This window comes from Methylobacterium sp. P3_A11 (assembly GCF_056403155.1).
This window is the reverse complement of record NZ_JBFUGA010000022.1, coordinates 1-54,949: the sequence shown is the minus strand read 5'-3', so window position 1 is coordinate 54,949 and position 54,949 is coordinate 1. Positions and strand designations below refer to the sequence as shown.

Sequence of the window (54,949 nt, the reverse complement as noted above, 5' to 3'; positions counted from 1 at the left end):
TTCCAGGCAGGCCCGCAGGAGCCGGCGGGCCGCACGGGTTGGCTCGGCCGTCTGTTCGGCCGGCGGGCGCGGCAACCGGACGGCGCCGCCTCCGAGGCCGACGGCTGGTCCGCGGCCGAGGAGGGCGGACTCGGGATCCTTAGCGTGCGCGGCCTGCGCAAGAGCTACGGCGCCCGCACGGTGGTCCACGAGGCCGGCTTGACGGTCCGCACCGGCGAGGCCGTGGGGCTGCTGGGGCCGAACGGCGCCGGGAAGACGACGATCTTCTACATGATCACCGGGCTCGTGGCGGCCGACCGCGGCCACATCACCCTGGACGGTCTGCCGATCACCCACCTGCCCATGTACCAGCGGGCGCGGCTCGGCATCGGCTACCTGCCCCAGGAGGCCTCGATCTTCCGGGGCCTCTCCGTCGAGGACAACATCCGCGCGGTGCTAGAGGTGGTCGAGCCCGACCGGAAGGCGCGGGCGCGCAAGCTCGATTCGCTGCTGGAGGAGTTCGACATCGCGCGCCTGCGCAAGGCGCCCTCGATCGCCCTCTCGGGCGGCGAGCGGCGGCGCTGTGAGATCGCCCGCGCGCTCGCCTCCTCGCCGACCTTCATGCTGCTGGACGAGCCCTTCGCGGGCATCGACCCGATCGCGGTGGGCGACATCCAGGATTTAGTGAAGCACCTGAAGCAGCGCGGCATCGGCGTACTGATCACCGACCACAACGTCCGCGAGACGCTGGGCCTGATCGACCGCGCCTACATCGCCCATTCCGGCCGAATCCTCACCGAGGGCACGCCCGAGGAGATCGTGGCGAACCCGGATGCGCGGCGGCTCTACCTCGGCGAGGACTTCCGCCTCTAGCCACGCCGCCGTCGCCGCGCCCGCGGYGACGGGGCCGTAGACCGCTCACCCCTTCCAGTTCTTGAGCGCCGCGAACGGGCTGTCCGCGCCCGCCGGCTTCTCCGGGTTCAGCACCGGCTCCACCTGGGCGATCGCGTCCGACATCGAGAAGGCCGAGCCGCTCTGGAGCCGGCCGCCGGCCGCGTCGCGGTGGCCGCCGCCGCGGAACAGGCGGGCGCCGTCGAGCGCCGTGCCGTCGTTGGACCGGAACGACAGCGTGCCCATCCGCTGGACGTTGACCACGCGCTTCGCCCGGCCCGCATCCATGATCAGGTCGGAGACCCGCTGGAACGTGCCCGAATCGAGGGCGAAGGACAGGAGCGTGCCGTCCTTCAGCGGACGGAACAGGGAATCCGACCGGGCGAGCGCCCGGGCGAGGCGCATGCGCGTCGTCAGCGCCGGGTCGTCGTCCGGCGCGTCGCGCAGCAGGGCGTCGACCACGCCGGTGCGGATCTCCGGGGCGCGGCGCTCCAGCTCGGCCGGGCTCGCCCCGTCCCGCAGGGCGGCGGCCGCCGCGAGGAGGATGTCGGAGACGAACCGGTCGTGCCAGGGATGGCCGACCGGCACGTAGCTCGACACGACCTCCCAGAACATCTCGTCCAGGGCGAGGCCGCCGCGGAAGGCGGGGTTCTCCTTGCGCCACAGGTCGACGGCATCGACCGCGGACAGCAGGCACGAAAGGTCGATCTCGGGCTCGCGGTCCGCGAACAGCGACCGGTGGTCGAAGGACATCCGCGTGGCGCAGATGTCGTCCTCGATCAGCACGGCGATCTCCGGATCGCCCAGGTCGATCCGATGGAGCGCCGGGCGGTTGGCGTCCGCGGTCGCCTCCAGGCCCAACCGGCGCATCTGGTCGAGGGACGAGGCGTGATGATCGAGGACCACGAGGCGATGCTTCTGCCCGTCCTCACGGCGCCGGTTCATCGCGGCGAACTTCTTCAGGCCCGCGATCGTCTGCTCCTCCAGGCCGAGGTCGGTCATCAGCAGGATCTCGCTCTCGGCCGCGCGGCCGAAGCGCTTGATCTCGTCCTCGAACACCGGGCCGACATCGCTGTAGCGGGGCACGTGGACGACGCGCTCGACCGTCGCGCAGGCCGCGGCGACCGTGGAGGCCCCGTAGCCGTCGAGGTCGTGGTGGGTGATCTGGATCAGGCGCAACGGGCGGACTCGAAAGGTGACGAAGCGGGCGGTCTACGACGCCCGGCGCCGGGAGGCGAGGGGCGAAAGCCCTTCCGTCCGGCGGCGTTCGGTGCAGAATGCGCCCGGCCGTCACGAGTCGCGAAGGACCGGCCGGCCGCGGAGACCCCGAAGGGGCCCGTCTCACGGGGAGGACACGATGGCCCTGGCCGCAACGCCGCGCGTGCGCCGCATCCAGACGATCTCGCTCGCCCTCCTCGTGACGGCGGGCGTCGTGAACTACGTCGACCGGGCCACCCTGGCGGTGGCCAACCCGCTGATCCGGGAGGATCTCGGCCTCTCGATCCCCGAAATGGGATTGCTGCTCTCGGCCTTCCTCTGGGCCTACGCCTTCGCCCAGCTGCCCGCCGGCGTGCTCGCCGACCGGCTCGGACCGCGCCTGACGCTAACGCTCGGCCTGACCTGCTGGTCGTTCGGCCAGATACTCGGCGGCGCGGTGACGTCGTTCTGGCAGTTCGTCAGCGCGCGGATCGTGCTCGGGATCGGCGAGGCGCCGCATTTTCCGACCTGCGCCCGGGTCTCCCGCGACTGGTTCAACATCCGCCAGCGCGGCACCGCCACCGGGATCTGGAACTGCGCCTCCTCGCTCGGGACCTTCCTCGCCCTGCCGCTGCTCACCTTCCTGATGGTGAGCTTCGGCTGGCGGGCGATGTTCGTGATCATGGGCGGGGTCGGGTTGGTGCTCGCCGCGATCGTCTATGGGGTCTTCCGCAACCCGCGCGAGACCGACCTGACGCCGGGGGAACGCGCGTTCCTGGAAGAGGGCGATGCTCCGAATGCCAGCCGCCCGGTCACCTGGAGCGCGTGGCGCCGGCTCTTCGGCTTCCGGACCAGCTGGGGAATGATCGTCGGCTATTTCGGCTGCATCTACATGACCTGGCTCTACACCGCGTGGCTGCCGAGCTACCTCGAGATCGAGCGGCACTTCACCCTGCAGAAGACCGGCCTCGTCGGCTCGATCCCCTTCGCCTTCGGGGTCCTGGGCGGGATCCTGGGCGGCCGCGTGGTCGACATGCTGGTCCGCCGGGGCGTCGATCCGATACGCAGCCGCAAGATCCCGATGGTCGCCTCCCTGGTGGCGACCGCCGCCTGCACGGTGGTGGCGGCCCTGACGCCGAGCGACACCCTCGCCGTCGCCTGCATCTCGGCCTCGCTCTTCCTCGTCTACGTGAGTTCGTCCTCGGCCTGGGCGATGGCCTCCGTGGCGGCACCGGCGAGCTGCACGGCGTCCCTGGGCGCCATGCAGAATTTCGGCGGCTACATCGGCGGCGCCCTGGCGCCGACCGTGACGGGCTTCATCGTCGGCGGAACGGGCCATTTCTCGATGGCGTTCATCACCGGAGCGGTGATCGCCCTGGTGGCGGCGCTCGGCTACTGGACGCTGATCCAGGAACCCATCGCCGACGAAGTGCCCGCCGATCCGCCAGTCGGCGCGCTCGGGGCCGCACGATAGGCAGGCCGACGACCTCAGGTCGCGTCACCCACGCAGGTTCGGCGCGGCCAGGATCAGGTCCCGGAGATGCGTGCGGGCGGTGAAGCTGTCGCGCATCAGGTCCACGAAGGTGGCGGCCGGTCCGTCCCAGTCGTGGCGCGCCGCGTGCGCCCGCGCGGCGCCCGCGTCGAACGGCAACCGTCCCTCGATCGCCGCCCCCATCAGGCCGGCGAGGCGGTCCAGCCGATCGGGCGCGTCCGGATCGAAGTAGCTCGCCGCGCTGCCGCCGGCCTCCGGGATGGCCGTGAGGCTCAAGGCGATCACCGGCGTTCCGCGGGCGAGGCTGTCGAGGACCGGGATCCCCCAGCCCTCGCCGCGGCTCGGGAAGACCAGGGCGGCCCGGGCGTAGAGGTCGGAGAGGCCCCGGTCGTCGATGCCGGCGATGTGGACCGCGTCCGGCGTCCGGGCGAGGCGGTCGAGCGTCTCGGGCCGCTCGCCGTCGCCCTTGCCGACCACGATCAGCCGGGCCGCGCCCGCGGGCAGCCGCGCGAAGGCATCGAGGACGAGGCCGAGATTCTTGCGCGGCTCCTGACGGCCGGCCGTCAGCAGGTACGGGCGCCCGTCCGCGAGCGGCGTCCGCTCCGTGACCGCCTGCGGCGGGGTCGAGCCGCAGCGCACCTCGGCGATGCGGTCGCGTTCGATGCCGTAGACCTTGGCGATGGAGTCGCGGCTGTAGTCCGAGATGGTCAGCACCAGCTTGGCGCGCCGCGTCGAGGGTCGGGTCAGGATCTTGTTCCGCCAGCGCATCGACCGGGGGAAGAACTCGGGGTGCGTCTCGAACAGGATGTCGTGGACCACAACTACCTGGCGGTCGCCCGGCACCAGCGGCAGCGCGATGGAGGTGGTGAGCAGCGTGTCCAGCCGGTCCCGCAGGAACAGCCACGGCCAGACCAGGGTCAGCCGCACGGTCGCGGGAACCCGCGGCAGCCGCCGATGCTCGATGTTGTCCCCCGAGACAAGGCGGGCGCAGGCTTTCGGATCGCCGGAATAGACCACGTAGGTGGCGTCCCGGTGTCGCGCTGCGGCGCGCCCGATGATGTTCACGAGCCAGGTCCGGCCGCCCTGCGACTTGCCGGTGAGCACGTGCGCGTCGATGCCGATGCGAAGCATGTTACGGGCTCCTGTAGGCGCCGAAGGTCGGGACCTCACCGGGGGCGTAGGCCCGGCCGGCAATGTCGCGGGTGGCGCCGAGCGGGATGCCGGCGCGGGCAGGGGACGCGGTCAGCGCGAGGCCGCCGGCCAGGGGGCTCGCGGGAGCGCGGAAGGCGGGCGTGCCGATGAGGTCGGGACCCTGGCCGTCGAGCGGCAGGCTCGCGCCGTCGCGGGTGGTCTGCGTGCCCCAGCGGTAGAGCGGGGCGCCGACGGCGCTGCCGAGGAAGTTCGGGCCGATTGCGTTGTCGTTGTCGGTGGTGGTCGCCTCGACCACGATTGCGGCGACGTTCGGCCGGGTCGCGGAGGCGATGTTGTTGAGCACCCGGTTGTTCGACGTCCGGTCGATCCGCTTGGTTTAGTCGGAGGCCAGCACGATCTCGCCGCGATAGACGTGCTTGCCGCCGGAATCGCGCATGTTTCCGGTGGTGGTGTTGTTCACCACCGTGTTGGAGCCAGCGTCGAACAGGTTGATCCCGGCGCCGTCATTGTCGGCCGCGACGTTGAACGCGACGATGTTGCCGTCGCACCACTGGTCGATCTGGATGCCGTTGCCGTCCTGGCCGGTCGTCTCCTTCTGGCCGGTGACGATGTTGTATCGGATGGTGTTGCGGTCGCCGGCGTCCTGTGCGGCATCCTTGGCGAAAACATGGATGCCGGATGTGTCCGATATTCCCACGCCGTTGCCCGAGACGCGGTTGCCCTCGACCACGTAGCCGGAGCCGTTGATCTCCATCCCGTGGATGCCGTTGCCGGTCACGGTGTTGTCGAGGATGTAGCTCGGCTCCTCCTGCGGCGCGTTGATCACGTCGACGGCTACGCCGTGGGTCTGGTTGTCGGCGAGCGTGTTGCCGGTGATCCGGTGTCCCGCTCCCGATCCGTCGCCGATCCAGATGCCGAGGCCGGACCGGGACACCGTCGAGCCCGCCACCGTGACGTGGCTCGATCCCCGGCGGATGATGAAGCCGGAATTCACGGCACCCTGCACGGTCAAGCGCGTGACGGTGACGTAGGCGGCGTTCTCGAACACCACCGAGTTGGACAGGCGCGGCTGCGTGCCGGGTTCGGCCGCAACCGTCATGGGCGCCGCCGCGGTTCCGCGTGACCCGACGAACACGACGTCGCCGTAGCTGCCGCCGCGGATGAGGACGATCGAGCCGGGACCGAGCGTGGCGAAGGGTACGTCGGCGAGGCGCGCCACCGTGGTGTAGCCGGGCTTCGTGCCGCCGGCGGGATCGACCAGGATGTTCTGCTGAACCTGCGCGTCGGCAGGCCCGCAGGCGGCCAGGACCGGGAGGATCATCGTAACCAGGGCGCCGCCGAGGACCGTGCGGGACCGCCTCATGCTGCGAGCGCCCGAGCGATGGCGAGGCGCTTGCGCCGCTGGAACAGACGGCGCCACACGGTGCGGCCGGCCTCGGGGCTGATCCGCGTCAGCGCGGGCCGCCATCTGCCAGCCTGGCAGAAGGGCCTGCGGCATCGCGAGGTCGGCCACCCGGTGCCGCGCCGCCGCGCCGAGCGGCGGCGGCCCGACCAGACCGAGCCGGCCGAGATCGACGACGAGATCCGGGCGCTTGCGGTACCACAGCACCAGGGCCGCACCTTCGCGCTCGGCGATCCGCAGATAGGCCGCCGCGTCGAGGAGGTGGTGGTGATAGCCCCGGGCCTCGGGGGCGTAGAACAGGCGCATGCCGCGCCGGGCCAGCCGCTCGCCCAGCTCGATATCCTCGTGCCAGAACAGCTTCGGCTCGAAGCCCCCGGCCTCCTGCAGGAAGCGCCGGTCGACGCTGACGTTGCAGGTCAGGAATGCGTCCCAGCCGACCGCGTCGCGGCCCGCCAGGGCATCGTAGGAGGCGTCGTGGTGGAGCGCCGAGAACGGCGAGAACGGCAGGGCCGGGTCGATGGTCATCCGCCCGAGGATCGCGGTCTCCCGTCCCCCCGCCGCGCATGGGCGAGGCGGTGCGCCTCGACGAGGCTCGGCACCGGGATGGTGTCGTCGTTGACGATCAGAAGGCGCTCGCCCCGCGCGGCCGCGATGGCGCGGTTGCGGGCCGCGTTGGCCCCGGCATTCTCCTGGCGGAGATGCACCACGGGGACCCGGGCCGTGGCGACGGCGCCGCTGACGACCGTGCCGGTGTGGTCGGTCGAGCCGTCGTCGCAGATCACGATCTCGAGGGGCGCCTCCGTCTGCTGCCCGTCGAAGGCCCGGAGGCACAGGCGCAGCGTGTCGGCGCGGCTGTAGGTCGGGATGATGACCGAGAGCACGGGTCCATCGCTCATGACGAGGCTTCCGGAAGCGGGAGGGGGAGGGGATCGGTTGGGACGCGGCGCAGGCACAGCCACCCGGCGAGGGCGGCCGAGAGGGCCGCGACGGCGGGCACCGTCACGGGTGCCAGGACGGCGGGTCCGGCCGCCCAGGCGAGGGCGGTGAGGAGGCCCGGCGCCGCGAGCGTCGGGAGGTCGGCCAGGGTCAGCGGCGGTCCAGCCTCCCGCCAGAAGGCGTGGGCCAGGACGAGGAGCATCGCGGTCTCGGTGAGCAAAGCGGCGAGGCCCGCGCCGAGCAGGGGATCCCAGGGGATCAGCAGCGCGCAGGCGAGGAGGTTGGTGGCGCAGGCCGCCGCGCTCCCGCGTACCGCGACGCCGGTCCGACCTAGCGGGACGAGGCCCGCGAACAAGATGGTGGCGGCGATCAGCAGGACGCTCATCCCGACGGCGATGCGGAGCACCGGGATGGCGCCGGAGAAATCCGGCCCGAAGACGAGGCGCATGAGCGGGTCGGCGAGGGCGCAGGCCGCCACCGCACCCGCGCCGGATGCGGCCAGGATCGGAACCAGCGCGGCGCGCACCCGGGCGCGCAGCGCGGCCGTGTCGGCCGGGGACCGTCCGTCGGCCAGGGAGCCGACGGCTCGACCGAAGACCGGCACGAGCGGCGTGCACAGGGTGATCGCCACCGCGGCCCCCAATTCGAAGAACCGGAAGCCGGCCGTGAACTGGCCGAGTTCGGCCGCGCCCGCAAAGGCGGCCAGCATCATCAGGCTGATCCGGCCGTTCAGCGATCCGAGGCCCGTCCGGCCCCGCCGCCTTCACACGCGCCGCGGGCGCGACACGTCCAGAGGAGCCTGAGGCATGGTCACGGTCGAACAGCGGCTGTTCCGGGAGATGGGAGCCGGAGGCTATTCCCGGCACGATCACCGGATGGAGTACATCGTGGGCGTCAACGCCCTGCTCCGGCCGGACATGCGGGTCATGGAGTTCGGCGCCGGGCGTGGGAAGTGGAGCGATGACCCGGTCCCATTGCGGTGGCACCTCGGGGACTTCCGGGGGCGCTTCGCCCAGGTCGTGGCCTGCGACGTCGACGAGGCGGTCCTGGGCAACAGGTCTGCCGACGAGGTCAGGCTGATCGGTCACGACGGGGTGCTGCCATTTCCGGACGGGAGCTTCGACCTGATCTCGGCCTTCTCGGTCCTCGAGTATATCGAGCATCCCGAGGTCACCGCGACGGAACTCGGCCGGGTTCTCGCGCCGGGCGGCTGGCTGTACGCCGGGACGCCCAATCGCGGGGGCTATGTCGGGATCGGGGCGCGGCTCGTCCCGAAGCGGCTGCACGCCCGAGTGATGCGCCTCGTCGAGCCGCGGCGGGTCGAGATCGACTCGTTCGTGCCGCTCTACACGATGAACACGGAGGCGACGCGGAAGCGGCTTTTCCCAACTGATCGGTTCGAACACCTCACCTACAGTTTCGACGGGCAGCCGTTCTATCATGGCGAGAACATCGTCCTGGGCAAGTTCTGGGAGCTTCTGTTCCGGCCGACGCAGGGGCCTCTCAAGGGCTACCACAGGGTGTTCATTCGCAAGCGGCCGTGACGGGCCGGTCGATCAGAGGCGAAGACTGCGCAGGTGGCCGGAAAATCTGCGCATGACCTCGGCCTTGCGGGCAAGATCGGGCTGACCGCCCAGCCGGGCCGCCAGCCCATAGGCCAGGGCTCGCAGGATGAAGCAGAGCCGCAGCGGACCTGAGAAGAAGGCGGGCGACGACAGGGTCCGGCCGGCGTTGCGCAGGCTGTAGATGGCGGCCAGCCCGTCGAGCCAGCGGGCCGAGCGGATGCTTCCGGAACCGCCCTGGAGATGGACCACAGCGATCCCCGCACAGTAGGCGACCCGCCAGCCGGCATCGCGCAGCCGGCAGCCCCAATCGACGTCCTCTCCGTAGAGGAACATCGGGCTCCCCAGCCCGCCGATGGCATCGATCGCCGACCGGCGCAGGAGCAGGCAGGCGCCGCAGAGCCAAGTCCACCTCCACCGCGGCCCTGCCGCGGGGCTGACGGCTCGCGAGGTAGAGGCCGCGCAGGCCGAGGCGCCCGGAAAGGCCGGCGGTGTGGACCAGGATCGAGAGCGGGCGCGGCTCGTAGCTGGCATCGCCGACCTGGTGCGCCCCGTCCGGGAAGATCAGCCGCGGGCCGACCGCCCCGACATCCGGGTGCGCGTCGAGATGGGCGAGCAGGTCGGATAGGGCTCCCGGGTCACGCAGGAACGCGTCGGGGTTGAGGAGCAGGATCGCGGCGCCGCGCGCGTGATCCAGGGCGACGGCGTTGCCGCCCGCAAAGCCGTGATTGGTCCGCTCGGCGATCACCCGCACCCAGGGGAAGGCAATGGCCATGCGCTCCGGCGTGCCGTCGTTCGAGGCGTTGTCGACGAGGATCACCTCGTAGGGGCGGTCGATCCGGCTCGCCGCCAGGCACTGCAGGCAGGTCTCGATGTCCCGGCCGGCATTGTAGGTGACGATCAGGACGCTGAGGCCGACGGCGCTCATGCTCGGACTCCGCGGGATTTGACGGAAAGGCGCGCTCCAAAGAACGCTGCCTTCCAGGTGCTGCCGGGGGGGTGGGGGCGTCTCCGCTCCTGAAGGGTTTGGACGGTCGCGCGTCTCCATCGGAAGGCGCTGGCTCCTCGGCTCCCGCGCCTCCCTTTGCGGGGGAGGGTGGCCCCCGAAGGCAGTCGGGAGAGGGAAGCGACGGTGGACGACAAGGCGCCGACCTTCATGACGGTCGCGCCTCTGGCGGCCGCCTCCGGCGACAGGCCCGCGACCTTGATGCCGTTCTTGCCGGGCAGCGAGATCCGGCCGTCCGGCCGGACGATCACGGAACGGTTGAATTCGGGATGCGTGCGGAAATCGACGTCGAACTCGTCGTTCGGGTTCAATCGATAGGTCGGCTGAACGACGCTGGAATCGATCAGGAAGGAGACTTCGAAGTTGTCGCCGACATTCAGTCGGTAATTCGCGAGGCCGAGGCGCATGGTGCGTCCGGCCTCCTCCTGTGCGGCGGCGACCACCGTGGCCGGCAGGCCTTCTTGGATCGAGCCCGTCTGCGTCACGTCCGGCACTTCGCGCCCGGACATCCGCGGGGGGGCTCGACATGCAACCGGCGAGGAGCGGCGCGCAGGCGAGAAGCGTCAGGACGGTCCGAGCACTGCCGGATGGGCGTGCGGCCAGGCGCGGTGATGCGCTGAGGAACGCAAACAGGGAAAACGCCATCGACTTCAGCCGCATCCTGCTCGACTGCGCTCGTCCGATAACAACTCGTGATCGAACCGAGCACCACGATACAATCGCGAAGCTTGGTTAACGAGCCTTGAACCCGGCCTGTTGAAACTCTATCAGAAGTTGTGAACGGCACGCTGTGGCAAAGTGCGGAGCGCGGGATCCGTCGCCGCCTCTGCCACGCTGGGCGAAGGCCGCCCGGCCTTGAGCGCGGTCAGTGCGGACCGGCAGATCCAGCGTCTCTCCGAAGGCCACCCAGACGATGAACGCGGCCGACCGAAGCGGAACGCATCCTGTTCAACGCTGCACGCCGCCGGATCAAGTCTGTAAACATTCGAACGCTTGCCCGAATTTAGAAATCCGATCTATAATTTGGGAGTTTAGGCGCGCGTTTCACGATTCATAAATCGGCGAGACGATCGCTGACGGCAATATCCGTCTTGCGGGAGGCGCACGACATGTCAGGTGTGAGGCCGGATCTGTTCTCCCGCCTGCACGATGACCTCGAGGCCGTGTTTCGGGAAGATCTTGAGGAGGCGGTGGTCGATCCGGCGCGATGGCAGGATTTGGCCGAGCGGACCGTTCGGGCGTCCGGCAGCGAGGGCGCTCTTCTGCTGCGTTCCGACCGTATGGGCATCGAATCCCTCTGCACTGCCTCCCTCGCCGAAGCATCGCGCCGTTACTTCGACGAGGGCTGGCACCGCGACGACTATCGCCTCCGCGGCCTGCCGTACATGCAGGCGCGCGGCATCACGGTGGATCAGGATTTCACCTCGCCCGAGGAAGTGGCGCGCCTGCCTTTCTACCAGGATCTGCTCGCCTCCCACCGTCTGCGCTGGTTCGCCGGGATCGGCTTCGCGGTGAAGGGGCGGCTGTGGTGCCTGTCCCTGCAGAGGACGTCGGCGCAGGGACCTTACGAACTGCATGAACAGAGCCGCCTCGCGACCCTGTCACCGTTGTTCCGGCGCGCGGCTCTATTGACGGCCATGGTCGAGAAGGCCCGTCTCGCCGGGATGACGCAGGCTTTCGAACTGATCGAACGCGCCGCTCTGATCCTCGATTCCGAGGGACGTGCGCTTTGTTGGAACGAAGCCTTCGGCGCGCTCCTCGGCCACGACCTGAAGCTTGCGACCGGCCGCTTGACCGCGGAGGATCCCGAGGCCGCCCGGCGGCTCGAAGCCTTGGCGCGGCCCTTCGGACGCCCGCCCATCTCGGCCGTGGTGGTGGCCCGGCGGGACGCGCCGTCGATCGTGATCCATGTCGTGCCGCTGGTCGGACCGAGCCGCGGCCTGTTCGGCGGCGCGAGAACGCTGCTCCTCGCCAGTAATCCCGGGAGCCGGCGGGCGCCGGCTTCCGCGATCCTGCAGGCGGCTTATCGGTTGACGCCCGCCGAGGCACGTCTTGCCCAAACCGTCTCGGCTGGCACCTCGCTGGCGGAGGCGGCGTCGCAATTCGCTATCACCTCGGCRACCGCGCGCTCGCAGCTGAAGGCGATCTTCGCCAAGACGGGTGCGACGCGCCAGGCGGACCTCGTGCGGCTGGTAAGCGGTCTCGCGTTCTGACCGATTGGACGGTCCGGTTCACCCGTACGGGTCGGCACACGCCTCGATCGGCGGAACGGGTTGGCGCGCCTCGTCGTTTCGACAGCGACGATAGGAGGAAGCACCATGATGAACCGGATCGTATTTGTCTCCGCCCTGGCCATCGCGGGCCTGCTCGCCGGGGCACCGGCCGAAGCGAAGGGCTGCCTCAAGGGCGCCGTGGTCGGCGGTGTCGCCGGTCACGTGGCGGGCCACGGCAAGATGGGCGCCGCGGCGGGCTGCGCCATCGGCCACCACAACGCCAACAAGAAGGCCAAGCAGGGCTGAGCCTTCTTGGATCGCGCGTCGCGACGCAGACCGAAGCGCGCGACGATCGGATTGCTGTCTCTCTTCCGAAGCCGGATCCCCATCGGGGTCCGGCTTCGGTGCGTTCGCAGGGGCTCGCGGACCGCCGCGACCTTCGCTCAGCCGTCCGCGCGCCGGCCTCGGTCAGGCTGCTCGCCATCGGGTCACGCTGCGACGACGGCGGCCGGACCGAGGAGCGAAGGTCCACGGCGCCCCCACACGCGCGCCTACTCGCCTGGATTTTTTCAGCCCACGGCATGGGGACCGGTCGACGCAAGCTCCACGCAAGGCACCCGATTGACCGTTCTTTTGAGCTATTCTAATTAAGAACTGTCGCGGGAGCGTTGCGACCCCGACGCATCCGATGGAGAGACCCGATGGCCGGTACCGCGAACGCCGCTTGCGAGAGCTGCCGCTTCTTCGACGATCACAAACTCAACGGCGCCCAGGCTCAGGGTGACGAGGGCCTCTGCCGCTTCAATCCTCCGGTCACCCAGCCGGCCCCCGAGTCGAAGGGCCTCTGGCCGGTTGTCGCCTCGAAGGACTGGTGCGGCCACTTCACCGCCGACATGACCGCCGCCGAGTAAGCGAACACCATCCAGCTCTTGCGGGATCGGCGCTCTGGTGCCGGTCCCTTCGTCGCGTCGTTGTCCCCCGACACCTGAACACGCGTTGCCCGGCCCGGTCGCCGCCGTTGCCGGAGACGGATGGCTTGGCCTAACATCCGGCTGTGACAGCCCTGATACGTCCGGCCACCGAGGCCGACCTCCCGGCCATCGCGGCGATCTACGCGGACGCCGTCGCTACCAGCACGGCGAGCTTCGAAACGGAGCCGCCGACCCTGGAGGAGATGACGCGGCGCTACTCGGTCCTGCGCGACGGTGGCTTCCCGTATCTTGTCGCCGACCGGAACGGCTTGGTCGCGGGCTATGCCTATGCCGGCCCCTATCACCAGCGGGCCGCCTACCGTTCAACCCTGGAGGATTCGATCTATGTGGCCCGCTCGGCCCGCGGCGGCGGTGTCGGCCGGACTCTGCTCGCGGCGCTGGTCGCAGCGAGCGAACGGATCGATTGCCGGACCCTGGTGGCGATCATCGCCGACAGCGGCTCGCGCGCCTCGATCGCGCTGCACGCAAGCCTCGGTTTTACACCGGTCGGCACCCTGACGGGGGTCGGCTATAAGCATGGGCGCTGGCTCGACGTCACCGTGATGCAGCGTGCTCTCGGACCGGGTCGAACGCGCCCGCCGACGCGGAACTGATCGCGAGGCCCAGTAATTCAGGACCGATCGGCTCGCCAAAACCTCAACTGAGTTGTCATGATGCGGACAACTTCGCGCGGGACAGGGCGGGCATGAAGCGCACGCCGTCCGGTTCTCGGCTCGGCGCGGGCGCGCCGACGCGGAGAGCGGGGTCTCTCCGCGCTGAAAGCGGTTCACGCGAGGGTGGGCGGTCTGTCCTCCATCACCGCTCGCGACGAATGGGAGTTCGGGTATGCGGTTTTCATCGATCGGTCGCCGGGTTGCGCCGCTCGCGATCCTGGCGCTCTCGGTCCTGGCGGGCACGGCACATGCCGCCACGCCGACCGATCCCAGCGGCACCTATCTCACGGAGGACGGCCGTGCCCGCGTGCGTCTCGAGAAGTGCGGGACCGCGGGTGACCGGCTGTGCGGCTACGTGGTGTGGCTGAAGGTTCCGCTGAACGACAAGGGCGAGCCGCGGGTCGACTTCAAGAACCCAGATCCCAAGAAGCAGGCTCGGCCCTCCCTCGGTCATCAGCTGATCATGGGGCTGAAGCCGAACGCCGACGCCCATTATGAGGGCAGGATCTACAATTCCGAGGACGGCAAGTCCTACGACGTCACCATCTGGACCGAGAAGCCCGGCGAGCTGACGGTGCGCGGCTGCCTGATCGCGTTCCTGTGCAAGTCACAGACCTGGAGCAAGGTCACCGATCTCGCGCCCGGTCAGCTTCCCGGCCCGACCAACGGTGCGAATGGTCCGCGCAGCGATCCCGAATACGCGACCGCCGCCCCGAAGCCGAGCGCCAAGGCCGGCGCGAAGCCGGCGCAGAAGCCCGCCGCCGTCGAGGCGCCCAAGGACGAGTGAGCGACGCCGACCCGCGCGCGGCCAGGCCTCAATCGGCCAGGGCCGCGTAGGTCAGGACGCGCAGCTCGCGCCGGATCGGCAGCGCCGAGGACGGCACGAGCTGCGTCATGAGCACCACCGAGAGATCCTCGGCCGGGTCGATCCAGAACGCCGTCGAGGCGAGGCCGCCCCAGGCGACCTCGCCGGGTGATCCGAGGATCTGGGCGCGGGCCGGATCGAGCATCACCGAGAAGCCCAGGCCGAAGCCGATGCCCGTGTAGGACGTCTCGGCGAAGCGCGGCGTCCCCATCGCGGCGAGATCGCCGGACAGGTGGTTCGCCAGCATCAGTTCCACCGTCTTGCGCCCCAGGAGCCGCGTCCCGTCGAGGGTGCCGCGGTTGAGGATCATCCGGCAGAAGCGCTGGTAGTCGGCGGCTGTCGAGACGAGGCCGCCGCCGCCCGACGGGATGGCGGGCGGTGTGGCGAAGGCGGTATCCACCGAATCGTCGAACAGGCGGAGCCGGCGCTCGCGGTCATACGCGTACGTGGCGCAGAAGCGCGGCATCAGCGCCGGCCGGACGTGGAAGTCGGTATCGACCATGCCGAGCGGCCCGATTACCGCATCGCGGAGGTGGTCGGCGAAGGGACGCCCGGTGAGGGCCGCCACGTACTGGCCGAGCACGTCGGTGGCGACGCTGTAGTTCCAGGCGCTGCCGGGCTGGGCGAGGAGCGGCAGCTTCGCCACCCGCGCGGTCATGTCGGCGAGGGTGCCCTCGCGTGCCAGGAAATCGACGCCGTGCTCGCGATACTGCGCGTCGACCAGGGTCGCTTCCATGAAGCCGTAGGTCAGGCCGGCGGTGTGGGTCAGCAGGTCGCGCACCGTGATCGGGCGTTTGGCGGGCTCGGTCTCCAGCTTCGCCCGGTTGCCGCCGACGGCGACCCGCATCTCGGCGAAGTCGGGCAGGACCCGGGCGACGGGATCGTCGAGCTGGAACAGCCCCTGCTCGTAGAGCTGCATCACCGCCACCGAGGTGAGCGGCTTGGTCATCGAGTAGATCCGCGCCACCGTGTCGAGGGTGAACGGCGTCGCCCGGGCCAGGTCAGCCTGCCCGCAGGCGCGGGCGAAGGCGATTCGGCCCCGCCGCGCCACGGTGACCGACAGGCCGGCGAGCCGACCGTCAGCGACGAGGCGGTCCATCCACGGCCCGATGCGGGCGAGGCCCTCCGGGCTGAAGCCGGCACCCGTGGGATCGGTTTCTGTCAGCGCATTCATGGGGTTCAGCTCGCCGTGTCGGTCCGGACTTGGAACAGGGGAGGGAAAGACGATCACCAGCCCATCGTGCCCGGGCCGCCCTTGAACGGCCCGACGATGCCGGGGGTGATCCAGCCGCCGTAGAAGGTCCCGGGTTGGGGCGCCACCCGCGCCGCGCCGACGAAGCAGGCGTCCATCGGGCCGGCGTAGAACGCGACGTAGCCGGCGATCGCGCGGAAATCCGGAGTCGGGTCGGGATAGGCCCAGGCGGCCCCGGGCGCGAGGCGATCGCCGCCCCGCACATCGAACAGGACCGCCTGTCCCTTCCACTCGCAGATCCCGCCGCGCCGGCGGTTCGTGAGCGTCCCGGCCGCGATGGCATCGGGCGGCAGATAATAGGTCGGCGGGTGCGAGGTCTCGAGGACGCGAAAGGCCGCCTCGGTCTCCGCGATCACGGCGCCGCCGAGCACCACCTGCAGGCGCTCCGCGACCGGCTCCAGCCGTGGCGGCCGCGGGTAGTCCCAGACGCTCTCCTCACCGGACCTGACCGGATCCGGAACGGGCCAGAAGGGCGAACCACTCATGGAAACCTCGCGACGTGACTGCGCGGAATCAGATAGGGCGGGCCGGCCGGCATTTGTCGTCCCGGCCGAGCGTGCTAGCCCACCGCCGACACTCGAGCCCGGGACCGCCCGCGATGAACATCGCCCTCTTTCTCGACTTCGACGGCACGCTCGCCGAGATCGCGCCGCGGCCGGACGCCGTGCAGATCGAGCCTGGGCTGGTGGAGACCCTGGAACGGCTGCGGGGCCGTCTCGACGGTGCCCTCGCGATCGTGACCGGGCGTCCGGTCTCGGTGATCGACGGCTTCCTGGCACCGTCCCGGATCGATGCGGCTGGTCTGCACGGCGTCGAATGCCGGATCGGCGGGACGCTCACGGGCGGCCGGGCCGAGGATCATCCGGACTTGCGGCGGCAGGTCGCGCGCCTCCAAGCCGAAGCCGCTGCACTGGCGCAGGTTCTGATCGAGGACAAGGGCGCCTCGGTCGCGGTGCACTGGCGGCTCGCGAATGGCGACGATGCCGCCCGGGCCGAGGCGCTGGTGACGGCGGCGGCGGCGGCGCTGGGCGGCGATTACCGCCTGCAACTCGGCAAGGCGGTGGGCGAGATCGTCCCGGCGCAGGCCACAAAGGCGCATGCGATCCGCGCCTTCATGGAACAGAGCCCCTATGCCGGGCGGATACCGGTCTTCTTCGGCGACGATCGCACCGACGAGATCGCCTTCGCATCGGTCAACGAGGATGGCGGCGTGGCGGTGCGCGTGGGCGAGGGGGAGACCGTGGCCCGCCGCCGCCTGCCCGATCCGCAGGCCGTCCGGGCGCTGCTCCGGGATTGGGCGCTGGGGGGCGTCATCGAACCCGATGCGCTGCCCGCGGCATAGCCGGCCTTCGGCGCGGACCCTCGATCCAGGGACGTCGCAATGTCGGATCGCTCAGCCGCTGGCTGGCCGCGCCTCCTTCTCCGGCTGGAGGGGGCCTTCATCCTGGCGGCCGCCGTGTGGGCCTATGGCTGGCTCGGTCAATCCTGGTGGCTCTTCGCCGCGCTGTTGTTCGTCCCCGACCTGAGCATGGTTGCCTATGCAGCCGGTCCGAGGGCAGGCGCTGCGCTCTACAACGCCGTTCACGCGCTGATCCTGCCGCTCATCGGCCTGTGTGTGGCCACGAGCCTCGGCCGTGCCGACCTTGCCGGGCTGGGGTTGATCTGGCTCGCCCATATCGGCGTCGATCGCGGGCTCGGATACGGACTCAAATACGGGAGCGGATTCGGCGATACGCATCTTGGCGTCATCGGTCGACTACGGGACAAGACGAACGCGACGCGTTGAGACGCGGCCGGCGCCACATGGCACTTACCCGTGCGAAGTCACGGATCCGATATTTCGCCGCGCCGGGTCCGTATCGGTTCCGTGCGAACCAGAGAGCAGGAGCTTCCTTCGATGTTCGAGTTTCCGGTTCTCGTCGGCGATATCGGCGGCACGAATGCCCGGTTCGGCATCATCGAGCAGGCCGGCGACCAGCCTCGGCTGCTCGCGCACGAGGCCACCGCCGATCATCCGGACCCGTCGAGTGCCATCAGGGCGTCGCTCGCCAAGGGCGGTGGACCGTCGCCGCGGTCGGCCATCCTGGCGATCGCCGGCCGGATCGACGGTCCGGAGATCCAGCTGACGAACGCGCACTGGAAGATCGCGGGCCAACGCATCGCCGGGGATTTCGGCCTGTCTTCCGCAGTCGTGGTCAACGACTATGTGCCGGTGGCGGCCGGCGCCGCCGATATCGAGCCGCACGACCTCACGCCGGTCGGCCCCTGTCCGCCGGTCCCCGGTGGCGCGCGCGTGGTGCTGGGTCCCGGGACCGGTTTCGGCGCGGCGGCGCTGGTCCCCTACGCGGCGCATCTCGCCATCGTCTCCACCGAGGTCGGCCATACCGATATCGGCCCGGCCGACGCCTTCGAGGAGAAGGTCTGGCACGCCCTGGAGCGGGTCGAGGATCGCATTACCGTCGAGACGGTGCTGTCGGGACCGGGCCTGTCGCGGCTCCACGCGGCGGTCGCCCATGTCCGGACCGGGCAGCCGCACGAGAAGATCGAGCCGGCCGCGGTCACCGAGGCCGGTCTCAACGCCACCGACCCGCATGCCGCCGAGACGCTCGCGCTGTTCGGCCGGGTGCTCGGACGCGTCTGCGGCGACCTCGCGCTGACCTTCCTGGCGACGAGCGGCGTCTATATCGGCGGCGGCATCGCGCCCCGGATCCTGAAGGTGCTCGAGGAGAGCGGTTTCCGCACCGCCTTCGAGAAGAAGGCGCCCTTCGCCGCCATGATGCGCCAGATTCCGACCAGCGTGATCACCGTTCACGACCCCGCCTTCCGGGGGCTGGCGGCCCTGGCGAACGAGGGGGCCAAGTTCGTCTACCACGGGCAGGTGTGGCGGAAGGAGTCGTGACGGAGCGCGACGTCGACGGGCGCGGTGCGGAGCGAGGCCGGGCGGCTTCGCTCCGCGCGCGCGGACGATCATCGTCGCGGACCGGCGCTCAGGCCGCCGCTAGCGGCTTCGACACCTCCTCCAGGGACTTGCCCTCCGCAGCCGTCCCCCAGATCCCCCCGACGACCGCCGCGATGAGCATCAGGACGGCGCCGATCCCGTAGCCGAACAGCACCCAGTCGCGCGATCCGGTCTCGACCAGGCTGCCGAACAGGAGCGGGCCCGAGACGCCGCCGATGCCGGTGCCGACCGCGTAGAAGGCCGCGATGGCGAGCGCCCGGATCTCCAGCGGGAAGGTCTCGGAGACGGTCAGATAGGCCGAGCTCGCCGCCGCCGAGGCGAAGAAGAACACCACCATCCAGGCCCCGGTCTGCCCGACCGGCCCGAGCACGTCGAGGCGGAACAGCAGGCCGACCCCGGCGAGCAGCAGTGCCGAGATGCCGTACGTGAAGGCGATCATGGTGCGCCGGCCGATCGTGTCGAACAGCCGCCCGAGCAGGACCGGGCCGAGGAACGAGCCGAGCGCGAAGGGCAGCAGGTACCACCCGACATGGTTGCCGGGCACCTGATAGAAGCGCTCCAGCACCAGCGCGTAGGTGAAGAACAGCGCATTGTAGAAGAACGCCTGGGCGATCATCAGCGCGAGGCCGACCATGGTCTCCTTGCGGCTCGTGACGAACAGCGCCTTGAACACCTCCGAGAGCGGGGTGTGGTCGCGGGTGCGGACCTTCATGCGCTTGCTCTCGTCCACCGGCGGCAGGGTCACGCCCTCGTCGGTGAAGCGCTTCTCGATCCCGGTGACCACCCGGTCGGCCTCTGCCGCGTAGCCGTGGGTTGCGAGCCAGCGCGGGCTCTCGGGGATCCAGGTGCGTAGGAGCAGGATTACGAGGCCGATGGCCCCGCCGGTGAAGAAGGCGACGCGCCAGCCCCAGGCCGGGTCGATCACCTCGGGCTTCAGCAGCACGATCGACATGAACGAGCCCAGCGCCGCACCGATCCAGAACGAGCCGTTGATGACCAGGTTGGTCCAGCCGCGGACCCGGGCCGGGACCAGTTCCTGGATGGTCGAGTTGATCGCCGTGTACTCGCCGCCGATCCCCGCACCCGTGAAGAACCGGAAGGCGCAGAAGCTCCAGACATTCCAGGACAGGCCTGTGGCCGCCGTGGCGACGAGGTAGAGGGCCAGGGTGATGAAGAACAGCTTCTTGCGGCCGATCCGATCCGTGAGCCAGCCGAAGCCGATCGCCCCGGTGACGGCTCCGATGAGGTAGCAGGAGGCTGCCAGACCCACGTCGAACTCGGAGAAGGACATCGGCGGCTGGCGTAGGGCGCCCACCAGCGAGCCGGCGAGGGTGACCTCGAGGCCGTCGAGCACCCAGGTGATGCCGAGCGCCACGATCACCAGGACATGGAAGCGCCCCCAAGGCAGCCGGTCCAGGCGCGCGGAGATGTCGGTGTCGATCACGCGGCCGATCTCCGCCCGCTCCGGCGTTCCGGATCCCCCCTCGACCTTGCTGACCATATCCGCGCGTCCTCCTGAATTGTCGTTTACCCTGCCCGGACAGCCTACATTTACCGCGTCGCCAGACAGGTGTTGGCAACGACTTGAGAATCGATTCGGTTCGATCCCGTTTTCACTTCCGACTTGCAGAACAGGGGCGTCCTCGCGGTGCCCTGTCATGCCCTCCGATCCTGCCCGATCCCGCCGCCGGCCCTTGGCCCGGTTCAGCCTCCTCGCCGCCATGACGCTGGCCGGGCTCGCTACGGTGCCCACCGAGGGTGCGGACCGGCATCTCGAACGTCCCAAGCCGCGCATCGCCATGCAGGGCGCCGAACGCTGGCGCCTCAGGCCGACGGAAGCGTCGGTGACCGCCACGACCGGGAGCATTCGCGAGCGGTCCGAGGGCGCGGTTCCGGAGGCGCGCCGCACCGTCCGTCTCGTCTACCCGGCGCTGATCGAAGCGCGTTGACGCGGCAAGAATCCGATCCAGCTCGACGAGCCTGATCGGCTCAGGCACAGCCCCTGCGTCGTCGACGGTGGACGACGGTATCGGCGCGGAGGACGTGGATGGCGGAGGCGATTGCCCTGGTCGGGTGCAAGGGGCCGGACCAGGAGGCGGAGTACCTGCAGGTCCTGTCGGCGGCCATGCCGGAGGAGCGCCTGATCCCGTTCCGGTCGATGGATGACGCGGCCCGGGCGGCGACGCGGGTCGCCGTCGTGGCCAATCCCGATCCGTCCGAGGTTGCGGCCTTGCCGGGCCTCGTCTGGGTTCAGAGCCTCTGGGCCGGCGTCGAGAAGCTCGTCGGCGCCTTCGACCGGCCGCTGCCGATCGTCCGCTTGGTCGACCGCGAGATGGCCCGCACCATGGCCGAGGCGGTCCTGGCCTGGACCTACTTTCTCCAGCGCGACATGCCGGCCTATGCCCGCCAGCAACGGGATCGCGTCTGGCGACCGCACGCCTATCGCAAGCCATCCGACACCGTTGTGGGCCTGCTCGGCCTCGGTGCGCTCGGGACCGCGGCGGCGGAGCGGCTCACCGGCGCGGGCTTCCGCGTCGTCGGCTGGAGCCGCAGCCCCAAGGCGGTGCCGGATCTCGAGACGTTCCACGGTGCCGACAGCCTCCCGGCGATGCTCGGCCGCTGCGACATCCTCGTCTGTCTCGTGCCGCTGACGCCTGAGACGCGCGGTCTCGTGAACGCCGAGCGCCTCGCCGTCCTGAGGCCCGGCGCCGCGCTGATCAACTTCGCCCGCGGCCCGATCGTCGTCACCGAGGATCTGATCGCCGCCCTGGACAATGGCCACCTCGCCCACGCGGTGCTCGACGTCTTCGCGGTCGAGCCCCTGCCGGCGGAGTCGCCGCTGTGGTCCCATCCCGGCGTGACGGTGCTGCCGCACGTCTCGGGGCCGACCGACATGGATTCGGCCGCCGCCACCGTGGCGGGCAACCTGCGGGCCTATCGCCGGACCGGCCAGGTGCCGAACGGGGTCGACGCGGCGCGCGGGTATTAGGGCGCGGCTCTCATAGCTTCGGGAATGTCGCCGCCAGGTGATCGATCAGCACGCGCACGGCCGGCGGCAGTCCGCGCCGGGTCGTGAAGACGATGTGCACGATCCCGGGCTGACCCTGCCAGTCCGGGTAGACGGGCACGAGCCGGCCGGCCGCGACGGCGTCGGTGCAGGCGTGGTCGGGCAGGAACGCGACCCCGAGGCCGTCTGCCGCCGCGTCGCACAGCGCGGCGAAGTCGCTGCAGGTCATGCGCGGCTCGTGGCGCAGGGTGAAGACCGTGCCGTCACGGTGCTCCAGCCGCCACTCCGCCTCGCCCGGATCGTCGCGGGTGCCGAGGGTCGGGACCGCGCCGAGCGCGGCGATGTCGGTGCCGAGGCCGCGCGCGACCCGCGGCGCGGCGACCAGGATCCAGCGCGAGGAGCCGAGCGTGCGCATGGTCAGGGACGCGTCGCTTGTCAGGTCAAGCCGGACCCGCAGCGCCACGTCGATGCGCTCCTCGATCAGGTCGACGGGCCGATCGGTCACGACCAACTGCAGCCTCACCTTCGGGTAGCAGGCGAGGAAGCCGCGGACGCGCGCGGCGACGATGTCGGTGAGGCCCGTCGGGCAACTCATCCGGATCCGTCCGTGCGGCTCGGTCTGCGCCTCCGCGACCAGCGCCTCGGCCCGCTCGGCCTCCAGCATCATCGCCCGGCAGCGCTCGTAGAAGCCCTGGCCTACCTCGGTCACGCGGAAGCGCCGACTCGACCGCTCGATCAGGCGCGCGCCGAGGCGCGCCTCCAGGGCCGCGATCCGGCGGCTCAGCTTCGATTTCGGCTGGTGCAGCGCGCGACCCGCCGCGGCGAAGCCGCCATGCGACACGACCGCGGCGAAGTAGGCGTAGTCGTTGAGGTCGGCGCGGCTCATCGTTCCTCCAGAGGAACGCTGAGTGCCACAATCGCTGACTATCCGCATCAACGTTCCGGGATCATCTCTTCGGCAGCGGCGCACACGAAGCCGAGAGACGGAGAACGACGATGACCGGCAGGTTTCAGGACAAGGTCGTGGTGGTGACCGGCGGCACCAGCGGCATCGGCCTCGCGACCGCCCAGGCCTTCGTGGCCGAGGGGGCCTCGGTGTTCATCACCGGTCGCCGCCAGCAGGCGCTCGACGCGGCGGTGAAGCGGATCGGGGGCCGGGTCACCGGCGTGCGCGGCGACATGGCGAACCTCGCCGACATCGACCGCCTGTACGACGCGGTCCAGCAGAAGCACATGCAGATCGACGTGGTCTTCGCCAATGCCGGCGGCGGCACCTTCGCGCCGCTGGGCGCGATCACCGAGGCGCACTATCAGAGCATCTTCGACACCAACGTGAAGGGCGTGCTCTTCACCGTCCAGAAGGCGCTGCCGCTGCTGCGCGACGGGGCCGCGATCGTGCTCACCGGCTCGACCACCGGCAGCTCCGGCACGCCGGCCTTCAGCGTCTACTCGGCCACCAAGGCGGCGGTGCGCAACTTCGCCCGGAACTGGATCCTCGACCTGAAGGATCGTCGTATCCGGGTGAACACGATCAGTCCGGGCGTGACCGAGACCGCCGGCCTCGACGAGCTCTTCGGCGGCGGCGATCAGGCCGCGGCCACCAAGGATTACCTCGCGGGCCAGATCCCGGCCGGCCGCGTCGGCCGGCCCGAGGAGATCGCCCAGGCGGTGCTGTTCCTCGCCTCTGACGCGGCGAGCTTCGTCAACGGCGTCGAACTGTTCGCCGACGGCGGGCAGGTCCAGATCTGACAATCGGCGCCGGCCGGGACGCGACACCCGGTCCCGGCCGACGGGGTGAACCCTGGCCGTGTCCGGCGGTTGAAGGCCCGGCCCTCCGGTCCCGCTCGCTCGCGGGCGGGCGCCGGGAAGGACACTCGGGTTTCATGGGCTGGCCGCGCCGCATCCTGATCACCGCCGGGCTCGTGACCGTCGCGGCCGGCGCGACGCTGAGCCTCGGCCGCTTCAGCTACGCCCCGATGCCCGACCGGGCGGACCTGCTCAACGCGGACCGCTACCCGATCCAGACCGCCTTCGACATCCTGGGCCGCCGGGTGTCGCGCGCGGAGGCCGAGGGGCTCAACGGCACCGAGGCCGGACGGAAAGCGCTCTCGCCGTCGAGTGGCGCGGTCGCGATCGATCCCGCCATGGTCGAGCGCGGCCGGCAGGCCTTCTATCAGGAGACGTTCGGCAACGAGGTTTTCCTCACCGACGTCATGGGCATGCTCGACGGCGGCCTGACGCCCGGCGCCGTCGCCCTGGCGGTGGCGAGGCTCGGCGGGCAGGGCACCACGAACCTTCAGGTCGCCATGGCCAGGGACGTGCGCGTCGGCGACCGCGTCTACCGGACGGGGGAGCTGGTGCCGACCGGGCTCGACGTGCCGAAGGGCGGCGCCTTCATCATCGGGATCAAGACCTTCTCCGACCGCGGCCATCTGCGCATGGGCATCACCTGCGCCCTGTGCCACGCGGCGGTCGATCCCGGCACCGGCAAGGTCGTGGAGGGCGCGCCCAACACCGACCTCAATGCCGGGCTGCTGATGGCGCTCGCCAAGAACTCCTCGGCCTACTTCATGCACGCCAGCGTGCCAGAGGCCGATGCCCGGCCCTCCGCCGACCCGCAGCATACTGGCTCGACCGGCACGGGACCGGCCCTGCCGGACGCCGCGGCGGTCGAGGCGGCCACCAAGGTGCAGGTGGCGAGCTGGCCGCCGGGCAGCTTCGACTCGTCCGCCGACCGGGTCACCAACCCGACCTCGATCCCGTCGAGCTTCTCCGCCCACGGCGAGCCATACAGCTGGAGCGGCCGCGAGGCGATCGGGCCCTTCGCCGGCCTGTCCTCGCTCAACAACAACGTCCACGCGGCCAATTCCGACACGACCCAGCTCGCCGCCGCGGCGTCCTGGCTGTTCGGCCTGGATCCGGAGACGTATCTCGGCATCGTCCTGCGCGGGTCGGCCACGGAGGCGTTCCGCTACCGGCCGGACGGCGGTCGGAGCCCATCCGAGGTGTTGAAGAGCGTCGACCCGACCCCGGCCTCCCCGGGCCTGAACAGCTACGCGGTGCTGCCGACCTATCCGGCGACCAACTACGTCACCGACAACGGCCTGTTCACGTCGGTCCCCGGCGAGCCGGTCAATCACGCCAACAACGCCATGTCGGCCTTCCAGAACCTGCTGCACCCGCCCGCCGCCGGGCAGGATCCGGACCGGGTCCGGGCCGGCCGCGCGGTGTTCGAGAAGGCCGGTTGCGGCACCTGCCATTCCGGGCCGGCTCTCACCAACCACCGGGTCGTCCCGGAGGCCGAGATCGGCACCGAGCCGACCCGCGCGCGGGCCGGCGCCAAGATGGAGGCGCGCCTGTCGCCGCCGACGCTGTTCGCCACCGACACGCCGTTCCCGGTCCCGGCCGATCCGGTGATCGTCCCGGTGCCGCTCGCGGGCGACAGGCTCGCCGAAGTCCAGCTCGCCTGGGGGCAGGGCGGCACCGAGGGCGGCTACAAGGTGCCAAACCTCGTCGGCCTCGCCTGGTCGGCGCCGTACCTGCACGATTCCGGCGTCGCGGTCGGGGTCGATGCCGAGGGCCAGCTCGGCGTCCCGGGCACGCTGTACAGGGGCGTCGCCCCCGATCCCGCCAACAGCCTGCGCGCGCTGGTCGACCGGGACCTGCGGGCCAAGGTGATCGCCGCCAACGCCGCCTCGGAAACCGCGCGCGTCGCCCGCGTTACCGGCAGAGGACACGCCTTCTGGGCCGATGCCGGCACGGGCGTGTCGCCCGAGGAGCAGACCGCGCTCGTCGCCTACCTGCTCTCGGTCGACCGCCTGACGGAATCGGCCGCGACCCCCTGATCAGGATCCGCCATGACGCAGAACACCGACCCGGTCTGGTTCATCACCGGCTGCTCGACCGGCTTCGGCCGGGAACTCGCCAAGCTCGTCGTTGGGCGCGGCTGGCGCGCGGTGGTCACGGCCCGCGACGCGGCCAAGGTCGCCGACCTAGCGGACGGTGCCGATGGCCGCGTCCTGGCCCTCTCCCTCGACGTGACCGAGGCGGGCCGGATCGCCGATGCCGTGCGCGCCGCCCAGCAGACGTTCGGGCGGGTCGACGTGCTCGTGAACAATGCCGGCTACGGCTACCAATCCTCGATCGAGGAGGGCGAGGAGGACAAGATCCGCGCCCAGTTCGACGCCAACGTCTTCGGCCTGTTCGCCCTGACCCGGGCGGTGCTGCCGGTGATGCGGGCACAGAAGTCGGGTCACATCCTCAACGTGACCTCGGTGGCGGGCTTCGTGGGTTTCCCGGCCTCCGGCTACTACGCCGCCACCAAGCACGCCGTCGAAGGGTTCTCGGATTCGCTCGCCGCCGAGGCCGGGCCGCTCGGGATCCGCGTCACCTGCATCGCGCCGGGGCCGTTCCGCACAGACTGGGCCGGCCGCTCCCTGGTCCAGACCCCCAACGCGATTTCCGACTACGCCGAAACCGCGGGCGCGCGCCTGAAGGCAACGTCGGAGAAGAGCGGCACCCAGGCCGGCGATCCGGTGCGGGCCGCGGAGGCGATGATCCGGGTGACCGAGATGGCGGATCCGCCGCGCCACCTCGTGCTGGGCGCCTGGGGCTACGACGCGGTGACGGCGCGCCTGAAGCAGCGGATCGCCGAGATCGAGGCGTGGCGCGAGACCAGCCTCGGAGCCGATTACCCTGAAACGTGAGGACTCGCCGTCTTTGCGAGCGAAGCGAAGCAATCTAGCGGCGCCACGCTCGCCGGTGTCGCGCCGCCCTGGGTTGCTTCACGACGTTCGCAAAGACGCGGTTCAGATCACCGCCTCGATCAGACCGCGCCGCTTCGCCTCCTCGGCCTCGAGGTACCAGTTCGACGGCGCCTTCTCGAGCACCTCGTCGAGGGTGACGTCCGAGCCTGCGATCAGGTTCGCGAAGCCCTCGTTCTGGATCTCGATCGAGCACAGGATCTCGTTGAGCGTCGCCTTCACGGAGGCGATGCAGGTGGTGAGCGGCCCCTCGACCTGGAGCTGCTTGTTCATCTTGCGCTCGTGGATCATCAGCCGCGTGCCGCAGGTCAGGTAGCGGTTCGGCCGGGCGAAGAAGCTCATCAATGTCGTCCCGGCCGAGTAGATCGCCGCCTTGCCGAGGAAGACGAAGCCCCGGTTCGGGTCCATCGCGCTGTTGAAGCGGATGTCCTCGCCCATCATCCGGGCGACCTCCGGATCGCCGCCGAGCGTCGTCAGCTCGACGACCACGATCTCGCGGTCTGCCGCCGCGCCGAGCTGGCGGCGGAAGTCCTTGTACATGTCGTAGTCGACCGGGCCGGAGAGCAGCACCGCGGGCGCCCGGAAGGCGGAAGGGCCAAGGGGAGTCGTGTCCATGATGCTCCTGATCGGATGACCGGCCCGCTCCGCCGCGAAGGGGGGCGGAGCGGCGGATCCGGCGGTCAGCGCGCCGGATCGGGGGCACCCTCGCCCTTGCCGACGAAGGGGATCCCCTCGATCGGGCATTCCTCCGTGCCGACGCTCTGACGGGTAATCGCCCGCACCGCGTCGCGGGTTCCGTCGGGATCCTCGATCCAGCGGCGGTAGAAGTCGTAGGGGCATTCCGACATCCCGTGCCGGTTCTCCTTCGAGTTGATCATGCCCGTGTAGCCGCGGTGCAGCAGCTTGAAGAGGTGGTTCTCCGACTGGCCGTGGGCGCGGAAGTCCCGGATCAGGAACTTCGACAGGGCGGCGTACTGGATGCCCATCTCCTCCTCGCCGCACTCGCCGAGCGTCCGCCCGTCGAAGCCGATGATCGCCGAGTGGCCGAAATACGTGTAGACGCCGTCGAAGCCGGCCGCGTTGGCCACCGCCACGTAGGTGTTGTTGGCGAACGCCATCGCCTTCGAGATGACGACCTGCTGTTCTTTCGCCGGGTACATGTAGCCCTGGCAGCGGATGATCAGCTCGGCACCCCGCATGGCGCAGTCGCGCCAGATCTCCGGGTAGTTGCCGTCGTCGCAGATGATCAGGCTGATCTTCAGCCCCTTCGGCCCGTCCGACACGTAGGTGCGGTCGCCCGGATACCAGCCCTCGATCGGCGTCCACGGCATGATCTTGCGGTACTTCTGCACGATCTCGCCCTGGTCGTTCATCAGGATCAGGGTGTTGTAGGGGGCCTTGTGTGGGTGCTCCTCGTGGCGCTCGCCGGTGAGCGAGAACACGCCCCAGACCTTAGCTTCCCGGCAGGCGGTGGCGAACACCTCCGTCTCGGCGCCCGGGACCGTCGAGGCGGTCTCGTACATCTCGGCGGCGTCGTACATGATGCCGTGGGTCGAATATTCGGGGAAGATCACGAGGTCGAGGCCGGGCAGGCCGGACTTCATGCCGACGATCATCTTGCCAATCGCCTTGGCGTTCTCCAGCACCTCCGCGCGGGTGTGCAGGCGCGGCATCTTGTAGTTCACGACGGCGACGCCGACGCTGTCCTGGCTGGAAGAGATGTCTCCGTGCATCATGGCGTGATGTCCTCCTGACCGTGAGTGTCCCCCGGTGGCGCGCGTCTCAGTGGCTGATCATCCAGGGCCGCGCCTTCGGGAAGCTCTTGGCGGCGGCCGGGGCCGCGGTCGCCTTCTTGGGTGAGCAGCAGCCGCAGCCGGCCCCGTGGCTCCCTGAGCGACGGGGCGCGTGGCGGCTGCGCTCGTTGGTGGCGTGGGCGGCCCGCAGCCCCGCATCCATGCCGGCGATGCGCGGCGCGGTGAGGAAGGCGCGCTGGCTCGTCCCCCCGCAATCCGGGCAGGCATGCGGCTCGCGGAACTCCGCCATCGGACGCATCACCGTGAAGGGGCCGCAGGCCTCGCAAGCGTAGTCGTAGACGGGCATGGGGCGCCTCAAGCACGAGGAGAAATTCGCGACGTAACCGGTGACACGCGGGTCCCCTCTCCCGTGCGGGAGAGGGACAGGGTGAGGGCTGCGACCTCTCCGGAAAGACCGGGTCCCTCACCCCAACCCTCTCCCGAACGGGAGAGGGGGCAGGTCGCGTCCGGTGAGACGGAAGTGCTCACCGGACGACTGGAGGGTCACAGATCCGGCGAGAGCGGCATCTGGATCGAGCCATCGAGGAACTTGGTCGGTCCGTCGGCGCCGGGATTGATGTCGAACTCGAAGATCTTGGTCGGTATCCAGAGGGTCGCGCAGGCGTTCGGGATGTCTACGACGCCCGAGATGTGGCCCTGGACCGGCGCCGTGCCGAGGATCGAGTAGGCCTGCGCGCCCGAGTAGCCGAACTTCTTCAGGTACTCGATCGCGTTCAGGCAGGCCTGCCGATAGGCGATGTGGACGTCGAGGTAGTGCTGGCCGCCACTCTCGTCGACCGAGATGCCCTCAAAGATCAGGTGGTCGTCGTATTTCGGCGTGATCGGCGACGGCTTGAAGATCGGGTTCTTGATCCCGTACTTGGCCATGCCGTCCTTGATCAGCTCGACCTTGAGATGCACCCAGCCGGCCATCTCGATGGCGCCGCAGAAGGTGATCTCGCCGTCGCCCTGGCTGAAGTGCAGGTCGCCCATGGAGAGGCCGGCGCCGGGCACGTAGACCGGGAAGTAGATCTTCGAGCCGCGCGACAGGTCCTTGATGTCGCAATTGCCGCCGTGCTCGCGGGGCGGGACTGTGCGGGCGCCCGTGGCGGCGGCCGCGTCCTTCGCGTCGCCGTTCAGGCGGCCCATATGGGCCGTCGGGCCGAAGGGGAGGGTGGCGAGCGCCGGCACGCGCTCCGGATCAGTGTCGTAGAGCGCCTTCTCGCGGGTGTTCCAAGTCTCCAGCATCTTGGGATCGGGCAGGCAGCCGATCAGGCCGGGATGGATCAGGCCGGGGAAGCGCACGCCTGGGACGTGGCGCGACTTGGTGAACATCCCCTCGAAGTCCCAGATCGACTTCTGGGCCTGCGGGAAGTGCTCGGTCAGGAAGCCGCCGCCGTTCTTCTTGGAGAAGAAGCCGTTGAAGCCCCACTGGCTCTCGGGCTTGGCGCCGATGTCGAGGAGGTCGACCACCAGCAGGTCGCCTGGCTCGGCGCCCTCGACGCCGATCGGACCCGAGAGGAAGTGGACGATCGACAGGTCGATGTCGCGCACGTCGTCGGCGGAATCGTTGTTCTTGATGAAGCCGCCGGTCCAGTCGTAGGTCTCGACGATGAAGTCGGCGCCCGGCTTCACGTAGGCGACCATCGGGATGTCGGGGTGCCAGCGATTGTGCACCATGTCGTTGTCGTAGGCCGATTGCGTGAGATCGACCTTGATCAGCGTCTCGGGCATCTCGTGTCTCCAGCTCCCTGACTTGACCGGGGCAGGCCCCGTCCGCGCGCCGCTGCGCGTCTCTCACCCGCTCGCGAGCAGCTCTCTCAGAGCGTCGTCGAGGACCTTGATGTCGTCCGGGCTGGTGCCCGGCCCGCCCGCGAAATGGCCCCACCACGTGTCGATCACGCGCAGCTCCGCGTTCGGCATGGCGGCCGCCTCGATGGCGTTGTCCTCGGGCGGGAAATACAGGTCCGTCGAGGCGGGCATCAGGATCGCCTTGGCGCGAATGGCGCCGAGCGCGGCCTTGAAGTCGCCCTTGAAGGTGTCGTTGGCGCTGATGTCGCCGTGCTGCCACGTCCACAGCATGGTGAGCAGGTTGTTGGCGTCGCGCTCGTAGAACAGGCCTTCCCAGAACCCGATCAGGAAGTCCTCCAGCGAGGCGTAGCCCATGTGGGTGATGTCGGCCTCGAGCCGGTAGAAGGTCTGCGACAGGCCCCAGCCCGCGTAGACCCGGCCGAATGCGCGCAGGCCCCGGGTCGGCGGGCTCGTGTACCATCCCTCCGCCCAGGCGGCATCGGCCTGGAGCGCCGCTTTGGCGCCCTCCAAGAAGACGTAGTTATGACGCGAGCACTTGGCCGAACCCTGAAACGGCAGGATCCTCGGCACCATGTCGGGGTACATCGCCGCCCAGTGGTAGGTCTGGAGCGCACCCATCGACCAGCCGGTGACGAGGACGAGTTTTGCGATGCCGAAATGTTCGGTGACGAGGCGGTGCTGGGCGCGGACGTTGTCGTAGGCGGTGACGTTGGGGAAGCGCGGCCCGTTCCAGGGCGCGGGCGTGTTGCTCGGCGAGGACGAGAGCCCGTTGCCGAACATGTTCGGGATGATGATGAAGTACTTGTCTGGGTCGAGCGCCTTGCCGGGGCCGATCAGCCAGTCGTTCTCGGTGTGCTGGCCCGAGTACCAAGTCGGGTAGACGATGGCGTTGTCCTTGGCGGGGCTCAGCGTCCCGAAGGTCTTGTAGGCGAGCTTGGCCGCGCGCAGCGTCTTGCCGCACTGGAGCACGAAGTCGCCGAGTTCGAAGATCGCGTGATCGGCCATGCTGCGCCCCTAGACCGACAAGAACCGGGCGACGGCGGCCTCGTCGATCCCGTCACGTGGGGCCTCGTGGACGATCGACCCGTTCTCCATGACGATCACCCGGTCGGCGACGTCGAGGGCGAAGCTCAGGACCTGCTCGGACACGACGATCGAGAGGCCGCGCGCGTCGCGAATTTTTTTCAACGTTCGGCCCATCTCGCGGATGATCGAGGGCTGGATCCCTTCGGTGGGCTCGTCGAGGAGGAGCACTTTCGGGCGGCTCGCCAGCGCCCGGGCGATGGCGAGCTGCTGCTGCTGGCCGCCCGAGAGGTTGCCGCCGCGCCGGCTCTTCATCTCCAGGAGCACCGGGAACATGTCGTAGAGGTCCTGCGGCACCTTGCGGGTGCCGGTGACCGTCAGGCCGGTCTCGATGTTCTCCTGCACCGTCATGGTCGAGAAGATCATGCGGCCCTGCGGCACGTAGGCGAGGCCCTTGGCGACCCGGGCGTGGCTCTTGAGCCCCGCGACCTCCGCGCCCTCGACCCGGATCGACCCAGCCTTGACGGGCACGAGGCCCATCAGGGTCTTCATCAGGGTGGTCTTGCCCATCCCGTTGCGGCCCATCACGGCGACGATCTCACCCGGCGCCACCGAGAAGGTGAGCCCGTGCAGGACCTCGCTCTGGCCGTAGGCGGCGTGCAGGTCCTCGACGGCGAGCGCCGGTGTCGCGGCCGGCATCGTGGCGAGCGGCGGTGGCTGGACGCCGGGCGGATGCGCAGTCTGAAGCGACGCCATCGTCAATGTCCCAAATAAACTTCGATGACCTTCGGGTCGTTCTTGACCCGCTCCATCGAACCTTCGGAGAGCACCTTGCCCTGGTGCAGGACCGTCACCCGGTGGGCGATGTCCTCGACGAACTTCATGTCGTGCTCGATCACCAGCACCGAGCGGCCCTTGATGATCTGGTTGAGGAGCTCGGCGGTCTTGATCCGCTCGCCGACGCTCATCCCGGCCACCGGCTCGTCGAGCATCAGCAGCTCCGGGTCTTGGATCAGCAGCATGCCGATCTCCAGCCACTGCTTCTGGCCGTGGCTCAGGAACTCGGCCCGCTCCTTCAGCTGGTCCTTCAGGAAGATCGTCTCGGCGATGCTGTGGATCCGGTCGCGGACCTCCGCGTCCCGCTTGAACGTGAGGGCGCCGAAGACCGAGCGGCCGCGGGGAAACGAGATCTCCAGGTTCTCGAACACCGTCAGGTCGTCGTAGATCGACGGCGTCTGGAACTTGCGGCCGACGCCGGCCTGCACGATGGCGCTCTCGGAGAGCTTGGTCAGCTCCTGGCCCTTGTACTTGATCGAGCCCGTGCTGGCCTTGGTGCGCCCGCAGATCAGGTCGAGGACTGTGGTCTTGCCGGCGCCGTTCGGGCCGATGATCACCCGGATCTCGTCCGGATCGACGTAGAACGACACGTCATTCACCGCCTTGAACCCGTCGAACGAGACCGTGAGCGCCTCGACGGCGAGGAGGTAGTCGGGCGGGGCCGCCTCGGCGCCGACCACGGGGGAGGAGAGGATCGCGGCGTTCATGGCATGCTCACTCGGCCGGGGCGCCGTGGGGTGGGGCGATGGCGGGCGCGGGCGCCTGCAGGCTCTTGGCGCGGCGGGTGAGGCGCGGCTCGATGTGCTCGCGCCAGATCCCGGCGAGACCATTCGGGAAGGCCAGCACCACCGCGATGAACAGGGCGCCGAGGCCGAACAGCCAAAGGTCGGGGAAGCTCTCGGAGAAGCTGGTCTTGGCCCAGTTCACCAAGAGCGTGCCCCAGACCGCGCCGAACAGGGACAGGCGCCCGCCGACCGCCGCGTAGATCACCATCTCGATCGAGGGGACGATGCCCACGAAGGAGGGCGACATGAACCCGACCTGGAGGGTGAACATCGCGCCGCCGATGGCCGCGAGTCCGGCCGCGAAGCAGAAGGCGAAGACCTTGAACCCCGCCACCGAGTAGCCGGAGAAGCGCACCCGGTCCTCCTTGTCGCGCATGGCGACGAGGATGCGGCCGAGCTTCGATTTCTTCACGTACTGCGCCGCCAGGATGCAGGCGATCAGGAGACCGCCGTTGACGAAGTACAGGATGACCTTCGCGTGATCGGTGCGGATGTCCCAGCCGTGGAGGGTACGCAGGTCGGTGATGCCGTTGATCCCGCCGGTATAGCCCTGCTGGCCGACGATCAGGATCGTCAGGATCGCGGCGATCGCCTGGGTGATGATGGCGAAGTAGGTGCCGCCGACCCTGCGCTTGAACATCGCGAAGGAAATCAGCATCGCGAACAGGACCGGGATGGCGACCGCGAGGATGATCGTCAGCGGCAGGCTCTTGAACGGCTGCCAGAACCAGGGGAGGGCGGTGATCTGGTTCCAGTCCATGAAGTCCGGAATGCCGGGCGTCGACTGGATCTTCGTGTTCTCGATGCTCGAAGCCTCCAGCTTCAAGTACATCGCCATGCCGTATCCGCCGAGGCCGAAGAACACGCCCTGGCCGAGCGAGAGGATGCCCGCGTAGCCCCAGCAGATCACCAGCCCGAGGGCGACGAACGCGTAGGTGAGGTACTTGCCGACGAGGTTGAGGCGGAAGCCGTCGAGCGCCAGCGGCAGGACGACCAGGATCACGCCCGCCAGCAGAGCCAGGCTCAGCCACTCCACCGGCTTCATGAACGGGTTGTCGTTGACGGTGACGGACTTGGTGAGGGTCTGGACCGGATTCGTCATGGTCGAACAATCCTCAGCGCCGGACCTTGAGGGTGAAGAGGCCCTGGGGCCTCAGCATCAGGATGCCGACCACCGCGAGCAGGGTGATGACCTTGGCCATCGAGCCGGAGAGGAAGAACTCCAGGGTCGACTGCGTCTGGGAGATCGAGAAGGCCGACGCGATGGTGCCGAGCAGGCTCGCGGCGCCGCCGAACACGACGATCAGGAAGGTGTCGACGATGTAGAGCTGGCCGGAGGTCGGCCCGGTGGAGCCGATCATCGTGAAGGCCGAGCCGGCGATACCCGCGATGCCGCAGCCGAGGCCGAATGTGTAGCGGTCGACCTTCTCGGTATCGATGCCGACCGCCCCCGCCATGGCGCGGTTGGCCATCACGGCGCGGACCTGCTGGCCGAAGCGCGAGCGGAAGATCAGGAGCGCGACAGAGACCGTGATCAGGATGGTCACGGCCATGACGAACAGGCCGTTGATCGGGATCTCGATCGTGTCTGTGACCTGCACCGAGCCGATCAGCCAGGACGGCAGCTCGACGCCGACCTCACGGGCGCCGAAGATCGACCGATAGGCCTGCTGGAGGATCAGCGACAGGCCCCAGGTGGCGAGGAGCGTATCGAGCGGGCGCTTGTAGAGGAACCGGATCAGGCCCCATTCCACCAGCATGCCGAGCGCGCCGGAGGCGAGGAAGGCCAGACCCATCGCGATGAAGAAGTAGATCGGGAAGAGCGCCGGCAGGTAAGTCTGGAAGAAGGTCGAGCAGAGATAGGTGACGTAGGCGCCGAGGATCATGAACTCCCCGTGGGCCATGTTGATCACGCCCATCTGCCCGAAGATGATCGCCAGCCCGAGGGCCATCAGCAGGTAGACGGAGAACAGGATCAGGCCGGCGAAGCCCTGCATGGCGAAGATCGCGCCGAGGTCGCCGAGGGAGTAGTCGCCGAGCATGGTTTCGGACTTCCGCAAATGGAGTGCGTCTTCTGCCGGCTCGTCACCGTCTACGGCGCAGGTTGAGCCGTCTTTGCGAGCGAAGCGAAGCAATCCAGGGAGGCGCTACGCTCTGAGAATTCCCGCTGCCCTGGGTCGCTTCGCTGCGCTCGCGATGACGAGGGGAGGGGTGATGTCACCCCTCCGGACAACGGATTACTGATATCCCTTCGGGAACGGATCCGGCTTGATCAGCTCGGGACTGGTGTAGACGATCTCGAACTGGCCGTCGGTCTTGGCCCGGCCGACCCGGGTCTTCGACCAGAGGTGATGGTTCTCGTCGATCTTCACGTAGCCTTCCGGCGCGCCCTTGAACTCCAGCCCCGGAGAGGCCGCCACCACCTTGTCGACGTCGAAGGAGCCGGCCTTCTCGCAGGCCATCTTCCACAGGAACGGGCCGAGATACGCCGCCTGCGTCACGTCGCCGATGACGGTCTTCTCGCCCCACATCTTCTTGAACGCGGCGACGAAGGCCTTGTTGTTCTCGTTGTCGATCGACTGGAAGTACTTCATGCAGGCATAGGCCCCGGCGATGTTTTCGCCGCCGATGCCGTCGATCTCGTCCTCGGTGACCGAGATGGTCATCAGCACCTGCTTCGACAGATCGATGCCGGCCGCCTTGAGCTGCTTGTAGAACGCCACGTTCGAGCCGCCGACCACGTCGGCGAAGATCACCTTCGGCTTCGTGAGCTTGATCTTGTTTATCACCGAGTTGAACTGCGTATGGCCGAGGGGGAAGTATTCCTCGCCGACGACCTTGCCCTTGAGCACGTTCTCGACATGCTTGCGGGCGATCTTGTTGGAGGTGCGCGGCCAGATGTAGTCCGAGCCGATGAAGTAGAAGCTGTCGCCGCCCTTCTCCTTGTGGACCCAGTCGAGGCCGGCGAGGATCTGTTGGGTGGCTTCCTGGCCGGTATAGAAGACATTCTTGGACTGCTCGAGGCCCTCGTAGAAGGTCGGATAGTACAGAAGGCCGTTATACTGCTCGAAGACCGGTAGCACCGCCTTGCGCGAGGCCGAGGTCCAGCAGCCCATCACGGCGGCGCAATGGTCGTTGACGAGGAGCTTCTTGGCCTTCTCGGCGAAGGTCGGCCAGTCGGAGGCGCCGTCCTCCTGGATGATCTTGATCTTGCGGCCGAGCACGCCGCCGGCGTCGTTGATCTGCTGGATCGCGAGTTTTTCCGCTTCCTGGGCGCCCGTCTCCGAGATCGCCATGGTGCCGGTGATCGAGTGCAGGATGCCCACCGTCACCTCGGTGTCGGTCACGGCGAGGCCGGTGGTGTTCACGGCCGCGGTCGGCGGCGCCGCCCAGGCGCTGCGCGGCATCAGGGCCAGCGCCGGGGCGCCGGCCAGCCCCATGAGCAGCCTGCGCCGCAGCGGGGAGCGCAAGCCGCGATCGGCGCCAGTGTCGGTATCGTCTGCCATCTGCCTGACCCTGTTGGCGTCCGGTCCTTGAGAGGCGGGCCGGATCGACGAGCGCAGGCTAGGTCCTGGGTTGCCGTGCGGCCTATACGCGATTTTGCGTATGGCCGCGTTCTTGCTTGCCCTGCATCATCGCGGCGGAATACTTTGAGGTTGCGGTGACCGGAAGCGCGATTGAGGCGAGCACCGCTCGGGTGCTTGGTGTTTCGCGCGCGCGCGTGACGAATGCTTTCCCGGCGACGGGTCGTGGCCGGTTCGTCCGAGTCCGGCGCGCATGAGCGGGCCGCAGCGCATCATCCCCATCCGGCGGGACTACAATCGATTCGTCGCGGACGAGACGCTGGAGGATTACGCCCTCCGCTTCACCGCCAAGAAGGCCCGCCGCTGGTCCGGCTTCGAGGTGGCGCAGACCGCTCTCGGGTCGATCTCGTTCCTGGCCCTGGAGGCGATCGGCGGGACGCTGGCGCTGACGGCGGGCCTGCCCAACACGATCGCGGCGGTGCTGGTGGTCGGCCTGATCATCTTCGCCACGGCGGCGCCGATCACGGTCTACGCCGCCCGCTACGGGGTCGACATGGACCTCCTGACCCGGGGCGCCGGCTTCGGCTATCTCGGCTCGACCGTCACGTCGCTGATCTACGCGAGCTTCACCTTCCTGTTCTTCGCCATCGAGGCCGCGATCATGGCCCTGGCGCTGCAGCTCTGCTTCGGGTTGCCCCTCGGCGTCGGCTATCTGCTCTGCGCCGGCGCGGTGATCCCGCTCGTCGTCTACGGGATCCGGCTGATCAGCCGCTTCCAGATCTGGACGCAGCCGATCTGGATCGTCCTGAGCCTGCTGCCGCTGGTCTTCGTGGCGGCGCAGGGCGGGGGGGCGCTGAGCGCGCTGGCGGGCTTCCCCGGGCTCGACGGCGGCGGTGCCGGCTTCGATCTCGCCCGGTTCGGGCTGGCCACCGGCGTCCTGCTGGCGCTGCTGGCCCAGGTCGGCGAGCAGGTCGACTTCCTGCGCTTCGTGCCGGAGCCGGCCTGGCCGGGGGATCGCCGGTGGTGGCTGGCGGTGCTCTCGGGCGGGGCCGGCTGGATCCTGCCCGGGATGCTCAAGATCCTGCTCGGCGCGGCCCTCGCCGTCCTGGCACTGGGGCATGGGGTGTCCCCCGAGCACGCGGCGGAGCCGACGCGCATGTACGCGGTGGCGTTCGGCTACCTGACCGGGGAGGGGAGCCGGGCGGCGCTGCTGCTCACCGGACTGTTCGTCGTCGTGTCGCAGCTCAAGATCAATCTGACCAACGCCTATGCCGGCTCGATCGCGTGGTCGAACTTCTTCTCCCGGCTGACCCACAGCCATCCCGGGCGGGTGGTCTGGCTGGTCTTCAACGTCGCCATCGCGGTGCTCCTGATGGAGTTCGGCATCGACAAGACCATCGGGAGCACGCTGCCGCTCTACGCCTCCGTGGTCTCGGCCTGGGTCGGTGCGCTCGCGGCCGACCTCGCGGTCAACAAGCCCCTCGGCCTCTCGCCGCCGGGCATCGAGTTCAAGCGCGCCCATCTCTACGCGGTGAATCCCGTGGGGACCGGGGCCATGGCGCTGGCGCTGGCCGCCGGCGGGGCGGCCTATGTCGGCTGGCTCGGACCGGCGATGCAGCCCTTCGCACCGCTCCTGACCCTCGCCGCCGCCTTCTGTGCCGCCCCGGCGATCGCCTGGGCGACCGCGGGGCGCTGGTATCTCGCCCGGACTCCGAAGCAGGACTGGGGCGCCGCGGAGGTTGTCTGCCGGGTCTGCGAACTGCCCTTCGAGGGCGAGGACATGGCCCATTGCCCGGCCTACGACGCCCCGATCTGCTCGCTCTGCTGCTCCCTCGACGCCCGCTGCGGCGACTTGTGCAAGCCCCACGGCCGACTGGAGGTGCAGGCGCAGGCCGTCGTCGCCCGGTTCCTGCCGGGTCGCACGGCCGCCTGGATCGGCGCGCCGCTCGGCCGCTACCTCGCGGTCATGCTGACGCTCTGCGCGGTGATCGGGCTGATCCTCGGGATCGTCCATGCCGGCGCGACGATCGGGCATCCGGAGAATCGCGAGGTCCTGCGCGCGGCACTGACCAGCGTGTTCTTCACCCTGGTGGTGATCCTCGGCGTGGTGGCGTGGCTCTTCGTCCTCGCGCAGGAGAGCCGGCGTGTCGCCCAGTCGGAGACGATGCGCCAGACGGCCCTCTACGAAGCCGAGATCGCCGCCCACAAGGTCACCGACGCCAAGCTTCAGGAGGCCAAGGAGCGGGCCGAGGCCGCCAACCAGGCCAAGAGCCGCTACGTGGTCGGGATCAGCCACGAACTGCGCACCCCGCTCTCGACGGTGCTGGGCTATGCACAGCTCCTCGAATCGGATCCGGCGATCCCGGCGCAGCGCCTCAACGCCATCCGGGTGATCCGGCGCAGCGGCCAGCACCTGTCCGGCCTGATCGATGGCCTGCTCGACATCTCGCGCATGGAGGCTGGCCGGCTCCAGATCCACCGCGACGAGGTGCGCTTGACCGAGTTCCTCGACCAACTGGTCGACATGGTCCGGCTGCAGGCCCGCGAGGCCGGGCTGGAGTTCCGTTTCTCGCGGCCCGAGATTCTGCCCACCGTGGTCGCCACCGACGAGAAACGCCTGAGGCAGGTGCTCCTCAACCTGCTGTCGAACGCCATCAAGTTCACGCCGGCCGGCACCGTGTCGCTGGATCTGAGCTATCGCAGCCAGATCGCGGTGTTCACGATCCGCGACACCGGCCCCGGCATCCCGGAGGCGGATCTGGCGCGGATCTTCGAGCCGTTCGAGCGCGGTTCGACGCCGGCCGCCCGCAGCACGCCGGGAACCGGGCTCGGGCTCACCATCGCCAACCTGCTGGCCCAGCTGCTCGGCGGCGAGATCACCATCGTGGCCGCGCCCGGTGGGGGCACGCAGGCGCGCCTGCGCCTGATGCTGGCCTCCGTGGCCCAGCCGGCCCCGATCGTGCTGCCGACCCCGTCGCCGCCGCCGGAGCGGGCCTACGCGGGCGCGCGGCGTACCGTCCTCGTGGCCGACGACGACACCGCCCACCGCGCCCTGATGCGGGCGATCCTGGAGCCCCACGGGATCGCGGTGCGCGAGGCCGGCTCGGGGCTCGAATGCCTGAGGGCTGTCGCGGCCGGCGGCCTCGACCTGATTCTCCTCGACATCGCCATGCCGGGGATGAGCGGTTGGGCCGTGGCCGCCTCCCTGCGGGCCGCCGGCCATGCCGGTCCGATCGCCATGATGTCGGCCAACGTCCACGAGATCAGCCCGGTGCGGGGCGACGATGCTCCCCACGACGCCATCTTCGCCAAGCCCTTCGACCTGCGCGACGTGATGGACCGGATCGGCAAGCTGCTCCACCTGGAATGGACGGAGCCGGGCATCCCCGCCCGGCGCGAGCCGCTTTCCGCATCGGCGGCCGCGGAGGGACCCGGCCCCGAGCATATCGGCGAACTTCTCCGCCTCGGCCGGATCGGCTATATCCGCGCCATCGAGGCCAAGCTTGCCCAGCTCGAGGAGGATGTCTCGGTGCCCCCTGCCTTCGTCGCCCGGATGCGCGGCCTCGTGGAGGGTTACGATCTGCGCCGCTACCTGTCGGTCCTGCAGGACCTTGCCCGCAATGGCTGACGCGCCGACGACCCAGCCGCACCGGGACGTGATCCTGGTGGTCGACGATTCCCCCGACACGCTGAGCTTCCTCACCGACGCGATCGAGCGGTCGGGCGCGACCGTGCTGGTCGCGGTCGGCGGCGACCTCGCCCTGGCCCTGGTGGAAGAGATCACCCCCGACGTGATCCTCCTCGACGCGGTGATGCCCGGCATGGACGGGTTCGAGACCTGCCGCCGGCTCAAGGCCAAGCCGCAGCTCGCCGGGGTCCCGGTGATCTTCATGACCGGGCTCAGCGAAACCGAGCACATCGTGATGGGCCTCTCCGCCGGCGGGATCGACTACGTCACCAAGCCGATCGCTCCCGACGAGATCCTGGCCCGGATCCGCGTGCATCTCGCCAGCGCCCGGGCCGCACAGAGCGCGCGAGCGGCCCTCGACACCACGGGGCGGACCCTGTTCGCGGTCGCCGAGGACGGGACCGTCCTGTGGTCGACCCCGCAGGCCGGGCGATTGCTGGCCGGGCTCGCCGCCGATCCGTCCGCCGCCCTCGAGCTGCCCGCCAGAGCCCGCGACTGGCTGCGCGGATGCCTCGCCGGCGCCGCCCAACCCCTGACCCTGACCGATCGCGACGGCGCCGCCTATGCCCTGAGCTTCATCGGCCGCACCCCGGACGAGATCCTGCTCCGCCTGTCGCGCGACGCGCTCTCGGGGGGGGTCGAGCGGCTGCGGGCGCGCCTGCCGGTCACCGGACGCGAGGCCGAGGTCCTGCTCTGGCTGTCCCGGGGCAAGTCGAGCCGCGACATCGGCGAGATCCTGGGCCTCAGCCACCGGACCGTGACCAAGCACCTCGAAGGCATCTACGCCAAGCTCGGCGTCGAGAACCGCACGGCAGCCTCGATCATCGCGGCGCGGCACCTGCAGGACTGAGCCGGACGATGGATCCCCATCTTGTCCACAGGCCTCGCGGCCTCGCGCAACCCATTGGTAAGCGCCGGCACCGCACGGTCCCGGCTCAGACCGACAATCCGGGTCCGGATGCGATGATGACCAGCCAGCAGCTCGCCGACGAACTGAAGCGGATCGCCACCACGCAGGTCAGCGACATCACCCGGGCGGTGAAGGAGGGCCAGAAGTCGATCGCGCTCAACGAGGTGCGGGACATGGCGCGGCGTCTCGGCCTGCTGGCCGACGCCTTCGATCCGAAATCCGCGGCCGAGAGGTCCGAGTCCACCGCCGAGTCCACCGCCGAGCCCGTCGACGACGCGCAGGCCGCCTGACACCTTCTCCGGCGGTTCCCCGCCGGTTGCCTCCCAGGAGCGCTTCATGGTCCGCGCCCACTTCACCATCCGCCTCGGCAACGCCTCGCTCCCGGCCTCGGCGGCCCAGTGGGTCGACGACGTCGAGGCCGCCCGGACCACCGCGCGCACGATCGTGCAGGGCCTGATGCGCCAGCACGGCGGCGACCCGCGGCTCATGGAGGCGGCCATGGTGATCACCGACGATGACGGGGCCACGCTCCTGGAACTGTCCTTCCTCGACACGCTCTACCTGCCCGTCGAGCCGGTGGCGGATGCGGACCGCCGCCGTCCCCGCGCTCCGCGCGGGGCCGCGCCGCGGGGGCTGACCCTGGCCCTGGCTCCGGTCCGGCGCCTCGCCGGCGCGCTCGGCATGCGCGCGCACGCCCTGTCGGCGCGCTGAAGCCCGTTCAGCCGTAGAGATCGCTGACCACGAAGCCCCGCGGCGCGAGGCGTTCCGCCAGGACGCGCCGGTGGCAGCCGGCCGGGTCGCGCTCGAAGCAGAGCAGGCAGATCGGTGCGGCCTCGGCCAGCGTGGCGAGGTCCTCGAGGGCCTGCAGCCCGGCGGCGGTGTCCAGCACCTCCTCGCAGTAGATCCGGCGCATCAGGGCCGCGTCCCCGGCCCTTGCGGCCTGCCGCCCCGCTTTCGGCGTCCCGAGGCTGCGCAGGTGCGCGTAGTCCAGGCCGGCCTCGCGCAGGGAGGTCCCGAGGGCGCCCTTCGAGAAGCCGCGCTTGCGCGAGTTCGCCACCGCCCGGACATCGGCCAGAACCGCGACGCCGGCCGATCGCAGGACTCCGACGAGGYGCTCCGAATCGAGGCCTTCGTAGCCTATGGTAAACAGATGCTTGCTCACGGTGCCGTATCCGGACTCGCGTTGCGGAACCGCGACTTAGCCGGATGGCGCCCTGTGAACCAGCCGGGGATGGGATGCGTATGTCGCGGGGATGCAACGGATCTCGGAATTCCGCCGCAATGATCGCAAAGCTCCGTTAACCGCGCCGGGGCCATCGAATACGCCTGTCTGTGGCGCATCTTCGGTGGCGGGCTAAACACTGATGTCGCGGATCTACGAGCTTTCGCGTTCGCCGGCCCGAACATGGGCCGGGCACCTGACCCGCCGGTTGATGCCGGTGCGACGCCTCGCCGGGCGGTTCGCCGCAGCCGCGATCCTCGCAGGCCTCGCCGCCTGCGCGTCGAACAACGACTTCTATCCGACCAAGGGCGACGCCAAGCCCCATCCGGGGGTGGCTAAGGCCAAGCTCCACCCGATCCAGGGCATCGACATCTCGAAGTGGCAGGGCAACGTCGACTGGGCCTCGGTCCGGGCCTCCGGCACGCAGTTCGCGTTCATCAAGGCCACCGAGGGCGGTGATCACGTCGACGAGCGCTTCCGGACCAACTGGGACGGCGCCGCCCGGGCAGGCGTTCCGCGGGGAGCCTACCATTTCGTGTTCTGGTGCCGCTCCGCCAGGGAGCAGATGGACTGGTTCAGAAAGAACGTCCCGAACGATCCCACTGCCCTCCCGCCTGTGCTCGACGTCGAGTGGAACGGGCACTCGCAGACCTGCCCCAAGAAGCTGCCGAAGGCGCAGGCCCTGGCGATGGTCACCGAGATGCTGGAGGAGATGGAGCGCTATACCGGCAAGCGCCCGATCATCTACACCGACATCACCTTCCACAAGGACGTGCTGGAGGGCGAACTTCCGGATTACCCGCACTGGCTGCGCTCCACGGCGGCCGAACCGGAGCAGCGGTTCGTCAACCGTAAGTGGATGCTCTGGCAGTTCACTTCCACGGGGCGTGTTCCCGGCGTGCGGGGCGACGTCGACCGCAACGCTTTCTACGGTACGCCATCCGATTGGGCCTCGTTCCTGTCCACGGATTGCGATCCGCGAGAGCACAAGCGGCTCTCGGAGCAAGGTCTTTGCACGGATAAGTAGAATGGAAGCCGAGCCGCAACCTAGGTTAATTCGAGGGCGGTGGGTGCGGCGTATGCTGGATGGGCGTGCCCCCTGACGGGTGAGCCCGCGAGGATCCCGACGGGAGCCTCTCCTCCCGCATCCAGCCCGCATGCCGATCGAACCTGCCGCCCCTACGGGCAATCTGCTGCTCGATGCGCTTCCGGGATCGGATCGCGCGCTGATCGCGCCCCATCTTGAGTCTTCGCGCTTCGACAGGGGGGATGCGGTGTTCGTGGCGGGTGCCCCGGTCGACACTGTGACCTTTCCCTGCGGGCAGGCTGTCGTGGCGCTGGTCATCGCCACCCGGGACGGCCGGACGGCGGAGACCGCCAGCGTCGGCCACGAGGGGGCGCTGGGCGGGATCATCGGCCAGGGTCGGCTGCCGGCCTCGGCGGGTGGGCTGGTGCTGGTGGGCGGGCCGATGCTGCGCATCGGTGCGGATCGGCTTCGACAGGCCGCGCAGCGGTCCGACACGCTCCGCGATTATCTCGCTCGCTACGCCGACTGCTTCCTGGCTCAGCTGCTCCAGATCGCCGCCTGCAACGCCCTGCACCCGATCGAGCAACGCTGTCTCCGCTGGCTGCTGTCGCTGCAGGACCGCGTCGGAGACGACACCCTTCCGATCACCCACGAAGTTTTGGCCTCGATGCTGGCAGTCCAGCGCACCTACCTCACGCGGATCCTGCGGGTCCTGCAGGAGCAGGGTCTGATCCGGGTTGGGCGGGGACGCACCACGATCCTCGACCGCCGGGCGGTCTCGGCCGCCGCCTGAGAATGCCATGCCCGCGTGAGGCTGCATTGCGATGCGGTCTTGGGCGCCCCGTCTCATGCCTCCGGCCGTCCCCGGGCCGGACCGTTTCCGACCGCCGATCGGGTCTCGCACGCGGGCTGAGATGCCAGCCCCGATCCGGGGACGACCGGCACGCAGACCGGCGTGGCGATCCCCGGCACGGGCACCACCACCACGTCGAGTCCGTAGATCAGGCGCAGCATCGCCGGGGTGACCGTCCTGGCGGGCGGCCCCTTGGCGGCCAAGCGGCCGGCAGCACGCGCTCGACCCGATCGGGAAGCTCGACGGTGCGGCCAGCCGCGTCGGTGAAGGGCCGCGCATCGGCTTCGCCGGCGAGCGAGGCGCCGCAGCCGCGAACGCACGGCATCAGGCGGATTTGCGCTCCAGGATCTCGATCAGCGCGCCGTCAGGTCCCTCCACGAAGGCGATCCGCAGGCCCGGTCCCCGTTCGGTGATGCCGGCGCGCACGGTCACGCCGCGGGCGGTGAGATCGGCCATCGCGACCTCGATGTCGGCGACGCGCAGCCCCACATGCTCGATGCCGAGGCAGGGGGTGGAAGCCGCCGGTGCGGTCTCGGCCGGCGCCTGCTCGATGAAGACGGCGAGACCGCCGAGGTCGAGCACGACCCGCTGCACCGGGTCGTCGCCAACGCGCTTCACCTCGCGCGCTCCGAAGGTCTCGACGTAGAACGCGGCGGCCTTGACGGCATCGCGGCTGCGCAGATGGAGGTGGTCGCAGGTGTAGTGCATCGGGGCTCCGGTTTTCGATCCCTGCGCGCGCCGAACTCCGGCACGGGCCTGCTGGAGGTACTATTCCGCGCCGCAGGGCACGATAGGCCGCGCGCGGCGCCGCGGCGAGGTCGGCCGCTTGACGTTCGGACCGAACCCGCAGACTTTCGCCGCCAGGACCGTTGCAGGGATGCAACATCCATCCCACATCCGGGTGGCGAACCCACACCGCACAGCCAAGAGATCCATGCGCAATCCCTACGACGTGCTGGGCGTGGCCAAGGGGGCGAGCGAGGCCGAGATCAAGAAGGCCTATCGCAAGCTCGCCAAGGACTTCCACCCCGACCGCAACAAGAACGACGTCAAGGCCAAGGACCGGTTCGCCGAGGCGAATTCGGCCTATGAAATCCTGGGCGACGCCGAGAAGCGCAAGCAGTTCGACCGCGGCGAGATCGATGCCGAAGGCAAGCCGCGCGCGACCGGTTTCGAAGGGTTCGGCGGCTTCGGCGGCGGCCGCGGCGGCAACTTCGACTTCGAGAACATGGCCCGCGCCCAGCGCGGCGGCATGGGCGGCGGGATGGGCGAGGATATCTTCTCGCACATCTTTGGTGAGGCCTTCCGCGCCGGGGGCGCCGGCCCGGGCGGCCAACGTCAGGCCGCCAAGGGGGACGACGTGGCCGCCGAACTGGCGGTGACCCTGGAGCAGGTCGCCAGCGAGGAGAAGCTGCGCCTCTCCCTGCCCACCGGGCGGGAGGTCGACGTGATGATCCCCCGCGGCGTGATCGACGGCCAGACCATCCGCCTGCGCGGCCTCGGCCAGAGCGCCGGCCCGCGTGGGGAGGCGGGCGACGCACTCCTGACCATTCGGCTCCGGCCGCATCCGCGCTTCACCGTCGAGGGAGCCGACCTGCGCACCCCCGTCGACGTGCCGTTGGAGGATGCCGTCCTCGGCGGGACGATCCGCGTGCCGACGCTCACGGGCGCCGTGGAGATGAAGATCCCCGCCATGACGAGTTCCGGCCGGACCTTCCGCCTGCGCGGCAAGGGCCTGCCCAAGAAGGACGGGACGCGGGGCGACCTGTTCGCCACCACGGCGATCGTGCTGCCCGAGAGCGAGGATGCGGCGCTGACGGAGTTCGCCCGCGGTCGACGGGCGGCCAATCCGGCCTAGCGCATCTGTTCCGGAACCCTGCTGCACCGTTTGGGACGAGCCTTCGGGGTTGGCACCCCGCCACGGGCGAAAGGACGCGGCTTACGGGGAGCGACCACGGCGCGATCCGGGGGCTGCGCGACCCGGGCCATCGCTCGATCCGATCCGCTCGGGTACGGCTCGCGGGAGAGCGGACACGTCACGCGAGGGCCGCCTGAAAGCCCTCCGCGGCGCCCCGGACTTCCGTCGCCGGGCTGGCTCCGCTAAGGAGGCCACCCGGCTCCGACAGGGGTCGCGCGGCTTCGGGATCGATCATGGCGGAACACGGGCAGGGCCTTCTGGCGGGCAAGCGGGGCATCGTCCTCGGGGTCGCCAACAACCGCTCGATCGCCTGGGGCATCGCCCGGAGCGCCCGCGCCCACGGCGCCGAACTCGCCTTCACCTATCAGGGTGATGCCCTGCGCAAGCGGGTCGAGCCGCTCGCCAAGGAACTCGACGCCCACGTCATCGGCCATTGCGACGTCACCGAGGCGGCCACGATCGACGCGGTCTTCGCGGAGGCCGCGAAGGTCTTCCCGGACGGCATCGACTTCGTCGTCCACTGCATCGCCTTCTCAGACAAGGACGAGCTCACCGGCCGCTACATCGAGACCTCCGAGGACAACTTCACCAAGTCCCTCCTGGTCTCGTGCTACTCGTTCACCGCCGTGGCCCAGCGGGCCGAGAAGATCATGCGGCCGGGCGGCTCGCTCGTGACGCTGACCTATTACGGCGCCGAGAAATGGATGCCGCACTACAACGTCATGGGCGTGGCGAAGGCGGCGCTCGAAGCGTCGGTGCGCTATCTGGCGGCCGACCTCGGGCCGAAGAACATCCGGGTCAACGCGATCTCGGCCGGCCCGATCAAGACGCTGGCTGCGTCGGGCATCGGCGACTTCCGATACATTCTGAAGTGGAACGAGTACAACGCGCCCCTCCGCCGGACGGTCACCATCGGCGAGGTCGGCGAGACGGCGGCCTATCTGGTGTCCGACATGGCGGCCGGCATGACCGGCGAGATCCTGCACGTGGATGCCGGCTATCACGTCGTCGGCATGAAGAACCCCGATGCTCCGGACCTGACCCTCGATAAGGATTAGCGATCGGCGCGGGCGGGCCGACCCGACCCGGGTCGCGCGTGCCGGCATCGCTGGAACGCTGCCGGACCTGCGTCGTGCCGCGCGCAGACGATTTCAACCCGCCTCGGCCTCGGCGGATTCGCCCGAGAGCCGCACGCGCTCGATCCGCGTCTCGCCGTAGCGCTTGACCACGGTCCGGGGCCTGGCGCCGCCGTGTTCCGCCACGTTCTCCGCCAACCGTTCGGAATGCGTGACCGGCCAGACCTGCGTGCGCTCCGCCGCCCAGGCGATCAGTCGGGCCAGCGGCGCCAGCAGATCGGGGTTGCAGGCTGGTCTGGGGCTCGTTCAGGGCGATGAAGGGCGGCAGGCGATAGCCGAGCAGCGCAGTTGAGGTTGGTCTTGCCGGTACCGGCTCCGCCGACGAAGACCGAAAGCGGTTCGATGGGAAAGCCGATCCGCCGCAGGGCGCGGTATCCTGAGACCGCGACCTCCCGAACAACCAGCATCCCGCGGCCCCCGCCTCAGTCCGGCACCGTCAGATCCGCGATGCCTTTGGCGGCCTCGGGGAAGCACGGGTCCATGGCCCCCAGTGTATCCGCCACCGTCTTGGCGATCACGTAGTTCCGGAACCACTTGTGATTGGCCGGCACTACCAGCCAGGGGGCGGAGGGCGTCGAGCAGCGCGACAGGGCGTCTGCGAAGGCCTGCTGGTAGGAATCCCAGGATTTCCGTTCGACGAGATCGGCCGGGTCGAACTTCCAGTGCTTCTGCGGATCGGCAATCCGGGCCTCCAAGCGCTTCTTCTGCTCGGCCTTGGAAATGTGCAGGAAGAACTTGACGACCGTGGTTCCGGATTCGGTGAGCAGCCGCTCGAAGTCGTTGATCCGGTCGTAGCGGCTCTTCCAGATCGCTTCGGGCACGAGGCCCTTCACCCGCACCACGAGCACGTCCTCGTAGTGGCTGCGGTTAAACACCCCGATCATGCCGCGACCCGGCACCCGTGCGTGATAGCGCCACAGGAAGTCGTGATCGAGTTCCTCGCTCGACGGCACCTTGAACGACGCCACCGCGCAGCCCTGGGGATTCACACCCTTGAGGATCGAGCGGATCGTCCCGTCCTTGCCGCCGGTATCGATCGCCTGGAAGACCAGGAGCAGGCTGCGGCTGCGTTCGGCATAGAGGCGTTCCTGGAGGGCCACGATGCGCTCGCGCTCCCCATCGAGTGCGTCCTTCGCCCAGTCCTTGTCGAGCCCGCCAGTGTCGTCCGGGTCCACCGCGGCGAGGTCGAACGCGGATCCGGGTGTGACCGCGACGATGCCCGGCGCGGCGAGGATCGGGACGCGCCGGTGGCTCCCCGCGGCCGCCGGGACGGTCCCGGCAATCGTATCGAGGCCGCTTGCCCAGCGCGCCGTCGACGGGCGCTGCGCCCCGGCGACCCCGTTCAGGTCGTCACCGTCTGTCACGCCGCCGTCGCGCTTGTGGCCGCGATGATGCTTGCCGTGCTTCTTGGACATGGGGCAGGACCTGTTTCCGGATTTTGCCGACCGACGGCGAGAACGGCCAGCGCTCCTGGCCGTTCCGGATGCCTGCGCAGGACGGGGTTGAGACGGTTGGGGACGATCTATTTCATTCGCCATGGCCAGACCGCCTGGAATGCCGAGGGGCGCCTCCAGGGCGGGCGTGACACCGACCTCAACGCCCAAGGCGAGGCGCAGGCCGCCGCCGTCGCCGAGCGCCTCGCCGCCGCGGCGGGACCCGCGCTGGCGGAGGCGGACTTCGTGGCGAGCCCCCTGAAGCGCACCCGGCGCACCATGGAGATCCTGCGGGCCGCCCTCGGCCTGCCGCCGGAGACGTACCGCACCGATCCGCGCCTGCGGGAGATCGGCTTCGGCAGCTGGGAGGGTTCGACCTGGGCCGAGATCCGGCGCCGCGACCCGGCCGGGGCGGCCGGCCGCGACCGGGATCGCTGGCATTACCGCCCGCCCGGGCTCGGGGGCGAGAGCTACGCCGCCCTCGTCGAGCGGGTCGGCCCGATGTTCTCCGCCGTGGCGCGGGATACGGTGGTCGTCGCCCATGGCGGTGTCGCGCGGGCCGCCCTGGTCGCCCTCGGCCACCTCGACATCTACGCCGCGCCGCGCCTCGGCATCCGTCAGGGCGAGGTCCTGATCCTGGAGCCCGGCGGCTGGCGCTGGGCTTGATCCTGAAAGCCGGCGCAGTGCAAAGCCGCCTCGATAACGGCACGATCGACAGGCTATAGGGCGGCGGCCACGGAAGGCGCCGGCCCGGGCGGGCGGCCAGCGGAGCAGCGGATGAGCGACGTCGCCGAGAAGACCCGGCCCGGCCCGGCGGCCGGGAAGCGCGAGCGCCCTGGGGACGCGGCGGCCTTCCTGCGCGGGGACCATCGGCCGGACCTGATCCGCGACGAGGTGCTGGCCGAGATCTTCCTGCATTCGGCCGCGGAGCGACCCGGCCATCCCTGTCTCGTCGATGGCGCGCGCGTTGAGGCCGGAGGCGTCCACCCGCACCTGACCTACGCCGAGGTTGCCGCCCGCGCCGGCCGGATCGCCGCCGGTCTCGCCCATCGCGGCATCGGCCCCGGCGACGTCGTCGGCCTGTGGATGGCCCGCGGCCCGGATCTCCTCGTAGCGCAGATCGGCATCACCCTGTCGGGGGCGGCCTGGCTGCCCTTCGATGCCGAGGCGCCGGCCGACCGGGTGGGCGTCTGCCTCACGGATGCGGCCGCGAAGGCGCTGCTGGTCTCCCCGGCGCTGGCTTCGACCGCGCCCGACGCGGCCCCCGCGCTGACGCTGCCGGACCTCGAGGCCGGGACGCCGGCCGACGCGCCCGTCCCGGACCCGCGCGCCGCCGGCCTGACGGCGGATCATCCGGCCTACCTGATCTACACCTCCGGCTCGACCGGCGTGCCCAAGGGCATCGTCATCAGCCACGCCAACATCTGCCATTTCCTGCGGTCGGGGAACGCGCTCTACGGGATGCGCGCCGACGACGTGGTGTTCCAGGGCGCCTCGGTGGCCTTCGACCTCTCCATGGAGGAGATCTGGGTCCCCTATCTTGTCGGTGCGACCCTGTTCGTGGCGAGCCCAGCCATGATGGGCGACGTCGAATCGCTTCCGGGGATCCTGGAGGCGGAGCGGATCACGGTGCTCGATACCGTGCCCACCCTGCTGGCGATGATCTCGGGCGACCTGCCGACGGTACGCCYCGTCCTCCTCGGCGGCGAGGCGCTGCCCGAGCCGCTGGTCGCTCGCTGGGCGACGGGGTCCCGGCAGCTGTTCAACACCTATGGACCGACCGAGGCCACCGTGGTGGCGACCGCCGCCGAGATGCGGCCCGGCGAGCCGGTGACCATTGGCGGCCCCATCCCCAACTACTCGGTCTACGTGGCGGGCGAGGATCTGAGCCTGCTCGGCCGCGACCAGCAGGGCGAGCTGCTGATCGGTGGCCCCGGCGTCGCGCGGGGATACCTCGCGCGGCCGGAGCTGACGGCGGAGAAGTTCATCGCGAACCCCTTCGCGTCGGACGGCACCGATCCGGTGCTCTACCGCTCGGGCGACGCGGTGTCGCTCGACGCCGCCGACCGGATCGTGTTCCACGGCCGCATCGACGATCAGGTCAAGATCCGCGGCTTCCGGGTCGAGCTCGGCGAGATCGAGGCGCGCATCCGCAGCGTTCCCGACATCAACCAGGCCGCCGTGGTGCTGCGCCAGGACGACGGCGTCGACCGCTTGGTCGCCTTCCTGATCCCGGAGCGCGGCCGCTCCATCGAGACCGCGTCCCTGCGCCGGACGCTCGCCGGCCAGATGCCGCCCTACATGGTGCCGGGCCATTTCGAGGTGACCGAGAGCCTGCCGCGCCTGACCTCCGGCAAGGTCGACCGCAAGGCCCTGAAGAGCGCCCCGCTCACGGTCGTCTCCGCCGACGATGAGCAGGAGCCGCCCGCCAACGAAACCGAGGCGGCCCTGGTCGCGGCCGCCAAGCAGGTCTTCGGCAACCAGCCGATCGCGCTGGAGGGCGACTTCTTCGCCGATCTCGGCGGTCATTCGCTGCTGGCCGCCCGCTTCGTCTCGGCCGTGCGCGAGCACCCGGCGCTCGCCGGCATCACCCTGCCGGACGTCTATGCCCTGCGCACGATGCGGGCCATGGCCGACGCGCTGATCGCCCGCACGGGCGGCATGGGTGCCGCCGCCGCGACCCGCGACCTGAGCTTCGCGCCGCCGCCGCTCCTGCGCCGCGCCCTCTGCGGCCTCGCGCAGCTCGTGGCTCTGCCCTTCGTGATCGCCCTGGCCACCGCGCAGTGGCTCGGCATGTTCGTGACCTACCTGCTGCTGACCGGCGGCGGCCTCAGCTTTTTCGCCGAACTCGGGGTGCTGCTCCTCGTGTACGTGGCGATCAACGGCGTTACGGCGGTGGCGGCGGTGGCCGGCAAATGGCTGATCCTCGGTCGGACCAAGCCGGGCCGCTACCCGCTCTGGGGCACCTACTATTATCGCTGGTGGCTGGCGCAGCGGCTGGCGCCCCTGGTCCACGTGAAGTGGCTGCAGGGCTCGCCGGCCATCGCCGTCTATCTGCGCCTGATGGGCGCCAAGGTCGGCCGCGACACCCTGATCTCCGACATCGAGATCGGCGCGACCGACCTGCTGACCATCGGCGACGGCGCCTCGCTGGGCGGCCGCCTCGTCATCGCCAACGCCGAGATCGTCGGCAACGAACTGGTCATCGGCCGGGCGGAGATCGGGGCGGACGCGGCGGTCGGGACCTCCTGCGTCATCAGCCACGACACGGTGATCGGCCCGCAGGCGGAGATCGCCGACCTCACCACCATTCCGGCCGGGACCCGGGTCGGCGCCGCGGAGCGGTGGGACGGCTCGCCCGGCCGCAAGGTCGGGATGGCCGATCCGGCGGAGCTGCCCGCACCGGCCGAGGCCTCCCTCGCGCGCCGTACGGCCTTCCTGGCCGCCTATGTCGTGCTGCTCGGCGCGATCCCGGCGGTGGGCCTGCTGCCGATCTTCCCGGCCTTCTTCATCTTCGATCAGATCTCGGATTCGCTCTCCGACATCACCGACATCGATTACCACTGGTACCTGCCGATCCTCACATGGCCCACCGCCATGCTGATGACCGCCGGCACCGTGCTCCTGATCGCCGGCATCCGCTGGGTCGTGCTGCCGCGGACGCGCTCCGGCACCTACTCGATCCATTCCCTGTTCTACCTGCGGAAATGGTCGCTCGCGCTCGCCGTCGAGGTCACGCTGGAGACGCTCTCGTCGCTGTTCGCCACCGTCTACATGCGGGCCTGGTATCGCCTGATGGGCGCCAACATGGGCCACGGCGCCGAGATCTCGACCAACCTTGCGGGCCGGTACGACCTCGCCGAGGTCGGCGCGAAGAACTTCATCGCCGACGAGGTCGTCTATGGCGAGGAGGAGGCCCGGCGCGGCTGGATGCACCTGGAACCGACGCGGACCGGGGCACGGGTGTTTGTCGGCAATGATGCCGTGGTGCCCCCCGGCGCGGTCATCCCCGACGACGTTCTCATCGGCATCAAGTCGAAGCCGCCCGAGAACGCCGCCATGAGCCCCGGCGAGACGTGGTTCGGTTCTCCGCCGATCCGGCTGCCGGCCCGGCAGAAGGTCGATCTCGGCTCCACCGCGCAGACCTATGAGCCCGGGGCCTGGCCGAAGATCCGGCGCGGCATCTTCGAGGCCTTCGCCACCTCGTTCTCGCCGATGCTCTACATCACCCTCGCGATCACGGTCATCGACTGGTACTTCTACCCGGCCATCCTGGAGCAGGACTGGTGGGGTCTGGCCTACAGTTTCGTCGTGGCGAGCGTCGCCATCGCGCTGATCCAGTCTTCCGCGGTGATCGCGATGAAGTGGCTGCTGATGGGGGTCTACAAGCCCGGCATGCAGCCGATGTGGTCCTGGTGGGCGATGCGCACCGAGGCCATCGCGGTGGCCTATTGGGGCCTCGCCGGGAAGGTGCTCCTAGAGCACCTCCAGGGCACGCCGTTCCTGCCCTGGGTGCTGCGCCTGTTCGGCGTGAAGGTCGGGCAGGGCGTGTGCATGCTCACCACCGACATCACCGAATTCGACTGCGTGTCGATCGGCGACTTCGCCACGATCAACCGGGTCTCGGCGCTGCAGACGCATCTCTACGAGGACCGGATCATGAAGATCGGCCGCGTCGTCGTCGGGCGGGGCGTGTCGGTGGGGGCGTTCTCGACCGTGCTCTACGACACGAAGGTCGGAGATTTCGCCCGGCTGCGCCCACTCACCATCGTCATGAAGGGCGAATCGATCCCCGCCAATACGGAGTGGGAAGGGGCGCCCGCGGTTCCGGTCCTGCATCGCGCCTGAGGGCGGGGCTCCAGGCACGCATACGCCGTCGATCGGCCGTGCGGTCGGACCCCGACTCCGCCCTGGCACGCGCTCGGCGTCCACAAGCGGATCGAAAGTCCCCGCCCTTCCACGGTCTCGCGCCGAGCGGATGGGCGGTTTCGATCCCGTCGAGATGGAGGCCGTGGCGCCTACCTCGGCGCCGTGTCCTGCCTGAACCAACGGAAGGGCGCGTCGCTTCCTTTGCGCCAACAATCCCGATCCGGTCGTCCGACATGTCTTAATGTAATCGAGAGTGACTGATCGGTAACAGGTCGGGTCAAAGAGTTGATCTGAACTATTGTCGTTCGATACATCTCATATTAAAATTCGGGGAATGCCGAATCGCTCCGCGATGGGCAAGCCGCGGAGACGGCGCAGGGCAATCGTTCCGGGGCGAGGATCTTCAGTCGGTCGTGCAGCTCGATCCCGCCACCCTGCTGATCGTCACGGCGGCGACGACCCTTCTGGTCGGCGCGCTGTTTCTGGGTTCCTGGCGGCAGGCGCCCGACTCCCGCGCGCTCGCGTACTGGGGCACGGCGCATCTTATGGGAGCGACCGGCTCGACCGGCCTCGCCCTGCGCAACCAGATCCCCGACCTGATCTCGGTGGGCGCGGCCAATGCGGTGGTGCTCGCCGCCTACGGCTTGATCTGGAGCGGTGTCCGCACCTTCGAGCGGCGGGAGCCGCGCATGGGACTCGCGATGGCCGGCGCCCTCGGATGGTGCCTGCTTTGCCTGATCCCCGCCTTCTACGGGTCGATCGCCGCGCGCATCGTCTACGCCTCCGCGGTAGCGGCGGCGTATTGTGGCGGGGCTACCGCGGAGATCTGGCGGGGGCGCGGCGAACGCCTCGCGTCCCGGATCACGGCCGCCACCATCCTGGGGCTGCACGGTGTCTTCTACCTCGGGCGGATTCCCGCGACGCTCATCGCGCCGCCGCAGCCGGGTCTCAGTCCACTCGCCTCCCCCTGGGTGGCGATCCTGTGCTTCGTCACCCTGATGTTCTCGATCGCCTCGGCCTTCACCTACATGGCCCTCGTCAAGGAGCGGGCCGAGCGCGAGCAGCGCATCGCCGCATCCACGGACGCGCTCACGGGCGTGCGCAACCGCCGGGCCTTCACCCGGGCTGCCGAGGCCGCGATCGCCGAGCACCGCGACGCGGCCCTGCTGCTGTTCGACCTCGACCGCTTCAAGGCCGTCAACGACCGTTACGGTCACGGGGTGGGCGACGCGGTGCTGGTGGGGTTCTGCGCGATGGCGACCTCCATGCTGCCGCGGGAGGCGCTCCTGGGACGCCTGGGCGGCGAGGAATTCGCCTGCCTGCTGCCCGGCGTGTCCCCCGCAGAGGCCCTGGCGCGGGCCGAGGAACTGCGCCGGACCTTCGCCGGGCTCAACGTCCCCGAGTTCCCGGGACTGCAGGTCAGCGTCAGCATCGGGATCGCCCAGGCCCGGCCCGGGGTCGCGTTCGACGTGCTCATGCGGCGGGCCGACGCCGCGCTCTACGCCGCCAAGAACGGCGGGCGCGATCGGGTCGCCGTGGCCGAACCGGCCGCGATCCGCGCCGCCTAGAGCTGTTCCCACCTATGTAGCGACGGCCTAGTCGCCCTCATATCCGGCGGCGGTGATGCAGTTGCGGCATTCGTCTGGGGTGAAGCGGGTGAAGGCCTCGCGGATAGCAACCCAGAGGTCGGGCACGGTGCGGGCGGTTGCGGTTCGCAGCAGGTGCTTGAGCTTGGCGAAGATCTGCTCGATCGGATTGAACTCGGGACTGTAGGGCGGAAGGTACAGGACCCGCGCCC

General features: G+C 69.7%; 53 protein-coding genes and 4 pseudogenes (1 of these 57 cut by a window edge). 27 read left to right on the top strand and 30 right to left on the bottom strand.

All coding sequences use genetic code 11. From position 1 onward, the window contains the following. Positions 1-852, top strand: the 3' portion of a protein-coding gene (gene lptB / locus AC1DXK_RS09935; protein WP_457104472.1) for an LPS export ABC transporter ATP-binding protein. Its footprint begins 6 nt before the window's first position; 852 of the gene's 858 nt are visible here — the last part of the coding sequence; its start codon lies beyond the left edge, outside the window; the stop codon is at positions 850-852. 45 nt (positions 853-897) lie between these two features. Here the strand turns inward: lptB and AC1DXK_RS09930 are convergent, their stop codons facing one another. Continuing rightward, complete coding sequence (locus AC1DXK_RS09930) at positions 898-2,049, bottom strand: dimethylmenaquinone methyltransferase (protein ID WP_457104471.1); 1,152 nt, start codon at positions 2,047-2,049, stop codon at positions 898-900. 178 nt (positions 2,050-2,227) lie between these two features. Here AC1DXK_RS09930 and AC1DXK_RS09925 point away from each other — a divergent pair, with 178 nt between their 5' ends. Beyond that, the gene (locus tag AC1DXK_RS09925; protein WP_457104470.1) at positions 2,228-3,541 is read left to right on the top strand and encodes an MFS transporter; all 1,314 of its coding nucleotides are present in this window, start codon (positions 2,228-2,230) and stop codon (positions 3,539-3,541) included. A gap of 24 nt (positions 3,542-3,565) precedes the next feature. On the opposite strand, the gene AC1DXK_RS09920 is transcribed toward AC1DXK_RS09925, so the two are convergent. Genes AC1DXK_RS09920 through AC1DXK_RS09900 form a run of 5 tightly spaced genes read right to left on the bottom strand, consistent with a single transcriptional unit; the run spans position 3,566 to position 7,761 of the window. After that, on the bottom strand, positions 3,566-4,690 hold the full coding sequence (locus AC1DXK_RS09920) for a glycosyltransferase family 4 protein (RefSeq protein ID WP_457104469.1): 1,125 nt from the start codon (positions 4,688-4,690) through the stop codon (positions 3,566-3,568). Between the two features lies 1 nt (position 4,691). Beyond that, positions 4,692-5,054, bottom strand: a complete 363-nt coding sequence (locus AC1DXK_RS09915) for a hypothetical protein (protein WP_457104468.1) — start codon at positions 5,052-5,054, stop codon at positions 4,692-4,694. 33 nt (positions 5,055-5,087) lie between these two features. Then, entirely contained in the window at positions 5,088-6,638 is a 1,551-nt protein-coding gene (locus tag AC1DXK_RS09910) for a right-handed parallel beta-helix repeat-containing protein (RefSeq protein ID WP_457104467.1), read from the bottom strand. Then, positions 6,635-7,009 (bottom strand): glycosyltransferase family A protein, encoded by a 375-nt coding sequence (locus AC1DXK_RS09905; RefSeq protein ID WP_457104466.1) that lies wholly within the window; start codon positions 7,007-7,009, stop codon positions 6,635-6,637. The genes AC1DXK_RS09910 and AC1DXK_RS09905 overlap by 4 nt, the downstream gene beginning before the upstream one ends. Further along, positions 7,006-7,761, bottom strand: a complete 756-nt coding sequence (locus AC1DXK_RS09900; protein WP_457104465.1) for a lipopolysaccharide biosynthesis protein — start codon at positions 7,759-7,761, stop codon at positions 7,006-7,008. The genes AC1DXK_RS09905 and AC1DXK_RS09900 overlap by 4 nt, the downstream gene beginning before the upstream one ends. Before the next feature lie 94 nt (positions 7,762-7,855). Between AC1DXK_RS09900 and AC1DXK_RS09895 the strand changes: the two genes are divergently transcribed. Then, positions 7,856-8,593 (top strand): class I SAM-dependent methyltransferase, encoded by a 738-nt coding sequence (locus tag AC1DXK_RS09895; RefSeq protein WP_477297641.1) that lies wholly within the window; start codon positions 7,856-7,858, stop codon positions 8,591-8,593. Between the two features lie 12 nt (positions 8,594-8,605). On the opposite strand, the gene AC1DXK_RS09890 is transcribed toward AC1DXK_RS09895, so the two are convergent. The 3 genes and pseudogenes from AC1DXK_RS09890 to AC1DXK_RS09880 form a co-directional block, all read right to left on the bottom strand. After that, complete coding sequence (locus AC1DXK_RS09890) at positions 8,606-9,145, bottom strand: glycosyltransferase family 2 protein (RefSeq protein WP_457104464.1); 540 nt, start codon at positions 9,143-9,145, stop codon at positions 8,606-8,608. A 70-nt stretch (positions 9,146-9,215) separates the two neighbouring features. After that, positions 9,216-9,539 (bottom strand): annotated as a pseudogene (locus AC1DXK_RS09885) (glycosyltransferase family 2 protein); the annotation flags it as partial. Beyond that, positions 9,536-10,024, bottom strand: a complete 489-nt coding sequence (locus AC1DXK_RS09880; protein WP_477297638.1) for a polysaccharide biosynthesis/export family protein — start codon at positions 10,022-10,024, stop codon at positions 9,536-9,538. The gene AC1DXK_RS09880 and the pseudogene AC1DXK_RS09885, both read right to left, overlap by 4 nt. Positions 10,025-10,726: 702 nt before the next feature. Between AC1DXK_RS09880 and AC1DXK_RS09875 the strand changes: the two genes are divergently transcribed. The 5 genes from AC1DXK_RS09875 (at position 10,727) to AC1DXK_RS09855 (ending at position 14,262) form a co-directional block, all read left to right on the top strand. Beyond that, complete coding sequence (locus AC1DXK_RS09875; RefSeq protein ID WP_457104462.1) at positions 10,727-11,830, top strand: helix-turn-helix transcriptional regulator; 1,104 nt, start codon at positions 10,727-10,729, stop codon at positions 11,828-11,830. A gap of 108 nt (positions 11,831-11,938) precedes the next feature. Then, positions 11,939-12,136: a hypothetical protein gene (locus AC1DXK_RS09870; protein WP_457104575.1), complete on the top strand. Its 198-nt coding sequence runs from the start codon at positions 11,939-11,941 to the stop codon at positions 12,134-12,136. Positions 12,137-12,531: 395 nt separating this feature from the next. Next, complete coding sequence (locus tag AC1DXK_RS09865) at positions 12,532-12,741, top strand: hypothetical protein (protein WP_457104461.1); 210 nt, start codon at positions 12,532-12,534, stop codon at positions 12,739-12,741. A gap of 143 nt (positions 12,742-12,884) precedes the next feature. Further along, positions 12,885-13,415 carry a GNAT family N-acetyltransferase gene (locus AC1DXK_RS09860; protein ID WP_457104460.1) on the top strand — a complete coding sequence of 177 codons (531 nt, stop codon included), beginning with the start codon at positions 12,885-12,887 and terminating at the stop codon, positions 13,413-13,415. 232 nt (positions 13,416-13,647) lie between these two features. Next, positions 13,648-14,262 carry a DUF2147 domain-containing protein gene (locus AC1DXK_RS09855; protein WP_457104459.1) on the top strand — a complete coding sequence of 205 codons (615 nt, stop codon included), beginning with the start codon at positions 13,648-13,650 and terminating at the stop codon, positions 14,260-14,262. 28 nt (positions 14,263-14,290) lie between these two features. On the opposite strand, the gene AC1DXK_RS09850 is transcribed toward AC1DXK_RS09855, so the two are convergent. Further along, entirely contained in the window at positions 14,291-15,514 is a 1,224-nt protein-coding gene (locus AC1DXK_RS09850; RefSeq protein WP_477297635.1) for a serine hydrolase domain-containing protein, read from the bottom strand. 53 nt (positions 15,515-15,567) lie between these two features. Next, positions 15,568-16,077 (bottom strand): DUF427 domain-containing protein, encoded by a 510-nt coding sequence (locus AC1DXK_RS09845; protein ID WP_457104457.1) that lies wholly within the window; start codon positions 16,075-16,077, stop codon positions 15,568-15,570. Between the two features lie 113 nt (positions 16,078-16,190). Here AC1DXK_RS09845 and otsB point away from each other — a divergent pair, with 113 nt between their 5' ends. From otsB to AC1DXK_RS09830, 3 genes are all read left to right on the top strand, one after another. Continuing rightward, on the top strand, positions 16,191-16,934 hold the full coding sequence (gene otsB / locus AC1DXK_RS09840) for a trehalose-phosphatase (RefSeq protein ID WP_457104456.1): 744 nt from the start codon (positions 16,191-16,193) through the stop codon (positions 16,932-16,934). A 39-nt stretch (positions 16,935-16,973) separates the two neighbouring features. Further along, complete coding sequence (locus AC1DXK_RS09835) at positions 16,974-17,378, top strand: DUF4260 domain-containing protein (RefSeq protein ID WP_457104455.1); 405 nt, start codon at positions 16,974-16,976, stop codon at positions 17,376-17,378. A gap of 111 nt (positions 17,379-17,489) precedes the next feature. Then, positions 17,490-18,491, top strand: a complete 1,002-nt coding sequence (locus tag AC1DXK_RS09830) for a glucokinase (protein WP_457104454.1) — start codon at positions 17,490-17,492, stop codon at positions 18,489-18,491. 88 nt (positions 18,492-18,579) lie between these two features. On the opposite strand, the gene AC1DXK_RS09825 is transcribed toward AC1DXK_RS09830, so the two are convergent. Beyond that, positions 18,580-20,052: an MFS transporter gene (locus AC1DXK_RS09825; protein ID WP_457104453.1), complete on the bottom strand. Its 1,473-nt coding sequence runs from the start codon at positions 20,050-20,052 to the stop codon at positions 18,580-18,582. A 157-nt stretch (positions 20,053-20,209) separates the two neighbouring features. Here AC1DXK_RS09825 and AC1DXK_RS09820 point away from each other — a divergent pair, with 157 nt between their 5' ends. Both AC1DXK_RS09820 and AC1DXK_RS09815 read left to right on the top strand, forming a co-directional pair. Then, positions 20,210-20,500 carry a hypothetical protein gene (locus AC1DXK_RS09820; RefSeq protein WP_457104452.1) on the top strand — a complete coding sequence of 97 codons (291 nt, stop codon included), beginning with the start codon at positions 20,210-20,212 and terminating at the stop codon, positions 20,498-20,500. Positions 20,501-20,598: 98 nt separating this feature from the next. Then, positions 20,599-21,540 (top strand): 2-hydroxyacid dehydrogenase, encoded by a 942-nt coding sequence (locus AC1DXK_RS09815; protein ID WP_457104451.1) that lies wholly within the window; start codon positions 20,599-20,601, stop codon positions 21,538-21,540. A gap of 10 nt (positions 21,541-21,550) precedes the next feature. Here the strand turns inward: AC1DXK_RS09815 and AC1DXK_RS09810 are convergent, their stop codons facing one another. Beyond that, positions 21,551-22,444: a LysR substrate-binding domain-containing protein gene (locus AC1DXK_RS09810; protein WP_457104450.1), complete on the bottom strand. Its 894-nt coding sequence runs from the start codon at positions 22,442-22,444 to the stop codon at positions 21,551-21,553. Between the two features lie 110 nt (positions 22,445-22,554). On the opposite strand from AC1DXK_RS09810, the gene AC1DXK_RS09805 reads away from it, so the two are divergent. From AC1DXK_RS09805 to AC1DXK_RS09795, 3 genes are all read left to right on the top strand, one after another. After that, positions 22,555-23,307, top strand: coding sequence for an SDR family oxidoreductase (locus AC1DXK_RS09805; RefSeq protein WP_457104449.1), 753 nt, complete (start codon positions 22,555-22,557; stop codon positions 23,305-23,307). A 134-nt stretch (positions 23,308-23,441) separates the two neighbouring features. Then, positions 23,442-25,403 (top strand): cytochrome C oxidase Cbb3, encoded by a 1,962-nt coding sequence (locus AC1DXK_RS09800; protein ID WP_457104448.1) that lies wholly within the window; start codon positions 23,442-23,444, stop codon positions 25,401-25,403. A 12-nt stretch (positions 25,404-25,415) separates the two neighbouring features. Next, on the top strand, positions 25,416-26,264 hold the full coding sequence (locus tag AC1DXK_RS09795) for an oxidoreductase (protein ID WP_457104447.1): 849 nt from the start codon (positions 25,416-25,418) through the stop codon (positions 26,262-26,264). 102 nt (positions 26,265-26,366) lie between these two features. Here the strand turns inward: AC1DXK_RS09795 and AC1DXK_RS09790 are convergent, their stop codons facing one another. The 10 genes from AC1DXK_RS09790 to urtA all read right to left on the bottom strand — a co-directional run bounded on the left by AC1DXK_RS09790 (position 26,367) and on the right by urtA (position 36,077). Next, positions 26,367-26,936 carry a ClpP family protease gene (locus AC1DXK_RS09790; RefSeq protein WP_477297630.1) on the bottom strand — a complete coding sequence of 190 codons (570 nt, stop codon included), beginning with the start codon at positions 26,934-26,936 and terminating at the stop codon, positions 26,367-26,369. A 65-nt stretch (positions 26,937-27,001) separates the two neighbouring features. Next, on the bottom strand, positions 27,002-28,057 hold the full coding sequence (locus tag AC1DXK_RS09785; protein WP_457104445.1) for an aliphatic amidase: 1,056 nt from the start codon (positions 28,055-28,057) through the stop codon (positions 27,002-27,004). A gap of 46 nt (positions 28,058-28,103) precedes the next feature. Continuing rightward, entirely contained in the window at positions 28,104-28,421 is a 318-nt protein-coding gene (locus AC1DXK_RS09780; RefSeq protein ID WP_020090551.1) for an FmdB family zinc ribbon protein, read from the bottom strand. A gap of 197 nt (positions 28,422-28,618) precedes the next feature. After that, positions 28,619-29,848, bottom strand: coding sequence for a formamidase (fmdA, locus tag AC1DXK_RS09775; RefSeq protein ID WP_457104444.1), 1,230 nt, complete (start codon positions 29,846-29,848; stop codon positions 28,619-28,621). A gap of 63 nt (positions 29,849-29,911) precedes the next feature. Further along, positions 29,912-30,931 (bottom strand): alpha/beta fold hydrolase, encoded by a 1,020-nt coding sequence (locus AC1DXK_RS09770; protein ID WP_457104443.1) that lies wholly within the window; start codon positions 30,929-30,931, stop codon positions 29,912-29,914. 9 nt (positions 30,932-30,940) lie between these two features. Beyond that, positions 30,941-31,648: an urea ABC transporter ATP-binding subunit UrtE gene (gene urtE / locus AC1DXK_RS09765; protein WP_457104574.1), complete on the bottom strand. Its 708-nt coding sequence runs from the start codon at positions 31,646-31,648 to the stop codon at positions 30,941-30,943. Positions 31,649-31,707: 59 nt separating this feature from the next. Next, positions 31,708-32,493, bottom strand: a complete 786-nt coding sequence (urtD, locus tag AC1DXK_RS09760; RefSeq protein WP_457104442.1) for an urea ABC transporter ATP-binding protein UrtD — start codon at positions 32,491-32,493, stop codon at positions 31,708-31,710. 7 nt (positions 32,494-32,500) lie between these two features. Beyond that, positions 32,501-33,673 carry an urea ABC transporter permease subunit UrtC gene (urtC, locus tag AC1DXK_RS09755; RefSeq protein WP_457104441.1) on the bottom strand — a complete coding sequence of 391 codons (1,173 nt, stop codon included), beginning with the start codon at positions 33,671-33,673 and terminating at the stop codon, positions 32,501-32,503. Between the two features lie 13 nt (positions 33,674-33,686). Further along, entirely contained in the window at positions 33,687-34,613 is a 927-nt protein-coding gene (urtB, locus tag AC1DXK_RS09750; protein WP_457104440.1) for an urea ABC transporter permease subunit UrtB, read from the bottom strand. Between the two features lie 195 nt (positions 34,614-34,808). Continuing rightward, positions 34,809-36,077 (bottom strand): urea ABC transporter substrate-binding protein, encoded by a 1,269-nt coding sequence (gene urtA / locus AC1DXK_RS09745; protein WP_457104439.1) that lies wholly within the window; start codon positions 36,075-36,077, stop codon positions 34,809-34,811. A gap of 271 nt (positions 36,078-36,348) precedes the next feature. On the opposite strand from urtA, the gene AC1DXK_RS09740 reads away from it, so the two are divergent. From AC1DXK_RS09740 to AC1DXK_RS09725, 4 genes are read left to right on the top strand one after another with little or no spacing between them, the layout of a single operon-like run. Then, complete coding sequence (locus tag AC1DXK_RS09740; RefSeq protein ID WP_457104438.1) at positions 36,349-39,723, top strand: hybrid sensor histidine kinase/response regulator; 3,375 nt, start codon at positions 36,349-36,351, stop codon at positions 39,721-39,723. Beyond that, complete coding sequence (locus tag AC1DXK_RS09735; protein WP_457104437.1) at positions 39,716-40,633, top strand: response regulator transcription factor; 918 nt, start codon at positions 39,716-39,718, stop codon at positions 40,631-40,633. The genes AC1DXK_RS09740 and AC1DXK_RS09735 overlap by 8 nt, the downstream gene beginning before the upstream one ends. Positions 40,634-40,641: 8 nt before the next feature. Beyond that, positions 40,642-40,983 carry a hypothetical protein gene (locus tag AC1DXK_RS09730; RefSeq protein ID WP_457104436.1) on the top strand — a complete coding sequence of 114 codons (342 nt, stop codon included), beginning with the start codon at positions 40,642-40,644 and terminating at the stop codon, positions 40,981-40,983. Positions 40,984-41,029: 46 nt separating this feature from the next. Then, positions 41,030-41,404, top strand: a complete 375-nt coding sequence (locus AC1DXK_RS09725) for a DUF6894 family protein (RefSeq protein ID WP_457104435.1) — start codon at positions 41,030-41,032, stop codon at positions 41,402-41,404. Positions 41,405-41,411: 7 nt separating this feature from the next. On the opposite strand, the gene AC1DXK_RS09720 is transcribed toward AC1DXK_RS09725, so the two are convergent. Next, positions 41,412-41,855, bottom strand: coding sequence for a DUF488 domain-containing protein (locus AC1DXK_RS09720; protein ID WP_477297624.1), 444 nt, complete (start codon positions 41,853-41,855; stop codon positions 41,412-41,414). A gap of 271 nt (positions 41,856-42,126) precedes the next feature. Between AC1DXK_RS09720 and AC1DXK_RS09715 the strand changes: the two genes are divergently transcribed. Both AC1DXK_RS09715 and AC1DXK_RS09710 read left to right on the top strand, forming a co-directional pair. Continuing rightward, positions 42,127-42,942 carry a glycoside hydrolase family 25 protein gene (locus AC1DXK_RS09715; RefSeq protein WP_457104433.1) on the top strand — a complete coding sequence of 272 codons (816 nt, stop codon included), beginning with the start codon at positions 42,127-42,129 and terminating at the stop codon, positions 42,940-42,942. A 130-nt stretch (positions 42,943-43,072) separates the two neighbouring features. Beyond that, positions 43,073-43,855: pseudogene (locus tag AC1DXK_RS09710) on the top strand (Crp/Fnr family transcriptional regulator). Here the strand turns inward: AC1DXK_RS09710 and AC1DXK_RS09705 are convergent. From AC1DXK_RS09705 to AC1DXK_RS09695, 3 genes and pseudogenes are all read right to left on the bottom strand, one after another. Further along, positions 43,789-43,956: a hypothetical protein gene (locus AC1DXK_RS09705; RefSeq protein ID WP_477297652.1), complete on the bottom strand. Its 168-nt coding sequence runs from the start codon at positions 43,954-43,956 to the stop codon at positions 43,789-43,791. The pseudogene AC1DXK_RS09710 and the gene AC1DXK_RS09705 overlap by 67 nt on opposite strands. Positions 43,957-43,988: 32 nt before the next feature. Then, a pseudogene (locus tag AC1DXK_RS09700) lies at positions 43,989-44,120 on the bottom strand (iron ABC transporter substrate-binding protein); the annotation flags it as partial. Continuing rightward, entirely contained in the window at positions 44,120-44,503 is a 384-nt protein-coding gene (locus tag AC1DXK_RS09695; protein ID WP_457104431.1) for a VOC family protein, read from the bottom strand. The gene AC1DXK_RS09695 and the pseudogene AC1DXK_RS09700, both read right to left, overlap by 1 nt. Before the next feature lie 226 nt (positions 44,504-44,729). On the opposite strand from AC1DXK_RS09695, the gene AC1DXK_RS09690 reads away from it, so the two are divergent. Together AC1DXK_RS09690 and fabI are read left to right on the top strand one after the other, a co-directional pair. Beyond that, positions 44,730-45,653: a DnaJ C-terminal domain-containing protein gene (locus AC1DXK_RS09690; protein WP_457104430.1), complete on the top strand. Its 924-nt coding sequence runs from the start codon at positions 44,730-44,732 to the stop codon at positions 45,651-45,653. A gap of 293 nt (positions 45,654-45,946) precedes the next feature. Further along, the gene (fabI, locus tag AC1DXK_RS09685; RefSeq protein WP_457104429.1) at positions 45,947-46,771 is read left to right on the top strand and encodes an enoyl-ACP reductase FabI; all 825 of its coding nucleotides are present in this window, start codon (positions 45,947-45,949) and stop codon (positions 46,769-46,771) included. Between the two features lie 93 nt (positions 46,772-46,864). On the opposite strand, the pseudogene AC1DXK_RS09680 reads toward fabI, so the two are convergent. Next, a pseudogene (locus AC1DXK_RS09680) lies at positions 46,865-47,135 on the bottom strand (AAA family ATPase); the annotation flags it as partial. Between the two features lie 136 nt (positions 47,136-47,271). Next, complete coding sequence (locus AC1DXK_RS09675; RefSeq protein ID WP_457104428.1) at positions 47,272-48,264, bottom strand: polyphosphate kinase 2 family protein; 993 nt, start codon at positions 48,262-48,264, stop codon at positions 47,272-47,274. Positions 48,265-48,360: 96 nt separating this feature from the next. On the opposite strand from AC1DXK_RS09675, the gene AC1DXK_RS09670 reads away from it, so the two are divergent. The 3 genes from AC1DXK_RS09670 to AC1DXK_RS09660 all read left to right on the top strand — a co-directional run bounded on the left by AC1DXK_RS09670 (position 48,361) and on the right by AC1DXK_RS09660 (position 54,719). After that, on the top strand, positions 48,361-48,948 hold the full coding sequence (locus AC1DXK_RS09670; protein ID WP_457104427.1) for a histidine phosphatase family protein: 588 nt from the start codon (positions 48,361-48,363) through the stop codon (positions 48,946-48,948). Positions 48,949-49,059: 111 nt separating this feature from the next. Beyond that, the gene (locus AC1DXK_RS09665; RefSeq protein ID WP_477297620.1) at positions 49,060-53,130 is read left to right on the top strand and encodes a Pls/PosA family non-ribosomal peptide synthetase; all 4,071 of its coding nucleotides are present in this window, start codon (positions 49,060-49,062) and stop codon (positions 53,128-53,130) included. Between the two features lie 434 nt (positions 53,131-53,564). Continuing rightward, positions 53,565-54,719, top strand: a complete 1,155-nt coding sequence (locus tag AC1DXK_RS09660; protein WP_457104425.1) for a GGDEF domain-containing protein — start codon at positions 53,565-53,567, stop codon at positions 54,717-54,719. 27 nt (positions 54,720-54,746) lie between these two features. Here AC1DXK_RS09660 and AC1DXK_RS09655 read toward each other — a convergent pair. Next, the coding region (locus AC1DXK_RS09655; RefSeq protein WP_456686875.1) for a transposase at positions 54,747-54,949 on the bottom strand (203 nt) is incomplete at its 5' end.

What these genes read in the sequence shown, in the direction of transcription:
- AC1DXK_RS09925 (WP_457104470.1), top strand. Translation starts at nt 2,228, where the DNA reads ATGGCCCTGGCCGCAACGCCGCGCGTGCGCCGCATCCAGACGATCTCG.
- AC1DXK_RS09920 (WP_457104469.1), bottom strand. Translation starts at nt 4,690, where the DNA reads ATGCTTCGCATCGGCATCGACGCGCACGTGCTCACCGGCAAGTCGCAG.
- AC1DXK_RS09910 (WP_457104467.1), bottom strand. Translation starts at nt 6,638, where the DNA reads ATGACCATCGACCCGGCCCTGCCGTTCTCGCCGTTCTCGGCGCTCCAC.
- AC1DXK_RS09905 (WP_457104466.1), bottom strand. Translation starts at nt 7,009, where the DNA reads ATGAGCGATGGACCCGTGCTCTCGGTCATCATCCCGACCTACAGCCGC.
- AC1DXK_RS09900 (WP_457104465.1), bottom strand. Translation starts at nt 7,761, where the DNA reads ATGATGCTGGCCGCCTTTGCGGGCGCGGCCGAACTCGGCCAGTTCACG.
- AC1DXK_RS09895 (WP_477297641.1), top strand. Translation starts at nt 7,856, where the DNA reads ATGGTCACGGTCGAACAGCGGCTGTTCCGGGAGATGGGAGCCGGAGGC.
- AC1DXK_RS09890 (WP_457104464.1), bottom strand. Translation starts at nt 9,145, where the DNA reads ATGCCAGCTACGAGCCGCGCCCGCTCTCGATCCTGGTCCACACCGCCG.
- AC1DXK_RS09880 (WP_477297638.1), bottom strand. Translation starts at nt 10,024, where the DNA reads ATGCGCCTCGGCCTCGCGAATTACCGACTGAATGTCGGCGACAACTTC.
- AC1DXK_RS09870 (WP_457104575.1), top strand. Translation starts at nt 11,939, where the DNA reads ATGAACCGGATCGTATTTGTCTCCGCCCTGGCCATCGCGGGCCTGCTC.
- AC1DXK_RS09865 (WP_457104461.1), top strand. Translation starts at nt 12,532, where the DNA reads ATGGCCGGTACCGCGAACGCCGCTTGCGAGAGCTGCCGCTTCTTCGAC.
- AC1DXK_RS09855 (WP_457104459.1), top strand. Translation starts at nt 13,648, where the DNA reads ATGCGGTTTTCATCGATCGGTCGCCGGGTTGCGCCGCTCGCGATCCTG.
- AC1DXK_RS09850 (WP_477297635.1), bottom strand. Translation starts at nt 15,514, where the DNA reads ATGAATGCGCTGACAGAAACCGATCCCACGGGTGCCGGCTTCAGCCCG.
- AC1DXK_RS09845 (WP_457104457.1), bottom strand. Translation starts at nt 16,077, where the DNA reads ATGAGTGGTTCGCCCTTCTGGCCCGTTCCGGATCCGGTCAGGTCCGGT.
- otsB (WP_457104456.1), top strand. Translation starts at nt 16,191, where the DNA reads ATGAACATCGCCCTCTTTCTCGACTTCGACGGCACGCTCGCCGAGATC.
- AC1DXK_RS09835 (WP_457104455.1), top strand. Translation starts at nt 16,974, where the DNA reads ATGTCGGATCGCTCAGCCGCTGGCTGGCCGCGCCTCCTTCTCCGGCTG.
- AC1DXK_RS09830 (WP_457104454.1), top strand. Translation starts at nt 17,490, where the DNA reads ATGTTCGAGTTTCCGGTTCTCGTCGGCGATATCGGCGGCACGAATGCC.
- AC1DXK_RS09825 (WP_457104453.1), bottom strand. Translation starts at nt 20,052, where the DNA reads ATGGTCAGCAAGGTCGAGGGGGGATCCGGAACGCCGGAGCGGGCGGAG.
- AC1DXK_RS09820 (WP_457104452.1), top strand. Translation starts at nt 20,210, where the DNA reads ATGCCCTCCGATCCTGCCCGATCCCGCCGCCGGCCCTTGGCCCGGTTC.
- AC1DXK_RS09815 (WP_457104451.1), top strand. Translation starts at nt 20,599, where the DNA reads ATGGCGGAGGCGATTGCCCTGGTCGGGTGCAAGGGGCCGGACCAGGAG.
- AC1DXK_RS09810 (WP_457104450.1), bottom strand. Translation starts at nt 22,444, where the DNA reads ATGAGCCGCGCCGACCTCAACGACTACGCCTACTTCGCCGCGGTCGTG.
- AC1DXK_RS09805 (WP_457104449.1), top strand. Translation starts at nt 22,555, where the DNA reads ATGACCGGCAGGTTTCAGGACAAGGTCGTGGTGGTGACCGGCGGCACC.
- AC1DXK_RS09800 (WP_457104448.1), top strand. Translation starts at nt 23,442, where the DNA reads ATGGGCTGGCCGCGCCGCATCCTGATCACCGCCGGGCTCGTGACCGTC.
- AC1DXK_RS09795 (WP_457104447.1), top strand. Translation starts at nt 25,416, where the DNA reads ATGACGCAGAACACCGACCCGGTCTGGTTCATCACCGGCTGCTCGACC.
- AC1DXK_RS09790 (WP_477297630.1), bottom strand. Translation starts at nt 26,936, where the DNA reads ATGGACACGACTCCCCTTGGCCCTTCCGCCTTCCGGGCGCCCGCGGTG.
- AC1DXK_RS09785 (WP_457104445.1), bottom strand. Translation starts at nt 28,057, where the DNA reads ATGATGCACGGAGACATCTCTTCCAGCCAGGACAGCGTCGGCGTCGCC.
- AC1DXK_RS09780 (WP_020090551.1), bottom strand. Translation starts at nt 28,421, where the DNA reads ATGCCCGTCTACGACTACGCTTGCGAGGCCTGCGGCCCCTTCACGGTG.
- fmdA (WP_457104444.1), bottom strand. Translation starts at nt 29,848, where the DNA reads ATGCCCGAGACGCTGATCAAGGTCGATCTCACGCAATCGGCCTACGAC.
- AC1DXK_RS09770 (WP_457104443.1), bottom strand. Translation starts at nt 30,931, where the DNA reads ATGGCCGATCACGCGATCTTCGAACTCGGCGACTTCGTGCTCCAGTGC.
- urtE (WP_457104574.1), bottom strand. Translation starts at nt 31,648, where the DNA reads ATGCCGGCCGCGACACCGGCGCTCGCCGTCGAGGACCTGCACGCCGCC.
- urtD (WP_457104442.1), bottom strand. Translation starts at nt 32,493, where the DNA reads ATGAACGCCGCGATCCTCTCCTCCCCCGTGGTCGGCGCCGAGGCGGCC.
- urtC (WP_457104441.1), bottom strand. Translation starts at nt 33,673, where the DNA reads ATGACGAATCCGGTCCAGACCCTCACCAAGTCCGTCACCGTCAACGAC.
- urtB (WP_457104440.1), bottom strand. Translation starts at nt 34,613, where the DNA reads ATGCTCGGCGACTACTCCCTCGGCGACCTCGGCGCGATCTTCGCCATG.
- urtA (WP_457104439.1), bottom strand. Translation starts at nt 36,077, where the DNA reads ATGGCAGACGATACCGACACTGGCGCCGATCGCGGCTTGCGCTCCCCG.
- AC1DXK_RS09740 (WP_457104438.1), top strand. Translation starts at nt 36,349, where the DNA reads ATGAGCGGGCCGCAGCGCATCATCCCCATCCGGCGGGACTACAATCGA.
- AC1DXK_RS09735 (WP_457104437.1), top strand. Translation starts at nt 39,716, where the DNA reads ATGGCTGACGCGCCGACGACCCAGCCGCACCGGGACGTGATCCTGGTG.
- AC1DXK_RS09730 (WP_457104436.1), top strand. Translation starts at nt 40,642, where the DNA reads ATGGATCCCCATCTTGTCCACAGGCCTCGCGGCCTCGCGCAACCCATT.
- AC1DXK_RS09725 (WP_457104435.1), top strand. Translation starts at nt 41,030, where the DNA reads ATGGTCCGCGCCCACTTCACCATCCGCCTCGGCAACGCCTCGCTCCCG.
- AC1DXK_RS09715 (WP_457104433.1), top strand. Translation starts at nt 42,127, where the DNA reads ATGCCGGTGCGACGCCTCGCCGGGCGGTTCGCCGCAGCCGCGATCCTC.
- AC1DXK_RS09705 (WP_477297652.1), bottom strand. Translation starts at nt 43,956, where the DNA reads ATGCTGCGCCTGATCTACGGACTCGACGTGGTGGTGGTGCCCGTGCCG.
- AC1DXK_RS09695 (WP_457104431.1), bottom strand. Translation starts at nt 44,503, where the DNA reads ATGCACTACACCTGCGACCACCTCCATCTGCGCAGCCGCGATGCCGTC.
- AC1DXK_RS09690 (WP_457104430.1), top strand. Translation starts at nt 44,730, where the DNA reads ATGCGCAATCCCTACGACGTGCTGGGCGTGGCCAAGGGGGCGAGCGAG.
- fabI (WP_457104429.1), top strand. Translation starts at nt 45,947, where the DNA reads ATGGCGGAACACGGGCAGGGCCTTCTGGCGGGCAAGCGGGGCATCGTC.
- AC1DXK_RS09675 (WP_457104428.1), bottom strand. Translation starts at nt 48,264, where the DNA reads ATGTCCAAGAAGCACGGCAAGCATCATCGCGGCCACAAGCGCGACGGC.